General features: G+C 53.1%; 39 protein-coding genes and 1 pseudogene (1 of these 40 running past the window's edge). 12 read left to right on the top strand and 28 right to left on the bottom strand.

Features of this window, described 5'->3' with window-relative positions; translation table 11 throughout:
* The first annotated feature begins 324 nt into the window (after positions 1 to 324).
* The 3 genes from LQZ19_RS01090 to LQZ19_RS01100 all read left to right on the top strand — a co-directional run bounded on the left by LQZ19_RS01090 (position 325) and on the right by LQZ19_RS01100 (position 8,420).
* Entirely contained in the window at positions 325 to 4,299 is a 3,975-nt protein-coding gene (locus LQZ19_RS01090) for a hypothetical protein (RefSeq protein ID WP_411045782.1), read from the top strand.
* Positions 4,300 to 4,376: 77 nt separating this feature from the next.
* On the top strand, positions 4,377 to 6,281 hold the full coding sequence (locus LQZ19_RS01095; protein WP_411045783.1) for a tetratricopeptide repeat protein: 1,905 nt from the start codon (positions 4,377 to 4,379) through the stop codon (positions 6,279 to 6,281).
* A complete protein-coding gene (locus LQZ19_RS01100) occupies positions 6,282 to 8,420 on the top strand; it encodes a hypothetical protein (protein ID WP_411045784.1) in 2,139 nt (712 codons plus the stop codon).
* A 126-nt stretch (positions 8,421 to 8,546) separates the two neighbouring features.
* Here LQZ19_RS01100 and LQZ19_RS01105 read toward each other — a convergent pair whose 3' ends face one another.
* Positions 8,547 to 9,212 (bottom strand): RluA family pseudouridine synthase, encoded by a 666-nt coding sequence (locus LQZ19_RS01105; RefSeq protein WP_411045785.1) that lies wholly within the window; start codon positions 9,210 to 9,212, stop codon positions 8,547 to 8,549.
* A gap of 35 nt (positions 9,213 to 9,247) precedes the next feature.
* On the opposite strand from LQZ19_RS01105, the gene LQZ19_RS01110 reads away from it, so the two are divergent.
* The gene (locus LQZ19_RS01110) at positions 9,248 to 10,432 is read left to right on the top strand and encodes a hypothetical protein (protein WP_411045786.1); all 1,185 of its coding nucleotides are present in this window, start codon (positions 9,248 to 9,250) and stop codon (positions 10,430 to 10,432) included.
* Here the strand turns inward: LQZ19_RS01110 and LQZ19_RS01115 are convergent.
* The 5 genes from LQZ19_RS01115 to LQZ19_RS01135 form a co-directional block, all read right to left on the bottom strand.
* On the bottom strand, positions 10,429 to 11,082 hold the full coding sequence (locus tag LQZ19_RS01115) for a PTS sugar transporter subunit IIA (protein WP_411045787.1): 654 nt from the start codon (positions 11,080 to 11,082) through the stop codon (positions 10,429 to 10,431). The two genes, LQZ19_RS01110 and LQZ19_RS01115, sit on opposite strands and share 4 nt — an antisense overlap.
* A gap of 105 nt (positions 11,083 to 11,187) precedes the next feature.
* Positions 11,188 to 11,637, bottom strand: a complete 450-nt coding sequence (locus tag LQZ19_RS01120) for a bacteriohemerythrin (protein ID WP_411045788.1) — start codon at positions 11,635 to 11,637, stop codon at positions 11,188 to 11,190.
* A gap of 102 nt (positions 11,638 to 11,739) precedes the next feature.
* On the bottom strand, positions 11,740 to 14,844 hold the full coding sequence (locus tag LQZ19_RS01125) for a response regulator (protein ID WP_411045789.1): 3,105 nt from the start codon (positions 14,842 to 14,844) through the stop codon (positions 11,740 to 11,742).
* An 18-nt stretch (positions 14,845 to 14,862) separates the two neighbouring features.
* Positions 14,863 to 16,284 (bottom strand): helix-turn-helix transcriptional regulator, encoded by a 1,422-nt coding sequence (locus LQZ19_RS01130; RefSeq protein ID WP_411045790.1) that lies wholly within the window; start codon positions 16,282 to 16,284, stop codon positions 14,863 to 14,865.
* Between the two features lie 3 nt (positions 16,285 to 16,287).
* Positions 16,288 to 17,688: an extracellular solute-binding protein gene (locus LQZ19_RS01135; protein ID WP_411045791.1), complete on the bottom strand. Its 1,401-nt coding sequence runs from the start codon at positions 17,686 to 17,688 to the stop codon at positions 16,288 to 16,290.
* Between the two features lie 354 nt (positions 17,689 to 18,042).
* Here LQZ19_RS01135 and LQZ19_RS01140 point away from each other — a divergent pair, with 354 nt between their 5' ends.
* Genes LQZ19_RS01140 through LQZ19_RS01150 form a run of 3 tightly spaced genes read left to right on the top strand, consistent with a single transcriptional unit; the run spans position 18,043 to position 21,533 of the window.
* Positions 18,043 to 18,216, top strand: a complete 174-nt coding sequence (locus LQZ19_RS01140; protein WP_411045792.1) for a hypothetical protein — start codon at positions 18,043 to 18,045, stop codon at positions 18,214 to 18,216.
* Positions 18,213 to 20,393, top strand: coding sequence for a methyl-accepting chemotaxis protein (locus LQZ19_RS01145; protein WP_411045793.1), 2,181 nt, complete (start codon positions 18,213 to 18,215; stop codon positions 20,391 to 20,393). Before LQZ19_RS01140 ends, LQZ19_RS01145 begins: the two co-directional genes overlap by 4 nt.
* 39 nt (positions 20,394 to 20,432) lie before the next feature.
* Positions 20,433 to 21,533 (top strand): HD domain-containing phosphohydrolase, encoded by a 1,101-nt coding sequence (locus tag LQZ19_RS01150; RefSeq protein WP_411045794.1) that lies wholly within the window; start codon positions 20,433 to 20,435, stop codon positions 21,531 to 21,533.
* Between the two features lie 254 nt (positions 21,534 to 21,787).
* On the opposite strand, the gene LQZ19_RS01155 is transcribed toward LQZ19_RS01150, so the two are convergent.
* Positions 21,788 to 22,006, bottom strand: a complete 219-nt coding sequence (locus LQZ19_RS01155) for a hypothetical protein (RefSeq protein WP_411045795.1) — start codon at positions 22,004 to 22,006, stop codon at positions 21,788 to 21,790.
* A 409-nt stretch (positions 22,007 to 22,415) separates the two neighbouring features.
* On the opposite strand from LQZ19_RS01155, the gene carA reads away from it, so the two are divergent.
* The 4 genes from carA (at position 22,416) to carB (ending at position 27,842) form a co-directional block, all read left to right on the top strand.
* Entirely contained in the window at positions 22,416 to 23,534 is a 1,119-nt protein-coding gene (gene carA / locus LQZ19_RS01160; RefSeq protein ID WP_411045797.1) for a glutamine-hydrolyzing carbamoyl-phosphate synthase small subunit, read from the top strand.
* Between the two features lie 233 nt (positions 23,535 to 23,767).
* Positions 23,768 to 24,157 carry a GxxExxY protein gene (locus LQZ19_RS01165; RefSeq protein WP_411045798.1) on the top strand — a complete coding sequence of 130 codons (390 nt, stop codon included), beginning with the start codon at positions 23,768 to 23,770 and terminating at the stop codon, positions 24,155 to 24,157.
* A complete protein-coding gene (locus tag LQZ19_RS01170; RefSeq protein ID WP_411045799.1) occupies positions 24,154 to 24,627 on the top strand; it encodes a hypothetical protein in 474 nt (157 codons plus the stop codon). Before LQZ19_RS01165 ends, LQZ19_RS01170 begins: the two co-directional genes overlap by 4 nt.
* Positions 24,624 to 27,842 (top strand): carbamoyl-phosphate synthase (glutamine-hydrolyzing) large subunit, encoded by a 3,219-nt coding sequence (gene carB / locus LQZ19_RS01175; RefSeq protein WP_411045800.1) that lies wholly within the window; start codon positions 24,624 to 24,626, stop codon positions 27,840 to 27,842. Before LQZ19_RS01170 ends, carB begins: the two co-directional genes overlap by 4 nt.
* Here the strand turns inward: carB and LQZ19_RS01180 are convergent, their stop codons facing one another.
* The 18 genes and pseudogenes from LQZ19_RS01180 to LQZ19_RS01265 form a co-directional block, all read right to left on the bottom strand.
* Positions 27,843 to 30,128: a hydratase gene (locus tag LQZ19_RS01180; RefSeq protein ID WP_411045801.1), complete on the bottom strand. Its 2,286-nt coding sequence runs from the start codon at positions 30,126 to 30,128 to the stop codon at positions 27,843 to 27,845.
* A 10-nt stretch (positions 30,129 to 30,138) separates the two neighbouring features.
* The gene (locus tag LQZ19_RS01185; protein WP_411045802.1) at positions 30,139 to 31,404 is read right to left on the bottom strand and encodes an FtsX-like permease family protein; all 1,266 of its coding nucleotides are present in this window, start codon (positions 31,402 to 31,404) and stop codon (positions 30,139 to 30,141) included.
* A complete protein-coding gene (locus LQZ19_RS01190; protein ID WP_411045803.1) occupies positions 31,401 to 32,123 on the bottom strand; it encodes an ABC transporter ATP-binding protein in 723 nt (240 codons plus the stop codon). Before LQZ19_RS01190 ends, LQZ19_RS01185 begins: the two co-directional genes overlap by 4 nt.
* A complete protein-coding gene (locus tag LQZ19_RS01195; protein WP_411045804.1) occupies positions 32,116 to 33,450 on the bottom strand; it encodes an ABC transporter permease in 1,335 nt (444 codons plus the stop codon). The genes LQZ19_RS01190 and LQZ19_RS01195 overlap by 8 nt, the downstream gene beginning before the upstream one ends.
* On the bottom strand, positions 33,450 to 34,655 hold the full coding sequence (locus LQZ19_RS01200; protein WP_411045805.1) for a hypothetical protein: 1,206 nt from the start codon (positions 34,653 to 34,655) through the stop codon (positions 33,450 to 33,452). The genes LQZ19_RS01195 and LQZ19_RS01200 overlap by 1 nt, the downstream gene beginning before the upstream one ends.
* Complete coding sequence (ftsY, locus tag LQZ19_RS01205) at positions 34,648 to 35,526, bottom strand: signal recognition particle-docking protein FtsY (protein ID WP_411045806.1); 879 nt, start codon at positions 35,524 to 35,526, stop codon at positions 34,648 to 34,650. The genes LQZ19_RS01200 and ftsY overlap by 8 nt, the downstream gene beginning before the upstream one ends.
* 11 nt (positions 35,527 to 35,537) lie before the next feature.
* A complete protein-coding gene (locus LQZ19_RS01210) occupies positions 35,538 to 36,995 on the bottom strand; it encodes a PEGA domain-containing protein (protein ID WP_411045807.1) in 1,458 nt (485 codons plus the stop codon).
* Positions 36,970 to 38,095, bottom strand: a pseudogene (gene prfB, locus LQZ19_RS01215) (peptide chain release factor 2). Before prfB ends, LQZ19_RS01210 begins: the two are co-directional and overlap by 26 nt.
* A 53-nt stretch (positions 38,096 to 38,148) precedes the next feature.
* Entirely contained in the window at positions 38,149 to 40,134 is a 1,986-nt protein-coding gene (locus LQZ19_RS01220; protein WP_411045845.1) for a tetratricopeptide repeat protein, read from the bottom strand.
* Positions 40,135 to 40,300: 166 nt separating this feature from the next.
* Positions 40,301 to 41,089 (bottom strand): hemolysin family protein, encoded by a 789-nt coding sequence (locus LQZ19_RS01225; protein ID WP_411045808.1) that lies wholly within the window; start codon positions 41,087 to 41,089, stop codon positions 40,301 to 40,303.
* Positions 41,073 to 41,531, bottom strand: coding sequence for an rRNA maturation RNase YbeY (gene ybeY, locus LQZ19_RS01230; protein ID WP_411045809.1), 459 nt, complete (start codon positions 41,529 to 41,531; stop codon positions 41,073 to 41,075). Before ybeY ends, LQZ19_RS01225 begins: the two co-directional genes overlap by 17 nt.
* On the bottom strand, positions 41,528 to 43,819 hold the full coding sequence (locus LQZ19_RS01235; protein WP_411045810.1) for an HD family phosphohydrolase: 2,292 nt from the start codon (positions 43,817 to 43,819) through the stop codon (positions 41,528 to 41,530). The genes ybeY and LQZ19_RS01235 overlap by 4 nt, the downstream gene beginning before the upstream one ends.
* Entirely contained in the window at positions 43,803 to 44,759 is a 957-nt protein-coding gene (locus LQZ19_RS01240; protein WP_411045811.1) for a PhoH family protein, read from the bottom strand. Before LQZ19_RS01240 ends, LQZ19_RS01235 begins: the two co-directional genes overlap by 17 nt.
* 43 nt (positions 44,760 to 44,802) lie before the next feature.
* Positions 44,803 to 45,915: an alanine racemase gene (alr, locus tag LQZ19_RS01245; protein ID WP_411045812.1), complete on the bottom strand. Its 1,113-nt coding sequence runs from the start codon at positions 45,913 to 45,915 to the stop codon at positions 44,803 to 44,805.
* Positions 45,916 to 47,778, bottom strand: a complete 1,863-nt coding sequence (locus tag LQZ19_RS01250) for a TRAP transporter large permease (protein ID WP_411045813.1) — start codon at positions 47,776 to 47,778, stop codon at positions 45,916 to 45,918.
* A 5-nt stretch (positions 47,779 to 47,783) separates the two neighbouring features.
* Positions 47,784 to 48,803 carry a TRAP transporter substrate-binding protein DctP gene (gene dctP, locus LQZ19_RS01255; protein WP_411045814.1) on the bottom strand — a complete coding sequence of 340 codons (1,020 nt, stop codon included), beginning with the start codon at positions 48,801 to 48,803 and terminating at the stop codon, positions 47,784 to 47,786.
* A 16-nt stretch (positions 48,804 to 48,819) separates the two neighbouring features.
* Positions 48,820 to 49,695: a TRAP transporter TatT component family protein gene (locus tag LQZ19_RS01260; protein WP_411045815.1), complete on the bottom strand. Its 876-nt coding sequence runs from the start codon at positions 49,693 to 49,695 to the stop codon at positions 48,820 to 48,822.
* 144 nt (positions 49,696 to 49,839) lie between these two features.
* Entirely contained in the window at positions 49,840 to 51,636 is a 1,797-nt protein-coding gene (locus LQZ19_RS01265) for a phospho-sugar mutase (protein ID WP_411045816.1), read from the bottom strand.
* 256 nt (positions 51,637 to 51,892) lie between these two features.
* Between LQZ19_RS01265 and LQZ19_RS01270 the strand changes: the two genes are divergently transcribed.
* Positions 51,893 to 52,498, top strand: a complete 606-nt coding sequence (locus LQZ19_RS01270; protein WP_411045817.1) for a Uma2 family endonuclease — start codon at positions 51,893 to 51,895, stop codon at positions 52,496 to 52,498.
* 17 nt (positions 52,499 to 52,515) lie between these two features.
* On the opposite strand, the gene LQZ19_RS01275 is transcribed toward LQZ19_RS01270, so the two are convergent.
* The 3 genes in view from LQZ19_RS01275 to LQZ19_RS01285 are tightly spaced (at most 21 nt apart) and all read right to left on the bottom strand, a layout consistent with a single transcriptional unit that may run on beyond the window.
* Entirely contained in the window at positions 52,516 to 54,843 is a 2,328-nt protein-coding gene (locus tag LQZ19_RS01275) for a tetratricopeptide repeat protein (RefSeq protein WP_411045818.1), read from the bottom strand.
* 1 nt (position 54,844) lies between these two features.
* Positions 54,845 to 56,806 (bottom strand): tetratricopeptide repeat protein, encoded by a 1,962-nt coding sequence (locus LQZ19_RS01280; protein ID WP_411045819.1) that lies wholly within the window; start codon positions 56,804 to 56,806, stop codon positions 54,845 to 54,847.
* Between the two features lie 21 nt (positions 56,807 to 56,827).
* Positions 56,828 to 57,671, bottom strand: the end of a protein-coding gene (locus tag LQZ19_RS01285) for an InlB B-repeat-containing protein (RefSeq protein WP_411045820.1). Its footprint extends 2,795 nt past the window's final position; 844 of the gene's 3,639 nt are visible here — the last part of the coding sequence; the start codon falls outside the window, past its right edge — the gene reads right to left on this strand; it ends in the stop codon at positions 56,828 to 56,830.

Consider the following 57,671-nt stretch of genomic DNA (forward strand, 5'->3'; position numbering starts at 1 on the left):
CTTATTGAGTTTCTTTATGGCTTAACTTTTTGTCTACCGGTTCGGGGCAGGTCCAGTCTTTTCTCTGTGTCCTCTGTGTTTTTTCTTCTTATTCCTCTGTGTCTCCTCTGTGATCTCTGTGTTCTTCCCTCTGTGATCTCTGTGTTCTTCCCTCTGTGATCTCTGTGTCTCCTCTGGGTTTAATCCCTAATTTCTTCCCCCCCTTTGTGCCTTTTATAAACGATAATCCGATTTTTCTTTAGTTTTTTTATCATCTTAGTGGGTTTTCTTAAAGGGTGTGATATAGTACCCTATAAAAAAGCTATTTGCTGAAAAGGGGGTAGCATGAAAATACTGCGCTCTATAATTCCTGTAATCCTCTTGTTTGGTCTGGGCTCCTGCGATCTGTTCCTCGCCAAGGATCACCGGAATGTGTACGATGATGTGGCCTACGAGGTTTGGCTTGCCAAGCAGCCGGTGCTGTCGGTACGGATGGAACTTATTCCCGGGTCCGGGGCTGCCAACCCACCGGCGGGGCTTATTACCCTGCCGGATAACCGGCCTAAGCTGGAGGTGCCCTTTAACGTTGCCTTTAGTGTAAACCCCGGGTTCGGCTTTGTAGAATGGCGGGCTTACCGGGCGGATACGGACCCGAAAAATGGGGACACGAAATTAGGTCCCGAAGTGGAGTTTAAAAGCCTCAATGCGTCCGGAACCGAGGCGGAGGTACGGATCATCATCAATGAAGGGGTGACTATTATCCCCTTTTGTGCGGCCCTGCCGGAGGTGGCGGATCATAACCTGCCTAACGCTGCTTTTCCAAGGCTGCCTACCAACTATCCGGTGGAGATACGGTTTAATGCGCCGGTGGACAGCGGGAGTTTCTCTTTCCGGAATTCCGCCAACCCTGAAGGAACCATCGCCATTACGGGAAAACCGGACCAGGGGATGGGCCAGTCCCGGGATTTAACCGAACTTTATATACTCGAAAAAGACGAATGGGGGATCCGGCTGCTCCCGGCGGCGCTTGACGGCCTTGGCTTTGCCAACCACGATATCACGATAGAACTCTCCACGGGCATACGGAGCAAGGACTATCCCCTGTATATGGCGGAAAGCCGAACCTTTAGCTACGGGACTTCCGACGGCCCTAACAAGGACCTCCCGGTGCTTAGCTTTATCCGGGGCGCCCTGGGTACCGGAGCGGCGGATGTGTTTTTCTCCGACAATACCGTTAACTACAATAATGCAACCCAAACCTGGCCGGATGGATATGCCCTGAAAAGTAATGCTGCGGGACAGCGAACCGTGTACCTGTTTTTTGACGCCTATAAAAACATGGGCGCCATAAAGGAAATAGCCATTACCGAGGAACGGATTATGGACATCACCGGCCAGATAGTGCCCGTGGAAACCCAGCCGCCCCGGGTATATCCCAATGATAATTTACGGGATGCAAGTTCTCCCCTGGCCTTGGTGTACACCGGGGAAGTGCAAAAAATACCCTTTGTCATACCCCATACGGTACAGACCGCCAAAGAAGGGGTACTCCGGTTTTATATACAGCCCAAGGATTCCTATGGAATGGGGTACGGGTTAAATGCGGCCCGGGAAGGCAATCTCTATGTTGACGCCGTCCTGGATCTGCCTCCGGCCCCGGTAAGCGGAGTTGGCGGGGTGTATAACCGGAGCGCCGGGGATATCACCCTGACCTGGACCGATCCGGCAAATGCCGATCTGGATCATATCGCCATAAACTGGATCGGCCCTTCCTCATCAGGCTCAACGGCCCTGGCTGGGGCAAAAAGCAAATCCTTAACGATAGGCGCGGGGAGCTATACCTTTACCCTCACCGCAGTAGACCGGGGCGGGAACTCCGGCGAGACGGTGACCTTTCCCTTCACCGCCGATGCCGATACACCCAGCCCGGTAACCGGGCTCACGTATTCACGCGACTTGGGAACCATTAGCTGGACTAACCCATCGGAGACGGGTACGGATAAAATCAAAATAAACTGGACTGGGAGCGGAACCGGAGATGTTTTAATAAGTTTAGTAACCCCAGGTGGAACCCAGACTTATCGTATTGACAATCTGGCTGCCCCCGACGGAGCGGTCTATACGGTAACGGTCAAGACAGCCAATGACTCAAAAGAATCCGATGGGGTTTCGGTGACCGTATACCCGGACGCCATAGCGCCTGCGGCTCCTGACTACTTTACCGCTTCCTATAACCAGGCGGCGAAGACCATATTGGTAGGCTGGCCTGATCCGGGCGGGGATGTGCAGGACATAAAGCTGGAATGGGGAATCGCCGGGACATCCATTACGGGAACCAAACGAGTGGGCAAGGAACAGCAACCCTGTGTTATTACCGCGGTCGATGGGATTGTTTCGGACAGCCGGGGCTATACGATAAAGGCCTATGCGATTGACCGGGCGGGGAACACATCCTTGCCGTCCGAGAAAACGGTAAGCGACACCACCCCTCCCACCGTGGCTGCGGTGAACGGCGTGGGCTATACCACCCTGAAAGCCGCCTTTGACGCAGTCCCGAACGGGACCGGGAGCGCCAATCCTGTGGACATCACCGTGCTGAAAAGCGCCACCGGCGCTGATATCGGCGGGCCCATCACCGTGAAGGGGTATGTGCGCTTGGTCGCGGCGGAGTTTGGTAATACGAAGCTTACCTTTACCGCGGCGGGCGGCTCGCCAATTGTGGTTCCCGCCGGGGCGGGCCTTACCCTGGGGGATGGCAGCCATGATATTATCCTGGACGGAGGCGCGCCCTCGGTAAGCCGGACCGGCGCGCTGGTGCAGGTCAAGGGAGCCTTTACCATTAACGGTTCATCCCGTGTGCAGAATAATAATGCGACCACCGGCTCTGGGGGCGGAGTATCCGTGATTGGAGGGACCCTGAGGATTGACGCAGGCTCCATCGAGAGCAACCGGGCAACCCGGGGCGGCGGTGTGTACCTGGAGGGAACCAACGCGAAGCTAATCGTAACCGCCTTTGGAAGCATCAACAACAACACGGCGTCCGTCGACGGCGGCGGGGTGTATGGAACCGGGGGCCTTATCACCCTGCAGAACGACAGCTTGATAAGCGATAACAGCACGGAAAGCGGTGATGGCGGCGGTGTGTACCTGGTGGGGACGGCAGCCGGGAACAAGCCCAGCCTGAGCATAGAGACTGGGGGGAAGATACAGCGGAACACCGCCATAGAAAACGGGGGCGGCGTATATGTAGGCCCTTATGCCAACCTGAAAATGACCGGGAACAGCCTCATCGGATCATTACCGAGCGACGATAGGACGAATGTGAATAACGCAGCCTCCGGGGGAGGCCTTTATCTGGCGGAGAACGGTACGGCAAGCCTGGACGGGACCGCCATGATTCACATCAACTTAATCAACGGCAACCGCAACAGTATAGCACTTGCGGGGACACTGATCTTGCGTAACGGCGCCTTTTTTGAAGATGCGTGCCTCCTCGGCAACACGGGAACTATCGAGGTTGGGAGTGCTAAGCTGACACCCAGCAACTATTATATGATGAGGATTACTCTGGAGGACTGGGGCACCACCCGTACTGCTCCGGTGCTGACCGGCTTTGTTGCGAACAATAATACCAAGTTCGAGGTGTATGGACCAGCCGGAACGAACTATATGCTTAAGCGCAACGGCTACCTGATAGACGCGAAGTACACCAGGTATCGGGACGAACGCGTTGAGGACTATTATGATACGCTGCAGGATGTGTTTAGTGATACGGATTTCCCCGCAGGGGGTAGTGTAAACTCCCCCGACCTAATCCTGATGCATGGGACATCCCAGAGTGTGGGTGCGGATACGGGTTATACCATTCCCTCCAACGTCCACGTTTCGTTAAAAAAGAATACCGGCAACTTTACCTTCACACGAACTGCGGCTTCAAACATACCGATGTTTACCGTGGCAAACGGCGCTTCCCTGACTATCGGGACGGTGTCCTATGCTCTTTTCCTGGATGGAGGGGGTACTTCGCTTCTCCACTCAAGCCCGCTGGTAAAGGTAGATGGCGGGAGCTTCATGATGGGGACAAACGCGACGCTGCAGAATAACAACAACAGCGGCGACGGCGGCGCGGTGTATGTCAGCAGCGGGACCTTCATCATGAACGGAGGAACCATTAGCAGCAATACGGCGAGCGGCAACGGCGGCGGGGTGTATTGGGAGGAGGATAGTAGCTTCACCTGGAATAATTCGGGGGTCATCAGTTCGAATACCCCGAATAATGTTTACCCAACGGGCTGGTTGGGGAACCACCCACCCGACTAGAAAAGAGCGCCTGGCGCCAGTTTGGGCGCCCGACGTCCGATGGGCGGAAAATGAGGAAAGAACACAGGAGGACAACCATGAAATCATCTCTGCTTAAGCTCATCCTCATCCTCCTGGTCCTCTCTCCCCTTCCCGCCCTGGACCTGGATTTCCGCCTTAGGCCCTTCTTTTTTATCCCCCAGGGGGAAAGCGCGGAATTCTATGATCTGGGGGGCGGCGGGGATCTGCTCTTTGATGTTGATATATCCAGCGTTTTTACCAATCCCCTGGGGATTGGTTACTCCCTGGGCCTTGAGGGCGGCATCCTTTACGGGGGACTCGTCTCACCGGCTTCCGGGGACATTCAGCCCTATGCGGCGGCTCTGGGGGCGCGCCTGTTCTACTACCCGCTTTCCCGCCTATACCTGGCTGCAGAGGGGTCGCTGGGTTTACATCAGATAGTGCAGCACCTTGCAAATAGGGGAACAGGCTACGACAACGGCCTTTGGTGGCGGCTGGGTGGGGAAGCGGGGTTCCGGTTTAATCCCTCGCTTGTACTCTCACTCTCCGGCGGCTGGAAAGAATTCAAGGGATCAGGCGGGGTCAGCCTCCTTACCGGGATGTATGCGGGGCTTACGGCGCAGTTTAGCTTTGAAACCCGCGCTTCCAAAGCGGATGTGCAGGCTGCGGTCTCCCAGGACGAGCCGGTCTATCCCCTGCTGCTCTCCCTGTACCGGAATAACCCGGCGGGGATCATCAGCATTACGAACAATGAAACGGCGGAGATACGTAATGTGCGGGTCAGTTTCCGCGCGGGAAACTATACGGCTTCGGAGTATCCCTGCGGGACTATTCCGCTGCTGCCGAAAAACCGGTCTGCGGAACTTCCCCTCTATGCGGACTTTGCGCCGGCGCTGCTCAACTTTACCGAAAACGGCCGGATTGTGGGGGAACTGGTGATCCGCTACACCTTCCTGGGGAAGGAGCGGGCGGTGGTGCGGAACGGGGCGGTACAGGTGTATAACCGGAACCGTACCGCAGAAGATCCTGCGGCCCTTGCAGCCTTCGTGTCCCCCACAAACCCGGAGACCCTGGAGGCGGCGAAATTCTTTGCCGGCCTTGCCCGGAGTAAGCGGCGGACCGGGTTAAACCAAAATATGGAATCCGCCGTATATCTGTTTGAAGGATTGCTGGCGGGAGATCTCTGGCTCCGGGATAACAGTGATGCTGCGGCCCTTAATATGGTGCAGTTCCCGGCCCATACCCTGACCTTCCGGTCGGGGACGGCGGCGGATCTGGGGCTGCTCCTGGCCTGTCTGCTGGAGGGTATGGGGATCAGGGCGGCGCTTATTCCCCAGGAAAACGATTTTATCACCGCCTTTTCCCTGGGCATTGGAGTTGCGGCGGCGGATAGTTTGTTTAACGATATGTCCAAGCTCCTGGTGGTCAACGACGAAGTTTGGCTGCCCCTTTCCATGGCGGCTTTTAACCGGGGTTTTATCAATAGTTGGGAGGAAGCTGCGGAACAGCTGGGCCGGGCTTTTAAGGCGGAGGAAAATGTAGAATTTATAATCCTGGGGGATACCTGGGGGATATACCCGCCCGCTCCGCTCCCTGCCCAGGCTTTACAGTTTATCCAGCCCCGGGAGGATACGGTCAAACAGGCGGCGGCCCTTGCCCTGGACCAGTACGTGGTCAACGAGCTGGCTCCGAAGATTGCAGAGCTGGACCGGCAGATCCTCAGTAGTCCCAGCGCCCTTCTGTATAACCGGCTGGGGCTGCTCTACCTGCGTTCCGGCCGCAACGCCGAAGCCAAAGCCGCTTTTGTCCAGGCGGCGGACCAGGGCTCCCTCCCCGCCCTGTTAAACCTGGGCAACCTGTCCCTGCTGGAGAGTGACCTTGGGGCGGCGGAACAGTATTTCAATCAGATCCTCTCCCGGGAACCGGAAAACGCCGCCGCCAGGCGGAGACTTAATTCTATTGCGGTGGAACGGAACCAATAAATGGCGGGAAAATCACTTTTGGTGTGCGCAGTATTACTACTCATCTCGGGGCCGGTTTTTTCGGAACAGGATTTCTCCCTGCGCATTGCGCCCCTGGCGGTTATACCCATTGGGGACGCGGCGGGATATTTTGTTCCGGGCTTTGGGATGGAGGCTGCTGCGGAATGGGCGCCCCTGTCCTTTCTGGGCCTGCGCATAGGCGGGGGATATTCGCAGATTGCGGTGGAAACCGGGACGGCCTTTTCCTTCTTCACGGGGAAACTGGGGCCCGTGTTCCGGTGGCGGCCCCTGGACCGGCTCTCCCTTTGGGCGGAGGGGAATGCGGGTATGTTCCAATATCAGAACGGCGGGAATGATGATTCGGATACCCTTTTAAGCTTTGGAGGAGGCCTGGGTGCGGACATACACCTTTCACCCCTTTTAGCCCTATCGGTTTCCGGCGCCTATACCCGGTACAATCTCTATAACAACCGGTCCATTGACACCATGGGGATTAACCTTGGGGTACGTCTTTCCCTTTCCGAGTTGTTTAAAAAAGACGCCGCCATCCGGGGGGAAGTGAAAGAGCAGTACCCGGTGTTCCCCGTATCCTATGCATGGTATGAAGAAAATCCCGTAGCAATGCTGCGGGTGGTGAATAATGAAAAAACGGCCATCACCAATGTAAACCTTTCCCTGTACCAGGAACAGTTTATGAGCCGCCCCTCGTCTTTCGCGGTAATACCCCGCCTGGGCGCGGGGGAATCGATGGATATGCCGGTAACGGCGCTGTTTAACGAATCCATGCTTTCTTTAACAGAAAATATGAGCGCCAACGCCCAGGTGTTGATCAACTACCGGCAGTTGGGAAGCGGAAAGGAGACGGCAATAACCATGACCCTGCCGGTTTTCCACCGGAACGCCATGAGCTGGGATGATGATCGCCGGGCAGCCTCCTTTGTAAGCGCCCGTGATCCCGCAGCGCAGAGTTTTGCCCGGTATGTGGAGACCGTGGTGCAGACCCGGAAGCGTCCGGTCCTGCCCCTAAACGTGCAGTACGCCCTGGGGCTTTTTGAAGCCCTGAATGTATATGGCATGAATTATGTGATAGACCCGGCAAGTTCCTACGTTGAACTTTCAGAATCCGCAAGCAGCCTGGACAGTCTGAACTATCCCTATCAAACCCTGTTCTACCGGGGCGGTGACTGCGACGATCTTTCCATCCTCTTCTGTTCGCTGCTGGAAGCGCTGGGGATCGATACCGCCTTCATCACCATACCGGGGCATATTTACATGGCCTTTTCCCTTGGCCAGGATACCGCGGGGATACCGGAATCGGATCTGATCCGCCATGGGGATCAATGGTGGATGCCGGTGGAAATTACGGTGACCAACAAGGGCTTTCTCCGCTCCTGGCGGATAGGCGCTCAGGAGTGGCGGGATGCGGGGGAGGAAGGACGCCTGTACCCCATGAAGGAATCCTGGGCTGTCTACCCGCCGGTAAGCGTACCGGATGCTGTAAGACGCGCCCCGGCCATGCCCGAAGAAACTGTTTTTATTACGGCCCTGGAAGAGTCCCTTAACCGTGTTGGTGAATTTATTATCCGGGACAGGGTACAGGAATTGGAGGGGGAACAAGCCCGGTACAATGAACTGGGGATTCTCTACGGCCGTTATGGTATTTTTGACAAGGCAGCGGCGGCTTTTACCAAGGCCGGACACAGTGATGCTGCGATCAATCTGGGACACCTTGCTTTTATAGAAGGCCGCTATCAGGACGCCATCCTATGCTACGAGCAGGTAGTTTTGAATCTGAGCGATGATACCCAGGGCTGGCTGGGAATTGCCCGTTCTCTGTACGGCGCCGGAGATTTCCCCCGCGCCGGAGCGGCCTATTCGGATGTGGTCCGCTTAAACCCGGCGCTGGCGGGGCTCTACCCCTATCTGGGCAGTTACCGCGAATGGCAGGGCCGTCCCCGGTCTTACGCAGACCGGCTGGGCTCCACGGTCTGGGCGAACAGCGCCGCCCTGAAAGAACTTGAAAGCCGTGCTGAGGATACCCCTATCAGAGATGAAACAAGGGAAGGAACGCCCTCGGATCATATCCGGAAAAACGAAAACAGTGAAACAATCATAAGAAAAGCAGATTCCCAAATTTGAAGAAATTTAACCGCAAAGGAGACGAAGGCGCAGAAGGGGAAGAGAATGAGGGGTCTTATTCCCTTAAATACTTCTGCGCCTTTTGCGCCTTAGCGGTCGGATTTTTCTTTAAAAATAGTATCGCTTTCAGGCAGGCGAACTGCCCTCCAAAAACGCCCCGAAGTACTCCGGTAGCGGCGCGCTCACATCCAGCGTGAACCCGCAAAGCCCTTCCGGGATGACCAGCCTGCCGGCATGGAGCAACAGCCGCTTAAGTCCCCGCTCTTTGCGGAGCCTTTTGTTCAGGGGAAAATCCCCGTACTTATCGTCCCCCAGGATGGGGTGGCCTATGGAGGCCAGGTGGCGGCGTATCTGGTGCATACGGCCCGTACCCAGCTCCAGTTCCAACTGGGAGAACTCCCCGCCTGTAAAAAGGTGCCTGGCACTGCTAAGATAGGTGGTACGGGCTTTCCGGGTGGTTCCCCGGATTTCCAGGTCCGTTTCGATGGTTCCGCTTGGCGGTTCGGGGCAGCCGGAACAGATTGCCAGGTACTGTTTTTGAACGGCGCCGGGCGCCGATCTTGCAAAGATGCCGGAAAACAGGGCTGCCGCTTCCTTGGTTTTGGCGACCAGGATGACACCCGAAGTGTCCTTGTCCAGACGATGCACCAGGAGCGGACGGGGGGAATATTCGGCGGATAGGAGAGAGTCCAGAGAGCTCCCTACCCCTTCCCCGCCCTGGACCGCAAGACCCGCGGGCTTATTCAGGACCATGCATTGGTCATTCTCAAAAAGTACGGCGATATTCTTCACGAAAAATTCCCCAACATACCGATTATTATACTATCATGGATAAACGAAATATTCTGGCGGCGGCGCTGTTTGCCGCATTTTTTTCAGCAATGCTGTATGCGGAACCCCTGGTCTCGCCGTCCTGGGGTTACCGTATCGATCTTCCCGAAGAGTATCAATACAGTTCCGGGGACGGCAGGGACAAGTTTAGTTTCCAAACCACCGGCGGGGCGAATTTTGAACTGGCCGTATATCCCCCGGGTAATCAGTCCTCATTTCCTTCGGTCGAAGCCCTGGCCGCGGATGTTAAAAAGCGTTTGAACAGCAGCGGGGAAACCAGTATTTTTGAGTACCGGAACAAGAAGGCGGTTCTTCTGGAACTGGAATTTTCGCTTCCCGCCCCCCCGGGGACGAGAAACCGGGCTCAGACCCGGCTTTCAGGCTGGGGGCTCTGTATGGAGCTGGAAGCCAAGCCGGATGGCGTGCCCCTAATCCTGGCCCTGGCTTATGGCAACGCTGCAAAGGAGGAGCTTCAAATCCTTTACTTTTCCGCCCTGGATTCCCTGGCCCCGGCGCAGGGGGATCAGTATTCCCCGGGTCCCATAACGGAATTTACCTACCCCCGGGGAAACCGGGTACGGGTATCCCCCTTTGGGTTATCCCTGGAAGCCTTCGCCTGCGAACACGATGCGGAAGGCGCCCAGGCCGTGGTGGATAGGGAGTTCGAGATACTTCAACGCAGCGCCGATAAGCCGAACTGGAAGGAAGCCTGGACCCGTTTTTACCGGGCCATATACCGGGACTCCTTCAGCCGTCTGAGCGAGATCGCCTTTGCCCTGGAACGGTACTGGGCGGCGCCGGGCGCCGTTTCCGGAGATCAGAGCCGATGGGATTTGGCGGGGAAGGGTCTGGGATGGGTACAGACCTTTAGCTACGAGCGGGATCTCCTGGGCAGCGATTTTGTGAACCTGATAAGCGCCGCCATCGAAGGCCGGGGGGACTGCGACAGCCGGGCCATGCTCTGGGCCATCATCATGGAACAGGCGAATATTCCTGCGGCAATCATGGTTTCCGCGGACTACGGCCACGCCATGGGCCTGATCGATATCCCCGGCGTCGGCGCCCGGTTTGAATGGGAAGGCAAGCGATGGCTGGTGGCGGAAACTACCGCAGCGGTAGCCCTGGGACGTATTGGGCAAAAGGTGAGCGATCCTACCTATTGGCTGGGAATTAGCTTTTAGCTATGCTTGGTCAACAGCCGGTAGGCTTCGTTGGGTGTTTGGCTGGCAAGAAGATCCTTCCTAAGGGTGAAGTCCCTAAGCCGGGTACTGAAAAACGATATGGTCTGTAAATAATAGGCGTGTTGATTGTACGCAGCGGCAACCATAAACACCAGCCGCACCGGCTCGTCGTCCAGGGCCTGGAAATCGATGATATCGGTCTGGCTGATCCCCACGGAAACCACCAGATCCGTCACCGAGGCGAGGCGGACATGGGGAATAGCGATACCCCGCCCCATGGCGGTGGTCATCAGCTCTTCCCGCTTGAGGATTTCGGTTACCAATTCCTGACGGTTTTTTACCTGAGGGGCATTAGCCAGATTATTCACCAAGGCTAAAAGGACATCACGTTTAGTAGAATAGTTAAGGATGAGAATACGGTCCGGGGAAATAATGGTCTCCACAGCCACCGCCTCTATGGGCGATGCCATGGTATGGGTGGAAAGACGGTCGTTTACCCACTTTTCAATCTCTGATTTCTTAAAACGCCAGACGGTCCCGATTTTTCCCGAGGGAATCTCCCCCTTTTGAGCCCAATCGTACACGGTCCGCTCGGAAACCCGAAGATACTTCGCTACTTCATCTATAGTAAGTATATCATCGTCAATCATTACCATTATTTTACAACAAACGTCAGGATATGTCAAGTTCTGCGAACTTGTTCTGTATGGAAGTTATATAACTCGCCGCTCGCGCGGCTGGCGAATCAATCCCTGCTATACGCCGATTGTGCTGCTTAGGGCGCCTTGTTTTTTGAGGTTTAGAATGTAGGCGGCGTATTTTTTATCCATCACGGCGATATGGGAAAGGATCCAGTCCCTGAGGTAACGGACAAACACATTGGGGACGAATTTCTTTCCCCCCTGATAACTTTGAACATCGCCCAGGATCTGTTTGATAAAGCTCTCGTGCTGTTTTTTATGATCCGCAATTTCGGGATATTTCGCGTTTTCCAGGAGCTTTTCCTCCGCGCTAAAATGGTACTTCACATAGTCAACCGTGCCCTTTACGGCGCTCATAAAATAGACCTGGGCGGCTTCATCTCCGGTCAGACAGCCCTTGTACAACTCATTGGTCAACCTGATAAGTTCCTTATGCTGATCATCAATTAACGGAATACCCACCGAATACCGATCGTCCCACTCAACAAATGCATCGCTTTCCATAAACAACCCCTGGCATCAAGTATATAACAGGGGAAGAAAAAAAATATAGTGGTAAAAGTGAAAAGAAACCCTATCTCAATAGCGGGATACCATTCACCATCATCATATATCCTCCTTGAACATCGCCTGGATCTTTTCCACAGCCTTGTCGTATTCAAAGAGCAGGATATCCTCTTTAATTTTGTTAACCAGATCCTTGGTATTAGAATCCAGGGGTATAACACTGTATTCCAGCATGATTTTATTGACAGTTTCAATATCCATGTTTACCAGGGCTTCTTTCAGGGCTTCAAAATGAAGGGGGGAAATATCAATCTCCTCAGGCGTTTCCGCAGCTTGCGACGAAGTTTCCCGCGCAGCGGCGGAAGCCTTGGCAATAAATTCGGAAATATTGGCGGTAAGGGTCTTTAGGTCTTCCAGAAATTGCGGCGTCTTTTCTGCTATTCCCGCCGCAAGTTGTGCTTTACCCAGTTCCTCCAGGGCAGCCGCGCTGTCGCCAAAGTCGTAGGCGCCTATGCTGCGGCCGGCGCTTTTCAGGGCGTGAACCAGGGTAGTATAGGAACGGTAATCCTTTTGCTCCACCGCTTTCTTTATCTCATCGTATCGCTCCAGGGCGTCACGGCTGAAAACAGCAAGGATATCAAGGTAGATAGCAAAAGAACCGCCGGTATTTGCAAGCCCCCTGGAGACAAGAACCCCGGGTATATCCACGGGCGCCGCTTTTTCGTTACCCCGACTTGCGGCGGGGATATTGGCTTCCCTGCGTTTTGATTCGGGGATCCACCGCTTCAAAATGGCATTTAATTTTTGAACTTCAATGGGTTTTGCAAGAAAATCATTGATACCGTTTTTCAGAAACAGCTCCCGCTGACCGAATACCGCATTGGCCGTAAGCATGACAACCGGTAAATTTTGATAGTAGTTATCAGCGTCATTGATTTTTCTGATATGCGACACCGCTTCGATCCCGTCCATGCCGGGCATCATGTGATCCATAAAAACCAGATCGTAGCGCTTATCTTTTACCATCTGCACCGCATCGGCGCCGTTTTGGCAGGTATCAATTTGCATCTGGTACGGAGCCATTAATTCCGCAGCCACCCGAAGATTAGTAGGAATGTCATCCACAATCAATATCTTCGACCACGGGAAGGTACAGTAGGCATCTCCGTCATAGGAAGAATAACCCTTGGTAACAACACCGTTCAGGACATTCGCAAGGACAACCGAATAGATAGGCATAAGAATACTGCCGGTTTCCCGGTATACCGCGAGTTCCCCCAGTTCCGTCATGATGATCAGCTGCATGGAATTACCCCGCTTGCCCCAGATTGGGATACAGTCCATGGCATACCGGGAGGAGACAAAGGCAAATGCGTAATCACCCTCCCCCAATTCTTTATTAAAAACAGCAAGATCCGAAACATACACAGGATTGAGGGCGAGATTTTCCATGGCGCTTTTCAGGGAGTCACCATGAAGGGGGCGTTCTTCAAATACCAGAATCTTTTTACTTTCAGGATTATCCACCCAGGCAATACGCCGGTCATCGGAAAATGTCTGCACCATGGCGGCGGTAAAGACCGAACCTTTACCGTATTCGCTGGATACGGTGATCCCCCCTCCCATGGCCAAACAGAGGTTGTTAGCAATGGTAAGGCCCAACCCGGTTCCTTCGATACCCTGATTGCGATCCACATCTACCCGGATAAAATCGTTGAACAGATCCTTCATGTCCTCCTCTTTTATACCGATACCGGTATCGCTGATCCGGAAAACAAGATCCATTTTATGAGTTTCAATCCGTTTCATCCCCACATCCAGGGCGATATGGCCTTGCCGGGTATACTTCACCGCATTGTTGAGCAGGTTGATCAGTATCTGCCTGATCCGCGCTTCATCACCCTGCAGTACCGCCGGGATATTACTGTCCACGGTGACAAAAAAATCCAAGGGCTTGTCCACCAAACGCACCCGGATTACGTTAACCACATCGTTTATGAGGGAGGCAAAGGAATAATCCTTTGATTCTATCTGAACATGGCCGGATTCTATTTTGGAAAAATCAAGAATGTCGTTGATGATGGAAAGCAGGGTATTCCCCGACTGGCGTATAATGGAAATGTATTCAAAAATTTCACCGGAAATATTCTTGCGCAGTATAATTTCAGACATACCCAGAATGGAATTCATGGGGGTGCGTATTTCATGGCTCATCCGGGCGAGGAAGGAAGTTTTGCTTTTATTTTTCTCGTCGGAACGGATCTTTGCCATGCTTAATTTGATAAGAATATAACACAATATTGCCATAAGGATGGCGCCCACAATGGACAGTACCAGAATCATAAAATTGACATCCCGGTAATAACTTTCCATTGGTTCGGCAATGCCGATATACCAGCCGTTTTTCATTTTCTGGTAAAGGGCAACAACCTTAACTCCCTGATTGTTCGTCAGGTTTACCCGGGAAATTTGGCTGCCCCTCTGAAGTTCGTCCACAATGGCCGCATGTCCCGGGCTTAGTTCCTGCATTTTCCTGCCCAAATAGAACTCGTCGGGGTGGACGATAAATACAAGGTCAGGGCCGATGAGCATACCGTAGCCGCTCTTGGAAAACTGAAGGCCCTTGACATATTCGGAGATACTATCGAATTCCATGTCGTAGGAGACAACCCCATAATCTTTTCCGTCGGTTCCCCGCAAAGCCAGGGAAGCGCTTATAATCATCCTGCCGTCCCTGGCATCCGGATACGGAACGGTGAAAATAACCTTACCCTCGTTCTCTCTGGCCGCAATAACCCAGGGCCGCTTTTCGGGCAGGTAATCTTCCGGAGGTATCCACCGATTGCCGTCTATAAATTTCCCATTGAAAACCCCGTAAAGGCTTATAAAATCCACATCCCCCAGAGACATTTTTAGCCACTCGGTCAGCTCGACCAGGTATTGCTCTATTTGAGCGAGGGACTGGCCTGCCTGCAGCCGGCTGCGGACCGAAAAGGCGGTATTGAACACCGAAACTTCCGCTTCCTTGAATTCAGATTCGATCAGGGTTTCTGCGGTGCTCAGTATGCCCTCGGCGGTGGTGGCCATGTATTTTTCTACTATCCCGGCGGCAAAAAAGGAACTGATAAGTACCATCGCCAGGAATGCAAGAATAACAAATATCAACTGTTTATAATTTTCCTGGACTATCAGCTTGGGTTTCATAAATTCCCCCCAGAACATTTACGTTCCAAATTTCAAAAATAATTCCTGGCGGCTATTGATGCCCAGCTTCCGGTAAATATTCTGGCAGTGGTTATTCACGGTTGCAAAGGCAATGAAAAGCTCAGCGCCTATCTCTTTGATAGTATACCCCTTTAATAGAAGGGTGCAAATTTCTTTTTCCCGTTTGGAAAGGCCGAATTTATCAAAATCCGGGGGCATACGAACAAATTGCCCCTGGAGTTTTGCAAGCTGCTCGCTATAGGATTTCCGGTAGTAGTGGTTAAGCGATAATGAAACGATGAATATCCCGACGCCCAGGAGAAGGAGAATTACCAAAAGAAAACCATTGCGGGAAAAAAGCATCCGGTTATAATCCTGTTTGGGCATACCAAGCGCCACGGCCATCACCTTGTCCGTATAGGGGGAATTACCGGGATAGAGTTTGACGGCTTCGACATTATCCAAAAAAACAAAATCCGTAAATTGCCGGTCGCCCCTGTTTCCGGAGAGAAGGTACTGCCCGCCTTCAAATTCTTTTCCGTTGCGGGGGCCGAACATACCGAGAAGCTGCGGATAAGGATCGGTGCTGGAATTGTGGATAGTCCTGAAATGCAGGGTACTTACTTCAAACCCGCATACCCCCAGGAACTCTCCCCGTGAACTGATTATGGGAACGCTGCAAAGTATGGTAGGTTCTTCTTCATTATATTCGCCAAGGAGGCCATTAAAAGTCCAGTAATAGGAACGAGAGAGGGGCAGGGAAGGATCTTTTTCGAAAGTTGCCTTGGGCGCCGTATAGAGATCCCTATCCGGGGTAACGGTAAATTCCAGCCGCCAGTTTGATTGCAGGGAAAGATTGTTTTTATAGGCGAGATCCGCAAAACCCCGGAGAAACAATTTATAAGAGCTGCTTGGTACAACCGGTTCCGCATTCCGTATAAAAAAGCCTGAATGGGAGCTATCCGCTCCTTCAATATAGGGATTAACGGTTGCTTCAAGTACCACGAACACCCCCGACACCTTTGCCCTATCCAGTGCAATAAGCACCAGATCAAACTCGTCATCGGCTATTGTTTCGAGAATATCAGGGTGATAGGACAATTCAGTCATGTCAAGTTCTGAAACCCGCAGATGGTTTTCAATATTCCGCGCCAGGGATTGGGAAAACTGTATGGAATCCACCACAACTTCTCCCAAGCGCCGTTCCAGATCCAGGGCAATACGATGACGCTCCCGGAAGGTTTGCGTTTTTATTTCTTTGCTGCCGTAATCTATTGTCCCATTTAAAAGCAGGATTATGAATACCGCTAAACCCAGGATATAGAGCGTGACGGGAATACGGGTCAGAAAAAAACGCTGCTTAAGGCTTACCCTTTCCTTTTTTGTTATTTCCGGGGGAGACCCTTTGGGCTTCGGGCGTTCAGAAGGAAATTCCTGCATACGTTAATTCCCAAAGGCGGCAATAAACGCGGCAAGATCCTGCTTGTTCCGCGCTTCGCTGCTTATACCATTCTGTATTCTTTCTTCCCGGGCGGCCTTTGCAATTTTTTGAATTTCTTCTATATATTGACTCTGCAGTACATCAAAGCCGTCAAATACCGGGGGGACGTAAAAACGATATTCCTTTTGCATGACCAGGGTGGTCAGGAATGCCTTTTTTACCATGGCATTTTCAATCGGCTGGAGGCGATTTTCCATGACATCCTTAAAAGCCTGCTTCGTTACCGGAATATACCCGGTAGAAGCGGTAAGCCTGAGGTTCTGCTCCGGAGCGGTAAACCATTTCAGGAATACACCGGCGGCATATTCCTTTGCGGGCGTAGACTTTATGACACACATACCGGCGCCCCGCTGGACCGCGACTTTTTCCCCGCCCTTAAAAATGGGAAAGGGCAATACGATAAATTCCGCCGCTTCCTTGATATTATTCTTGTAGGTGATGGAATCGGGATAATAGATGGCCGCCGCAGAGGTACCGGTAGCGCAGGCCACTTCTCCGGTCATTGCTAAATAGTTGCCAAAGCTGTTAAAAATTGCGGTGTATCCCCTAACGGCGCTCTCGTAATAATTGTTCCCAATCCGCTCGAAAGCCGGAGAGTTCACCCTGAGTTTCCTGTTCTGCACAAAATGTTCGCCCATCTGTTCCATGCCGATCATCGTAAAATTGAACAAAAGATCGGGGAAATAAAAAGTTTTACCCCCTGACCACTGATAGTACCTTTCCGCCGTCTCGATAATACCTTCAAAAGTTTCAAGCCGCTCCAGGCTAATACCGGGAACCTCAGCGGCAAATCGGTCAAAAATGGTTTTATTGAGGTATAGGACTTCGGTGGATTTTAAAATGGGCAGAAGGTAGAGTGTGCCATTTATGGTTCCTTCCTGAACAAAATCGTTTACATAGCGGGAAATCTCATCGGCGCTGAATTGGGAAGCAAAATCCATTATAAGCCCTTTTTTGACAAGGGCAGCCGCTATAGGAGGATACACCACCGCCATATCGGGGATTTCCGGCGCACCGGGATCGCCCTCGATTGCCGCAAACAATTTTTCACTTAAATTCGATGCATCTGCGGTGGAGGTAATGGTGACAAAAATCCCTTCCCGTTTGCCGATGGTATCGTTAAACTCGTCCATCAGGGTCTTAAAACCGAAGTCCATGGGCCGTACATAGGTATGCCATACGGTAAGGTTAACCGGGTTTTTGGGACTGGGCCGATCGGGATTTTGGCAGCCCGACAGAGAAAAGAAGGATAGGGTAAAAAAACCTATATATCCTAGTAAAACTATGGGAAAACGAGTATAAATCCCTTGCCGCCCGAAGCAACGTTTTTTAGCTTTACCCATACTTTGGAGTATATCAAGCCCGTCCAAAATCATCTACCCCCTTAAAAACCGGAATTTTTTCCATGATACGATTATATCATAATCCCCTTTTCCATCCTGATACAATCATACCAGTTCCCCCGGAGCATCCGATACATTCATACCAAGGCATTTTTTTCGTATCCGGTTTATCCGGTATATTCATATTAAGGCTATCGTCTTTCATTTAATTTATCCGGTACATTCATATTATGAAAAAGGATACTTCGTTTTTTACAAAAAATGATAAAAACATACTGCTGTGTAATTGTTTGGTCCTGGATATAAGTTAAGCAACAAGATTCAGAACCATTGAGAAGGTTCAAAGGAGTGAAAATGAGCAGCAATATTTTGCTATTCAAAAAAATTATTATAGTAAGGGAAAGGGGAGTTCATTTTAGAGTCCTTTTTGCCAGATATAATAAGCCGGTCATGAAAACAGCTTTTTTTGAGAAGAGGACCTGTGGAGTCCTTGGCGAATTAACGAATTTTCCCGGGGGGAAGCTATGAAACTTAAAGCTAGATTGAGTATAATCGTCATCGCCGTTTTGGTAGCCGTCGTAGCCACCATATCTATCGTCCTGCTTAACAAGGCCACAAGTACCCAGATGGCCACGGCTCTCAAGAGTACCGAACGCCTGGCTGCAGAGCAGGCAAAGGACATACAGCGCCGGGAGGAAACCTACCTCCAGACCGCAAAGACCCTGGCAAATATCATGGGGGATTACAAGTTGGTGGATCCATCGGTACGGCGTACCAGGTACAATGAAACCATGGAAGCCATCCTGGATTCGAATTCCCACTTTGTCGGCATATACTCCGTGTGGAAACCCAATGTCCTGGATGGCATGGACGCCGAATTCGCCGGACAGACCGGCTATACCGACAAGGGCCAGTACGCTTCATGGTACAGCCGGGCTTCAGGGGAAATCGAGCATAAAACATGGAAGAATTATCAGACCGCAATCGCAGACGCTGAGGAAGTTCACGAACCTGAACCCCAGCTCGTGGATGGAAAACACGCCTATATCTTTAATATCTCTGTGCCTGTTATCGCCCATGGGACAAATGAAGTAGTGGGAGTGGTGGGCATCAATGTTAACATAGACGGATTGCAGGACTATGTAGAAAATATTCTCAAAAACAACAATGAGATTGACGTTATGTCGGTATATAGCAAGAACGGGACTGTCCTGGCAAGTATTGTTCCGGAACGGGTTGGCAAGGATATGCACGAAGCCGATGCCGCTCTTTACACCAAAGAAATCGACACGGCCTACGAAGTAATACAAAACGGTAAAATAACCCACCTGCGGGAATATTCCCCGGTGTTAAAAATTAACCTGCGCATGGTCCTGCATCCGATAGCTATCGGTACTTCCGCCAATCCCTGGACCATCATGATGTCAGTTTCTGAAGAGACCATATTGGCCGACATACGGCAGATGACCCTTTTTACCATTCTCATCGCGGCAGCTTTTATAATAATATCGGCGGTGATCATCTACCTTGTAGCCTCAGGGGTAACAAAGCCCATTGTAAAGATTTCCGCCATGCTTAAGGATATTTCCGAAGGCGAAGGGGATCTTACCAAACGGCTCAATGTGTCCAGTAACGATGAAATCGGCGCCATGGCCCACTTTTTTAACATGACCCTGGACAAGATAAAAAATCTGGTAATCACCATTAAGGACCAGGCTTCCGCCCTTTCCACCATCGGTACGGAACTCGCTACCAATATGACCGAGACTGCGGCGGCGGTTAACCAGATTACTTCCAATATCGAGAGTATTAAAGGACAGGTCATTAATCAGTCCGCCAGTGTTACCCAAACCGGTTCTACCATGAATCAGGTAACAACAAACATTGACAAACTGAACAACCAAGTGGAAGATCAGTCCGCCAGTGTATCCCAGTCTTCTTCGGCCATTGAGGAAATGCTTGCCAACATCTCAAGCGTTACCCAAACCCTGATCAGGAACGCGGAAAATGTTCAGCACCTTGCCGAATCGTCACACCTGGGCAGAAACGCGGTACAGACCGTTTCCCTGGACATACAGGAAATTGCCAAGGAATCCATGGGTCTCCTGCAGATTAACGCGGTAATGAAGGATATATCGGCCCAGACCAATCTTCTTTCCATGAACGCCGCCATTGAGGCCGCCCATGCGGGCACCGCGGGAAAGGGTTTTGCGGTGGTGGCCGATGAGATCCGAAAACTTGCCGAATCTTCCTTTATACAGTCAAAAACCATATCCGAAGTTCTTGTAAAGATAAAAGAAGGAATCGAAAAGATCGTCGGTTCGACGAATATGGCGTTAAACAAATTTGAAACTATTGATATGGAAGTCAAAACCGTATCGGATCAGACTTCTAACATCAAGAGCGCCATGGAAGAACAGCAAACCGGAAGCCGGCAGATCCTGGAAGCCATCGGTCAGCTGAATGAAATTACCCAGATGGTGAAGAGCGGTTCCATAGAAATGCTTGAGGGCAGCAAGGAAGTTATATCCGAGAGCGAAAATCTTGGACGGGTAACCCAGGAAATCTCCAACGGGATGAGCGAGATGGCCGCAGGGGCAACCCAGATTAACGTAGCCGTACACCGGGTCAATGAAATCAGCGTAGATAACCGGGATCAAATCAATACCCTGGTAGCCGAGGTGGAGAAGTTTAAAGTTGCATAAAAGATTTATACTATTGGGGCCGGGAGAACCCAAAACAAAATGGACAACGCACGGAAAAAAATTGTTTTAGTGGATGACAATATCACCACCCTAACTCTGGGCAGTTTTACACTGGGGGAAAAGTACGATATTTTTACCGTTCCTTCGGGAGAAAAGCTTTTTATCCTCCTTAAGAGGATATTCCCGGATTTAATACTGTTGGATATTGATATGCCCGGGATGGACGGTTATGAGGTAATAAAAAGACTCAAGGCCAACACTGCCACTGCGGATATACCGGTTATTTTTCTTACCGGCAAAAACGATACCGGCAGTGAACTGGAAGGTTTGACCCTGGGAGCCATCGACTATATCTCTAAGCCCCTGTCTCCTCCCTTGCTGCTTAAACGGATTGAACTCCATCTTTTGGTAGAATCCCAGAAGAGGGAGCTCCTGTTCTATAACAGCAGCCTTACAAAAACAGTTCTGGATATGCAGAACTCGGTTTTAAAAACCGTGGCGGATTTGGTGGAAAGCCGGGACGAGATCACCGGGGGCCATGTGGAACGGACCCGGCGGTATCTGGAAATTCTCCTTGACTCTCTGATAGAGCAGAAAATGTACCTTGAGGAAATTCAATCCTGGAACCGGGATTTTCTGCTCCAGTCTTCCCAATTACATGATTTGGGCAAGATCCACATCAAGGATGATATTTTGCTCAAGCCCGGAAAGTTGACCGATGATGAATTCGACATGATGAAAAACCACACCGTGTTTGGGGTAAATATCATTGATGAAATTGAGCGGCATACCCCGGAAAACAGTTTCCTCAAGCACGCCAAGATCTTTGCCGGAACCCACCATGAGAAATGGAACGGAACCGGATACCCCTACGGCTTATCGGGGGAGAACATCCCCCTGCAGGGCCGGCTTATGGCGATAGCGGATGTATACGACGCTCTTATTTCCACAAGGCCCTATAAAGCGCCGCTTACCCATGGGGAAGCGGTAAGCATTATTATGAACGGTAAGGGAACCCACTTTGATCCGATCCTGGTGGATCTGTTTGCCCATGTCTCAGGCGAATTCGACGAAATAAGTCAAACCAGGGAAAAGGAGATGCTGAGGGAAAATGTAACAAACTATGTGGTGGCCGTATAATTGACTAAAGGGTCACAGTGTTTCGCAACCTTACGGATTTATCGGCAAAGACGGGAGTGGGGAGGGGTGTCCCTGACTGCATGTGCATGTATCGGACCTACGGTCCGCGCCTGTCTCCGCAGCCCCGCTGCGCGGGTCTACTACGACAGAAAATTCCATATACATGCAGTCAGGGACACCCCTCCCCACTCCCGCCGGTGTCACATTCCGGTAACCGCAACGGATATAGCGGTAATGAAACCGGGTACGCCTAACTAAGTTTGGCGCATGGCCCGGGAGCCGGGCATATCGGAAAAACGCCGGTGGGGGCGGGGAATCCCCACTGCGGGATGCCTGTTGAGTCTGCCTATGGAGCCCCCTGCGGGGTCTCCTCCGGCAGAGAATTCCAGAATATCCCGCAGCGTGGCTTCCCCGCCCCCACCGGCGCCTGTGCGATTGGCCTGTGTTTGAGCGTATTTCCCAAGAGCCGACATATCGCCTAACTAAGCTTGGCGCATTGTTTAGGGGCGGAAGCTGCCTAACTAAGCTTGGGGCTAACTGACAATGGCGGGGGTAGGGAGGGGCATCCCCGATCGAGCACATATGGAATTCTCTGCTGGAGGAGACCCGAAGGGGCTCCGCAAGCAGGTTCTACATGCGTGCTCGATCGGGGATGCCCCTCCCTACCCCCGTCTTTGCCGAAAGAGTACGAAATTCACTTGCCACCAAAAACACTTTCACAGTCCGGACTTCATCCCATTTTAGGAACAAAATATCAATATTTACCTCAATTTACCCTGAATTACCTCACATAATCCGTATTTTATCATTTCTCATTCCTAATTTTTCAGCTCACTTGCATAAAAAATGATAAACCGTGTATTATAAGAAACGGAGGCTGGAATGAAAAAACAGGCTAGACTTGTCTTAGAGGATGGGTCGGAATTTGCGGGGTGGTCCTTTGGGAAGGCGCGGTCCCAGGCGGGGGAAGTGGTCTTTACCACCGGCATGACCGGTTACCCCCAGTCCCTAACTGATCCCAGTTTCCGCGGCCAGATTATGGTGGCCACCTACCCCTTGATGGGAAACTACGGGGTTCCGGTAAAGCCGAAAACCGCAGAGCCCTTTTACGATGAACAGGGCATCCCCAAACATTTTGAATCCCCCCTGGTCCAGGTTTCGGGTTTTGTGGTGGCCGAGGCCTGCGCAGAACCCAGCCATTTCGCCTCCGGCGCCTCCCTTACAAGCTGGCTCGAAAAAAACAATGTTCCCGGTATCTACGGTATTGATACCCGGTCCCTCACGGAACGGCTGCGGGAACACGGGGTTATGCAGGGGAAGATTCTGGTGGAAGGGAGCCGGGACGTAACCATGGATTCGGGGATTATCACCCACCCGGTGGCGGATGTTTCCCCAAAGGAAATTAGGCGATACCGATCCCCCGGAACAGCGGAAGGTGAAAGGCTTCCCCGTATAGCCCTGGTGGACTGCGGGGCCAAGGCTAACATACTCCGTTGTTTCCTTTCCCGGAAGGTGGAGCTTATCTGCGTACCCTGGGATTCGGATCTCCGGAATATTGAATACGACGGCCTCTTCCTCTCCAACGGTCCCGGGGACCCCAAGGCCTGCAATAAAACTATCGCCACCCTCCGCCGGGCCTTTGACCAGGGCAAGCCGATTTTCGGCATCTGCCTGGGGAATCAGATCATGGCCCTTGCCGCCGGGGCGGACACCTACAAACTCCCCTACGGCCACCGCGGCCAGAACCAACCCTGCATTGATACCGAAACTAATCGCTGCTATATCACCAGCCAGAACCACGGCTATGCGGTCCGTGGAGAAACCCTCCCCAAGGGCTGGGAACCCTGGTTCATCAACGCCAACGACAATACCATTGAGGGCATCCGCTCCGTCAAACACCCTTTCTCGGCGGTACAATTCCACCCCGAAGGCTGCCCGGGGCCTCGGGACACGGAATTTCTCATAGACCGGTTTCTGGATCAGGTAAAGAAAACAATATGAAGGAAAACAATATGAAGAAAAACGCAGAGAACACGGATGAGAGACACAGAGAACACAGAGGGAAGAAAAATATATTCCTCTGCGGCATCTGTGTTCTTCCTCTGTGATCTCTGTGGTAAATATTCGATTAAGGAATACGAATGAAGAGAAAACACAGAGCACACGGAGGAGACGCAGAGAACACAGAGGGAAGAAAAATATATTCCTCTGTGGTAAATATATAAGAGGCATAAATGACGGAAAATGAAATAACAGAAAAAATAATTGGATTGGCAATAGAAATACATCGTACATTAGGACCCGGTTTGTTAGAAAACGCTTATAAGGAATGTCTTTTTTATAAAATTAAAAAGTCAGGATTATTGGTCGAAAAGGAAAAAACCTTACCTCTAAAATATGAAGAAGTAAATCTTGATTGTGGTTATCGAATTGATTTGTTGGTTGAAAATAAAATAGTAGTTGAACTTAAAAGTGTTGAAAAATTACATTCCATTCACTTGGCGCAGATTCTTACCTATTTAAAACTAGGTGGTTTTAAAATCGGGCTATTAATCAATTTTAACGCTTCAATGCTAAAAGATGGCATAAAAAGAGTAATCAATGAAATCGAAAAGGATGAATGAAGAATGAAGAAAAACACAGAGAGCACAGAGATAATACCACAGAGAACACAGAGGGAATGGCATCCCTCTCCCGTGTCTTCCTCTCTGTCCTCCGTGTCCTCCGTGTCCTCCGTGTTTTTCTCCCTGTCTTCCTCCGTGTCCTCTGTGTTTTTCTCTCTGTCTTCCTCCGTGTCCTCTGTGTCTTCCTCTGTGTCCTCTGTGTTTTTCTCCCTGTCTTCCTCCGTGTCCTCTGTGTCTTCCTCTATGTCCTCTGTGTTTCCCTCCGTGTCCTCTGTGTTTCCCTCCGTGTCCTCTGTGTTTCCCTCCGTGTCCTCTGTGTCTTCCTCCGTGTCCTCTGTGTTTTTCTCCCTGTCTTCCTCCGTGTCCTCTGTGCCCCCCTCTGTGCCCCCCTCCGTGTCCTCTGTGTTTTTCTCTCTGTCTTCCTCCGTGTCTTCTGTAGTAAATATTCTTATGAAGGATTTGTTAAATGAAAAATGATAAGATCCAGAAAGTTCTTGTCCTCGGTTCCGGTGGCTTGAAGATTGGCCAAGCCGGAGAGTTTGACTATTCCGGGTCCCAGGCGTTGAAGGCCCTGCGGGAAGAGGGCATCACCACCGTGCTGATAAACCCCAATATCGCTACCATTCAGACCAGCGAAGGCATGGCGGATTCCACCTACTTCCTGCCCGTAACTCCGGATTATGTCAGACAGGTAATCGAAAAAGAACGGCCCAACGGCATACTCCTCTCCTTCGGCGGGCAGACCGCCCTGAACTGCGGGGTAGCCCTGGACCGGGACGGGACCCTCTACAAATACGGGGTCAAAGTACTGGGTACCCCGATTAAGACTATTGAAGATACCGAGGACCGGGAGCTGTTCGTAAAGCGGCTCAACGAGATCGGCGCCCTAACGCCCCGCAGTATCGCTGTTACCGACACGGAGGCTGCGGTCGGGGCGGCGGAGAAAATCCGCTACCCCGTGATGGTCCGGGTCGCCTATGCCCTGGGGGGATCAGGCTCGGGGATATGCCGGAACGAGGGGGACATACGACGCCGCTGTGACCGGGCCTTTGCCCATGCGCCCCAGGTATTGGTTGAAGAATGGCTCGGAGGCTGGAAGGAAATTGAGTACGAGGTTGTCCGGGACAGATTCGATAACTGTATTACGGTTTGTAATATGGAAAACTTCGACCCCCTGGGGATACATACCGGCGAGAGTATCGTTGTGGCCCCCTCACAAACCCTAAACGATACCGAATACCATAAACTCAGGCGCATCGCCATCGAGGTGATCCGTCATCTGGGTATCGTGGGGGAATGTAATGTCCAGTATGCCCTGGACCCGGAATCCGAAGACTACCGTATCATCGAAGTTAACGCCCGGCTTTCCCGGAGCTCCGCCCTGGCATCCAAGGCTACGGGTTATCCCCTGGCTTTTGTGGCGGCAAAACTTGCCCTGGGCTATTCGCTGGTGGACATCGAAAACAGGATCACCCGGGTTACCAAGTCCTGTTTCGAGCCTGCGCTGGATTACTGCGTGGTCAAGGTGCCACGGTGGGACCTCCTGAAATTCAAGAACGTCGATGTCCGCATCGGTTCGGAGATGAAGTCCGTTGGGGAAGTTATGTCCATAGGCCGCAGTTTCGAAGAGGCCCTGCAAAAGGCCCTGCGCATGACCGGCATCGGCGCGCCGGGCCTCGCCGGGGACGACGCCCTTTGCGGAAGCGGCCTGGAGAATATCCGGGACGCCCTGGTTAAGCCCACGGACCGGCGTATCTTCATCATCTACCGCGCCCTCCAGGAAGGCTGGACCGTGGAACGGATCTTCCGGCTCACTAAGATAGACCGCTGGTTCCTCTACAAGATTGCCAATGCCCTTGCTGCGGAAAAGGATCTGCGCGCCCTGGGAACCAATAATTTAGACCGGGAAATACTCGCCCGGGCGAAGAGCCTTGGCTTTTCGGACGCTCGCATCGGAGACTTTGTCGGAAAGACGGAGATGCAGATACGCAGTATTCGTGAGGGATTCAGACTGCGGCCCCAGATCAAACAGATCGACACCTTAGCTGCGGAGTATCCCGCCAAAACCAACTACCTCTACATGACCTACGGAAGTTCCGGTGCGGGGAGCGGCGCCGCCGACGATGTAACCCCATCGGGACGGGGGGTAATGGTTCTTGGCTCCGGCGCCTACCGGATCGGAAGCAGCGTGGAATTCGACTGGTGCTGCGTTAATGCCGCAGAAACCGCACGAAAACTGGGCCGCTACTCCATCATGGTAAACTGTAACCCCGAAACAGTATCCACCGATTACGATATGTGCGACAGGCTCTATTTTGAGGAGCTTTCCCTGGAACGGGTCCTGGACATCTACGAGCGTGAGCAGCCCGAGGGGGTGATCCTCTCCATGGGCGGCCAGATCCCCAACAACCTTGCTACCAAGCTCTACGATTCGGGGGTCCTGATCTACGGCACCTCCCCTGCCTCCATCGACATGGCGGAGGACCGGAACAAGTTTTCCGCCCTCCTGGATAAGCTGGGGATCGAACAGCCTGAATGGAAGGAGCTTACGGACCTGCCCTCCGCCAAGGCCTTTGCAGACCAGGTCGGCTTTCCGGTGCTGATCCGGCCCAGTTACGTGCTCTCCGGCGCCGCCATGAACGTAGCCTGGGACGATGAAACCTTAGAAAAATTCCTGAACCTTGCGGCGGACGTATCCCCGGAGCATCCGGTGGTGATCTCCAAGTTTATCGAAAATTCCAAGGAAATTGAAATCGATGCGGTGGCCAAGCGGGGAGAAATACTGTTCCACGCCATCACCGAACATGTGGAAAATGCCGGGGTTCATTCCGGAGACGCCACGGTGGTACTGCCCGCACAGCGTCTCTACCTCCAGACGGTACGGAAGATCCGTAAGATAAGTTCCCAGATCGCCGAAGCCCTGGACATCACCGGTCCCTTCAATATTCAGTTTCTGGCCCAGCGCAACCGGGTACGGGTAATCGAATGTAACCTCCGCTCAAGCCGGAGCTTCCCCTTCTGTTCTAAGGTCAGCCGGGTGAACATGATCGAGATGGCGGTACGGGCCATGCTGGACGAACCGGTACAGAAGGCCCCCTCCTCTGCGCTGGACCTGGACTGGGTTGGGGTCAAGGCCGCGCAGTTCAGCTTTTCGCGGCTCCACGGCGCAGATCCCGTGAGCGGCGTGGAGATGGCCTCCACCGGCGAGGTTGGCTGTATCGGTACGGACCTGAACGACGCCTTCATGAAGGCCCTGCTTTCCGTGGGTTACTGCATCCCCAAGAAGCGGATACTCCTCTCCACCGGCCCCATAGAAGACAAACTGGACTTCCTTGACTCCGCCAAGGCCCTGGTAAAAATGGACTACGAACTCTGCGCTTCCCGGGGTACCGCAAAATTTCTGGCCGCCAACGGCGTACAGGCCCAGCCTTTGAACTGGCCCCTGGAATCAAAGGAGCCTAACATTGCGCAGTTTATCAAAAACCGGGAAGTGGATATGATCATCAATATCCCTAAGAACAACAGGGAAACAGAATTGAAGAACGATTATATCATACGGCGCATGGCGGTGGACTTCGACATACCTCTGTTCACCAATATCAAGGTGGCCCGTCAGTTCATCGATGCCCTGAGCGACTTCCGATCCAAGGGACTGGAGATTAAGGCCTGGGAAGAATATGTATAATTAGTGTTTGTAATAATTAATCAAACACCCATCCGCCAGTATCTGCCGTTCCGTGTCCGTGAGCGCTCCCAGGGATAGTTCTATTGTTGTAATACGATCTGTATTACAACCCAGTACGTAAGCCGGAAAAGTATCGGTCTTTTCCAGAAGAGCTCTCCTGGCCCCCGGTACGAATAGCCAATCACCGGTCTTAAAGGCAGAGCTGTCCTTTACCAGGAAGGGCAGTATGCCCCAGTTGATCAGGTTAGACCGGTACCGTTTGGTAGCGTATTCCAGGGCGAAGTTTGCCGATGCGCCCAGCACACGCTGGCAAGAAGCGGCCTGTTCCCGGGCGGAACCGTCCCCGGGCTTATTGGCGTAGATGGCGCTGCCTATGCCCGCCTGTTCCGCTTTCGTATTACCGCAGCCGGGGATAGTTTTTAGCTTTGCATACAGGGTTTCAATTTCCGTAGGAACCGGCCCCGCAGCTTTCCGCCGCCCCTCCTCCAGGACCTTTACCGCCTTAGCCTTCCCCACATATCCCGGGTCCCGTCTGCTCAGGGTGAACTCTGCTAGGGCCATCGGGTTTGATCGGTAAGATGCTGCTTCCCCGGACGGAATAAGCTCATCCGTGGTGGTCACGGGGTCCGTAATATAACTAACAATTTGTACCAATAGGTTTTCCGTAAGCTCCGGCATGGCGGGCCAATCCTTGATATTAGGACCGAACACCAGTTCTGTTTTTCCGTCCGGCTTGCCGGTACTATCATAGACCCGCTTGTCGTAGATGGAGCGGTCAAAGAAATAAGCGGGGCGGTGGTTGTATACATCGTCATCCCCCGCGGCGCTTAGTCTTCCGCCGTTGGCCGCAGTGACCGCTATGGAACGGGCATCCATGAGGGCTACCGAGGCGATCTGCCCTTCGCCGGGCTTTGACCCTTCCCGGTTGGGAAAATTGCGGGTAGTATGGCGTATGGAGAATTCGCCGTTTGCCGGCGTATCCCCGGCGCCAAAACAGGGACCGCAGAAGGCGGAGCGCACGATAACTCCGGCGCCCATCAATTTTGCTATGCCGCCGTTCTTCACCAGTTCCGCAAAAACCGGCTGGCTGTCCGGATATACGCTGAGGGAGAAAACGCCGTCTCCGGTGGATCTTCCCTCAAGAATATACGCCGCAGCCATGATGTTGTTAAATGTCCCTCCGGAACAGCCGGCGATAATGCCCTGGTCCACATACAATTCGCCGCCCCGCAGTTTTTTCCGCAGATTTATGGCGATACCCGGTACGCCTATGGCCTTGTTTGCTTCTTCCTCGGTCTTTGCAAGAATATCTTCGGCATTTTCCTTTAGTTCCCGAATCGTATAAACACTGCTTGGGTGAAAGGGCATGGCGATAGATGGTTCAATCTTCGACAGATCCACCAGAATTGCCCCGTCATAATAAGCGCCGTCGGCGGGCTTTAATTCCCGGTAGTCCCCTTCCCGCTGGTGTATTTTAAGGTAATCCCGTACTTGATCATCGGTTTTCCAGATCGAACTCAAGCAGGTGGTCTCGGTGGTCATCACGTCAATTCCGTTGCGGAAATCCACAGGAAGATTCCCTATTCCGTCACCGACAAATTCCATCACCTTGTTTTTTACATAACCGTTTTTAAACACCCCGGCAATAATCGTAAGAGCCACATCCTGGGGGCCGACGCCGTTCCGGGGAGTACCGGTAAGGCAGACCGCAACTACCTCAGGATAGGGAATATCGTAGGTCCTGCCCACAAGCTGCTTGGCAAGCTCACCGCCGCCCTCGCCCACAGCCATGGTTCCCAAAGCGCCGTAGCGGGTATGGCTGTCCGATCCGAGTATCATCTTTCCGCAGCCCGCCATCATTTCCCGGTTGTAGGAATGGATAACCGCCATATGGGGGGGCACATAGATGCCGCCGTATTTTTTCGCCGCAGAAAGGGCGAATACATGGTCGTCCTCGTTGATGGTTCCGCCCACCGCACAAAGGGTGTTGTGACAGTTTGTCATCACATAGGGAAGGGGGAAACTTTCCATACCGCTTGCCCGGGCAGTTTGGATGATCCCCACATAGGTGATATCATGGGAGGTCATGGAATCAAATTTAATTTTTAAATTCTGATCGTCCCCGCTGTTATGGGCGGAAAGTATTGAATAGGAGATGGTTCCCTTCTGCCCCGCTTTCCGGGAAAAGCTTTTTCCAAGCCGCTTTATTTCAGCGGCCCCCGCTTCGTCATCCGCAATAAGCTTTCCATCGTAATAATATACGCCGCTTTTCAGTAATGTTATCATCAAAAACCTCCTAGTACTTCCTCAATAATTCTATCGGCGGAATAGCACCGGCCCTGCGGGCGGGAATCCAGGATGCCAGTATGGACGCCAGGATTGTACCAATGCCAATAATCAAAACTGCCTTCCAGTCAATAACCAGGGGAATATTTTCTAAATAATAACCCGGGTCCAGTATTTTAACCTCCCCTCCGTGGAAAAGAGCGGAAAAGAAGCCTAGGGCCTTTTCAAGCCCATGGATTATTGGATTTATGGCGGAACCAATCCCAAGACCAAGGGCGATACCAATGATACCCCCGATAAGCCCGGTAAGGAAAGCCCCCCAGATAAAGATTCGGCTAATACCCCTGGGCCGTGTACCAAAGGCCTTTAATACCGCAATATCACGCTGCCGCTCTATGGCCAGCATGGATGTAGCGGAAGACACATTTACTGCGGCCACGATCACCACCAGGGCCATGATAAAGAGAAGGAGCTGCCTGGTAGATTCGTAGGAACTGTACTGGGATCGCTGGAGTTCCTTCCAGGTATAGATCCCGTAACCGGGATCAAGTCTTTGATAGATATCGTAGACCGCATCATCAATTCCGTTATATGGGTCGTTGATCTTTACCATAAGATAGGATGAGGACAATTCCGGCGCCAGGATCCGTTTCCCCGTTTCGTAACCCACGATACACCAGAGGGAATCCAGTTCCCGGTACCCGGAAGAAACAATACCCTTAATTGTAAAAGGAAAAAGCCTGGGGATATTCCTGCCGTCGGAACCAAGGCGGAGAGTCATTATCCGCAGGGTGTCCCCCACTTCTAGGCCCAGATTCTCCGCCAGGGCGTCACCCAAAACTACATCCCGGGGATCCTCGATTTTTGAACTTCCCGAAATAGTTTTTAAAAAGCGGCTGCTTCCATCGTCTTCCCAAAAAGAACTTTCCGTAGCCCTGATGGTAGCTCCGGTCTTTCCATTTTTACCCGCCAGTACCCCCAGACCCTGGCGTTCAAGCCATGCACCCCGAAGTCCCGGAAGATTATCCAGCGCAGGTTTAGTGTTTTCAACTTCCGGCGCATTAGTAAAATTGTAGATCTGAATGTGGCCGGTTCCAAGTTCTAAATATCGGTCCGTGATGCCCCGAATCATACCATCCGCCACCATGAGAGTAACAATAATCGGAATGAGGCTCAGGGCGATACCGCCCGCAGCGCCCCTGAGATAGCGGCCTCCCTCCCGGGCTCTTCCAAGGAGGTAACGCAGACCAATAAAACTAATGGGGCCGGCTTTCACTTCAGTACGCCCGTCTGCGGACCAAAGCGAAGTATCCCGCCTACCAGGGTATAGCGGACTTCCGCCCGTTCAGCCACCCCGATATCATGGGTAACAACCATAAGTGTCTTACCCCATTTCCCGGCTCCGGCATAGAGCAGTTCCGCCACCATGGCGCTATTCTGAGCGTCCAGATTACCCGTTGGTTCGTCCGCCAGTACCAGGTCGGGATCGTTCACCAGGGAACGGGCCACCGCAACCCGCTGCCGCTCACCGCCGGAAAGTTGGGATGGATAGTGGTGTATCCGATCATCCAGCTTTACGTCCTCAAGGAGGAGCCGGGCTTTTTCCAGGGCATCCTTTTTCTTCATCCCCGCGATATAAGCGGGGAGCATCACATTTTCCAGAGCGGTAAAATCCTTCAATAAATAATGGAACTGAAAAATAAAGCCCACACGGTGGCTTCGGTAGGAACTGAGAGCAGATTCCGTAAGGCCCCTTATTTCAGCGCCCCCAACAAAAACAGATCCGGAATCGCAGCGATCAAGTCCCCCCAAAATGTTAAGGAGCGTACTTTTCCCGCTGCCGCTTTCACCGGTCACCGCCACGGAGCTTCCCCGTTTAATATCAAACCCAATACCCTGAAGTATATGAAGAGTTTCCGTACCGGATGTATAAGTCTTAACAAGATCCCTAACCCGGACCAGGATTGATTCATCATCCTGAACAATATTACTCATAACGCAGTACCTCCGCAGGTCTTGTCCGGGAGACCCTTCCCGAAGCGAACCATGCCGCCAATAGTGCAGAGAATAGACCAAATAAAAATATAACCAGCACCTCATGGGGGATAAGCCGGGAGGGGATTTCTTTTATATAAAACACCGTTGGTGAAAAAATCGCAAAACCCTCGCCTGCGGCTTCCAAACCCAGGAAGGGTGATGTAACCACATTAAGAATACCGATAAAGAAATTAACTACCCATTCCAGTATAGAGAAAAAAGCTGCTATGTTACAGGCGATAAGGAGCCCCAAGAGCATTCCGATACCCGCCCCGGCGATACCAATGATAACCCCATCCCAGACAAAGATCAGCCGTACCGCCATATCCGTGGCGCCTACAGCCCGGAGAAGACCGATTTCTTCGCGGCGTTCAAGGACACTGCGCCGCTGAGCTTGAAAGATATTCAGCCCCACAACAATAAAGATAAGCCCCACTAACACAAACATGAACAGTTTTTCTGTCCGCAGGGCGCCAAAAAAAGCCCTGTTATAGTCCCGCCAGGAAGAAACATGAAGATTAAGCATCATCGGATCGCCCAGTACCTTCCGGATCTGTTCTATCCCGGCCCGATCCTGCCAGCGGTTTTTCAGCTTGATCCCCAGGAGAAGATCTTCATCGCTTATTTCGGCGGAACGTTCTATGTTGATAAAGCCCCAGCTCAAATCATATTCGTAAAAGCCCGAGCGAAAGATACCCTTAACAAGAAACCGGGAATTATCCGCCCCGCCCCCATCCTCTTCGTCGCCGGAAAAAAAGTCTTCCCCTGAAACAGAAACCAGGGTGATCCAATCCCCAATATTCGCATCAAGCCGCCTCGCCAGTTCAGCCCCCAGCAATATGGAAAACCGATCCTCCAAATTGAAAGAGCCCCTTTCAAAAACCAGCTTTTCCGCCATCCCCGCATCCCGTTCCATTGCATCAGGCGGGAGGCCGCGGACCACCGCTCCGTGATGTCCCCTTTGCTGCCCGCGGATAATGCCCTGAATTTCCCGGAATGGAATTGTCGCTTTAACTGCAGGAAGGGCGCTGATTTTTTCCCCCAGCATTTCACCCCGCCCATCCTGGGGGAACGCTTCGATCCGCAGATGGTACGATGATATTTCAAGGATACTTTCAATGAACCCCAGCTGAAAACCGTTCATCACCGCGATGATAACCGTCAGCGCCAATACCCCTGTGGCAATACCCAGTATGGCCAAAACCGGCGCCGGTGAATGAGTATTCCTGCGCCGCCCCCGAAAGTAACGGATCGCGACAAATCCTATCCAGCCCTGCCCAGCCATTATTCCTCCTTCCGGGCGGATTCCGGCCGGACATGTTCCTCAGATATTTTACGGCCGTCTTCCCAGATAGCACGGAGTACCACGGCGTCATTCATATAGAGTTCCTCAATTTCCCGTTCACCATCCTGACGAACCGTCCGCTCCAAAATGTCATTACGAAAGTTACGTTCAAAAATGCGATCCCCATCGCTGTTATATTCATATTCTATGAGCCGTTCCTCGGTATCGGATTTCCAAAGCACCGAAGTAAGCCGGTCTCCCGACCAGGTGTTTATCACTTCCCCCAATACCTTGTTAAACTCATCACGGCGAATTTCGCTCTTAATCCGGCCCCGCTCGTCGGTATTGTAGAGTATCCGATCGCCGGAATTGACGATCACATCATCAAAAAATTCAGAACTAAAAACAGAACCGGGATGAACAAATTCATTTTTCGCTCCGACCCCAAGGATAAGCTGGGGGGATTTAAAAAAAGCCGCCTCCTGCCCTTCTGCGGGTGCGTTAAGGTAACGCCGCTCTACGCTCCGCAGGGCATAGGAACGGGTATAATGATAATAATCTGTCCAGATCGGTTCTTCGATCCCATCACTCAGAGTTTTTGCCGCCGTAACCGGAATATTCACGGATTGTGGAATGGGAACCATCTCTATGCCCTCCTCTTCCGCCCGTGCCGTTAATGGCGCCGGAACATTGGAGACCGTCGCCGCAGGCTCTTCCGATTCTGCCTGAAAGGGAGTGAAACGCCAGGTTTCGGTTCTGATAAGAAAATTACGGTTGTAGTAATAGTACAGAATAAAATCCAAACCATCCGCATTTATCTGATGCGATTCTGATATAAGCTTATCGGTGTTGTAGAGTTCAATAAACCCCGAATTATCATCCTCAAAAACCGCCGCAAGCCTTGTAAGTTCCGTTTCATCCCTAAACGACCACTGACGCCGGGATACAACACCCTCTTCGTAGAGGTTCCGTATTTCTATCCGGTATGATGGGTCGTAGTATTTCAGCAGCCTTTCGGGCAGTTCCTTCGGGGACGCGCTTCCCACCGAAAGAGCATACTTGCTCCTGAGGGCATACTGCGAAAAAGCCGGTTCCAGGGCCATCCCCCCGGCATTAGAAATATACCAGTCTTCGGCATATATAAGGGTAGCAAAAAAACCCAGGGTAAAACAAAAAAAAGATCCCCTAACACCATGTTTATTCAAGGCCGATAAATTCCTTCGTGTATTTCTTAGGATCAAAGGGCTTTATGTCCCCGTATTGTTCTCCGTTGCATATAAAAACTACCGGAAGCTTGAGTTCCGCCGATAGGGAATAAACCACCCCCCCCTTGGCGCTGGAATCGAATTTTGTCAGTATAACCCCATCCAGGGCTACCGCCTGATGAAAGGCCTCCGCCTGGACCAGGGCGTTCCGCCCGGTGGTGGAATCCAGGACCAGCCACCGTATATACTTCGCCCCGGGCGCCTTAGATTCAACCACCCGGTCAATCTTTTTTAATTCTTCCACCAGTGCAGTTTTAGTGTGCATCCGTCCGGCGGTATCGGCTATGATCATATCCCCGCCCCCGGCCAGAGCCGCTTCCAGGGCATCGTACACTACCGCTGCGGGATCTCCCCCCTGCTTGTGGGCAACCACCCGCACTCCAAGGCGTTCTCCATGTATCTTCAATTGATCCACCGCCGCAGCCCGGAAGGTATCCGCCGCAGCCAGGATGGGCTTTTTTTTATCCAAAGACCGGTACCGGTCTGCCAGTTTAGCTGCGGTGGTGGTCTTTCCTACCCCGTTTACTCCCAGGAGCAATATCACTATCAGGGAGTCATTGGCGGAATTTTCAGGCGCCGCACAGAGGCTCCCTTCAAGCAAAGACGCCAAGGCCAGGCGCATCTGAGCGGGATCGGAAATTCCCTCTTTTTTACAAATTAAACGGAGGGCATCAACGGTTTTAAACGCTCCGGCAGCGCCGAAGTCACCCTCCACCAGGAGATCCGATAGATCTTCAAATAATTCTTCCGAAACCTGTTTTCCTATGCCGAAAAAAGTTTTTAAACGATCTGTAAAACTAGCTGCTCCCACGATTCACCATCCTATTTCGCAATCTTCGGAACACTTTTACTGGCCGTACTACCATACCGAAGTACCCGGTAAATCGATTCAACCATAACAGCGCTAAAGACAATCCAGGCGCCGGTAGTAACATTACTCAGGGTCTGATAGGTATCATACATATCGGGATCAAGCGACATGGTATAGGCGTTCTGATAGTTAAGGGTAATACCGGAAAGCAAAAAAGCCACCGGAAGGGCTATCCAGACGTGCGTCCAGGCGCCGTAGTATTTACGCCGGGCCGTATCCAGGGGTTTTTTGTCCTTCCCCGCGGGTATGGCGATTGGTAAGGTTACCACATCTCTCGTCTGCCCTGCCCGGAAAATTACAGCGGTCCTATCCCCCGCAGGAGTTTCCGCATGGATATATTCAAATTGATTTACCGGTGTCGTTATGGTTAGGGGGGCCATCCCCATGTAAAGGGAACCTTCGTATATCGATGCACCATCATGGTTAGGAAAATTAATGTCAAAGCTGGTCTTCGGCACAGGCTGAAGTTTAAATTGCAGTTCCGTCAATTCTCCCGCCGCAAGGTCCACCGACACGGATGAGCTGTTATACCCATCCGCAAAGGCCGTCACATTCACCGGACCCGGAGGATATTCCCTGATCCCGGTATCACCCTGCCCTGCATAGTTTTCTTTGACCAGAATAACTGCGTTTTCCGGATCTGTTTTTACGGATATCGCCGATGCCGGAGCGCCCGATATGGCTGCCATCAAACGTCCTACCATTTCATCCTCCACCATGCCCATATCATCGGTGGAAAAAATAAAACTATCCTCATATTCAAACGAACGGGTATACAGGGTATACATGCGGATGCGGAGGAAAATACGGCCGTGAAATTCGGATATCTTCCCGGAGACGAAGGCATCGGCTTTTTTATTGGTACAAAAATGGTACTCTCCGCCTGTGGAGGGAGGATCGGGAAATAATCCACCGGTATTTTCCTGGGTCAATATAAAAACCGGTTCATACTCAATCGTCATTACCGCTTCCTCGGCCTTTTGATATTCCTCATCCAGGGTTTTTATAGCCGCATCGACCGTTTTTAATTCACTCTTATACCGCCATCCCGGATACCCCTTATAGATAAGCAGATCCCGCTCGGCCCTCTTGGCCGCCAGTTTTTTTCCCGCATCCTCCAGGGCGCGGACCCAGGCCAGATCCCGGTAGTAGGAGTATTCATCCGATATCCGGACCCGGTGATGGACATCCGTGATGGATTTTGCGAGCCTGCGCATCAGAAGATCCCCCAGAATCTGCTGGGGGAGAGGAAGGGAAGAAACATCAAAGGCGGTAATACAGAGAGCCCACTCGGGGTTCATAGCTACCGCCGCCTCTTCTTCGGCCTTTCCAAACCCAAAAACCGGAGCGGAAAATACCAGGAATAGCGCGAGCACAGTAATACTATGCTTGATTATTTTTCCAGGCAAAGCGCAAATACTCCTCAATAAAGGGATCTATATCTCCATCCATGACGGCCTGGATATTACCCATCTCCGTCTTGGTCCGATAATCCTTCACCATGGTGTAGGGTTGGAACACATAGGACCGGATTTGATTCCCCCAGGAGATATCCTTTTTTTCCTGGGCAAACTTTTCATTTTCCTTTTCTTTTTCCTGGCGATAATATTCGTAGAGCCGGGACTTGAGTATACTCATGCCGATAGCCCGGTTCATGGTCTGGCTCCGTTCACTCTGGCAGGCCACCACGATGCCCGTAGGCAGGTGGGTAAAGCGCACCGCGCTGTCGGTCTTGTTTACGTGCTGCCCCCCGGCGCCGCCGGAACGGTAGGTGTCCACCCGGAGATCCTCGGGACGGATATCAACTTCGATGGAATCGTCTATTACCGGGAAAAGGTACACCGAAGCGAAGGAGGTATGCCGCCGGGCATTGGCGTCAAAGGGGGAAATACGCACCAGCCGGTGCACCCCGGATTCACCCTTGAGGTAGCCGTAGGCATAGTCCCCGTCGATGCGGCAGGTAGCGGATTTTATCCCCCCCTCCGCCTCCAGGCGATCCACCTCTTCAAGCTTAAATCCCCGGCGTTCAGCCCAGCGGAGGTACATCCGGTAGAGCATCTGGGACCAGTCGCAGGCTTCGGTCCCCCCGGCGCCGGAATGGATGGTGAGGAAGCAGCCGTTCTTGTCCACCTCTCCGCCCATAAGTTCATAAATATTTTGCTTTTCGTAGCGTTCCGTAAGTTTTCCAAGGGTATTTTCGATTTCACTGCCCTGGGATTCGTCTTTTTCCTCCCCGGCCAGTTCCTGAAGCACCTCAAGGTCCTCAATATCCGCCACCAGGGCCTTCCATGGTTCGTACCGGGCCTTGAGAGCCTTGAGATCCCCCATGATCTTCTCCGCCCGATTACTATTGTTCCAGAAATCCGCCTCCCCAGCGCTAGCCTCAAGTTCCGCTATACGCTGTCCAAAGGAAGGTGTTCCGGGCGCCGGGTTTTCAAAGACGCCTCCAGGTATCGTAGATTTTAGCCTTTAGCTCCGCAATGGGAGCCCCTAATTCTGATACTAACATAGGTTTAGAGTAGCCAAATTCCGTCTACTTGTCAAACCATTCTTGCAACGCAGTTACCCGCGAAGATTTCGCAGCAAACTCCTCAATTCCGGGTCTACCATGGCATCGGCCGGGTTATCGGCGGGTTTTTCGTTCTGCAGAATAATCTCGTCCCCAATGCCGATACGGTCAAAGAAACCCTCCCGGGTGAGTATCCCCATGGATACCTCCTCATCGGCCCGTTCTATACGCAGTTTTCCTACCACATCCTCCGGAGAATAAACCAGACCTATACCTTCGTTGCGGATCACAGACTGGCCCTTCTTGACCACATCGTATTCCGCTTCGTTCTTAACGCCGTCCGCACGGCCCTTGTCGATAAGACCCTGGGAGGAACGGCGCCGGATCAGGGCGGCGCGGAAAGGGAGTGCCCGGGAAAGCTGGTCGACCAAGCCCCGGGAGGCGTTTCGCAGACGATCATCGCCGGTACGGTAGGTGTAGAAGGATGCGGCGGGGGAACCGGTACGGCCCACAAAGAGTTCACCCTTGATGGAAAGGTCCCGCTCGTTTTCAGATACCGTAACGATAAGGAAGTAATCCGCGCCCTCTTCCCGTGCGGTACGGAAGGCGGTGGAAAAGGAGGGCTGTTTAAGGGTCAGGTCAGGGGCGGCTATGTTCCGGTCGTGGATCAACAGGTCCCGGACATAGGCGGAACCTACAGCGCCTGCTTCGGCATGGTAGAAAGCTCCATCGGAGGCTATGGTAAATACCGCCACCTTCCAGTGACGTTTGGCAATCTCAACGGGATCCGCATCCCAGCGCCGGTACAGTGCATCCGCCAGGAGGGCATCGTAGGCTTCAATGGCATCGTTAATCGCCGGGTCATTCAGGTTGTTGCTCCGGAGGAACCGCAGTTCCTCCAGGTAGCGGGCGGGATAGCCTTGAATCCGCAGTATTTCTGCGTATTCCAACCGGTCCCGGGCATAAGGGTTAAGCCGCAGCCCCCGGCGGTATTCAAAGAGAGCCTGATCGGTGAGGCTCCTGGAACGAAAAGAACGGGCACGGTTAAAATGCCAGGATGCCCAGCGGGTCCGCAGGGGATCTTCCAGGCTGGTATTGCTGAGGATCAGATCCTCCAGGGCGGAACGAACAAACTCATCGTTGGGATCTATCCCCGAAGCCTGGGAAAGTATATTCATCGCATCGCTGATCCGCCCAAGGCTGATATAGGCCATACCCTTGAGGTACCATGCGGCTAAATCGCCGCGATCCTCCGCAATGGTCTGATCCGCAAGAGCGGCGGCTTCTTCAAACTGTCCGGAACGGTAACGGAGACTTGCCAGAAGCGCCCGTGCGGGCTTATACCCCGGCTTATAATCCAGGGCTTGTTCGGCATACCGTATGGCCTGGGGGAAACGCCCGGCCTTGGCTTCTATGTAGGAGGCGTAATAATAGACCCGGTAATCCTCGCGGTGCTGCAAGAGAGCCCGTTCAATATAGGGCCGGGCGCCTTCCAGATCCCCCAGGGAGCAGAGAACCAGGGCCAGAGAGAGGAGGAGCCTTTTATCGTCGGGAAAGCGGCGGGCCACCTCCCGGTACCGAATAACGGCGTCACCCGAATGGCCTCGGGCCACATCAAGCTCCGCCCCCGCAAAGAGGGCCTCCAGGTTATAGGGTTCCCGCTTGAGAATATCGGTGATGATAGTCTGGGCCTCCCCCAGCCGGCCCAGGGCTATGAGGGTAGTGGCTTCCAAATTGGCAAGGGGCATACTGCTCCGGGCCAAGGTCCGGGCCTTCCGCACCCAGCTCAGGGCTTGATCGAATTCACCAAGCTCGTAGTAACACTCCGCCAGAGCGGCGGTCCCTTCGGCGTGGGCTGAGTTAAGGCGTACACATTCCAACAGGGCCTCCGTAGCGGCGTACCAGTCTTCCTGCACCATATAAACGCGCCCCCGGTCATAAAAGGCCCCCGCCCCGGAAGCAGAACCGCTTTGGGCATAAAGCTGCCCTATAACCGCAAAGGTTAAAAGAAAGAAAAAGAGAAGAGGGTTTAACCGCAAAGGCGAAGAAGGCGCAGAAGTTGAAGAAAGGGGGAAAGAGGAAGAAGGAAGGGGGGAAAATGGAGTAATTGTATTATCCTCTTCTTCTTTTCTTCTTTTTTTCTTCATCATCTTCTTCCCTTTCTTCTTATTCGCCTTCTGCGCCTTTGCGGTTTTACTCTCTTTCTTATTCGACTTCTGCGACTTTGTGGTTTTTATTGTCTTCTTTCTTATTCAATACTATCTTTACCGTATTTATCTTATGCCCGTCCATGTCCTGGATGATAAAATCCGTATCACCGTAGACAGCTTTTTCGAATTTTACGGGGATTTTTCCAAAAAGGTCAAACACAAAGCCGCCCAGGGTATCAAAATCGTCCGCAGGCAGCGTTACTCCGGTTTCCTCGGAAAGATCCTCCAGGTTTACCCGGGCGTCACAGAGGAAGGTCCCCTCCCCTAATTTGAGAATGTTCTCAGTTTCGTTATCAAATTCATCCTGGATATCACCGATGATCTCTTCGATGATATTTTCCATACAGATAATTCCCGAAACCCCGCCGTACTCGTCTACCACCACCGCAATGTGAACCCTGCGGCGGCGCAGTTCCGCAAGGAGTTCGTTAATATGCTTTGAGCCGGGCACAAAGAATGGTTTGCGGAGAAGGTTCTGGATTGAAAGTTCCTCGCCCTTAACCAGGGCTTTAAGCAGATCCTTTACGTAGAGGATACCCACCACGTTGTCGATAGTTTCCTTGTACACCGGAAAACGGGAATGATCGCTTTCGGTGATCCGTTCCAGCAGTTCTTCCCGGGTGGCGTCCACGGAAATGAATACCGTATCGATCCGTGGAACCATGATTTCCTTAACCGTGGTATCCGAAAGCTCCACCACCCCGCGGATCATTTCCTGCTGATCCGTTTCCAGGGCCTGCAATATTTTTTTGTCTATTTCACCTTTTTTAAAAAATAGCTTCACCCGATAACTCCGTCAGGATCTCTTCCTGTAGTTTTAACATGGGCTCTGCACCCTCGTTGGTTTGGTGATCCATTCCGTCTAAGTGAAGGATACCATGGATTAAAAGACGGCGTAATTCTTCATCCGGGGAAACCTTAAAATATTCGGCGTTTTCCGCCAGGGTTTCCAGGGAAACGATGATATCACCGCTTAAGAACCGGGTTTCTCCGGTTACTTCATCATTGTAATTGGTCCCCAGTTCAAAGGATAATACATCCGTAGGTTCATCAATATTCCGGAACCGCTCGTTCAACGACCTGATATAGGCGTTATTACAGAAGAGTACCGAAAGATCCCAGGAATCCTTTTCCAGCCTATCAAGAACTTTAAGAATATAGCCGTTCGCCAGGGACGACCAGCCAGGTAGGGGGACCTCCTCGGCGCTGATTTCCACCCGGTTCATATAGGGTCTCCCGGAGAAGCGGAAGGTCCGGCGGAATGGGTATGGCCCGGCGCCTGGACTGCTTCTTTAAGCTGCTTGGGATACTCAATTCGGGAATGATAATGCCCTGCCAATACCCGTACAAATGTATTCTCTATGATCTGGAGTTCCCGAAAGGTCAAATCAGAATCCCAGAGCTGGCCTGAATCAAATTTTGACAGGAACATTTCGTGGATAAATTTTTCCAGCCTGGCGGCGGTGGGCTTTTTCAATGTCCGCACCGCAGCTTCGGTCACATCCGCCAGCATCACCACTGCGGATTCCCGGGAGCGGGGCGGATTTCCGGGATAAGTAAAGTCCTCCACATTCACCACACCTTTATTGTTCACGTCCGCAGCTTCCCGCTTAAGCGCCTCATGATAAAACCAGCTGATCACCGAATTGCCGTGGTGTTCGGAAATAATATCCATAACCGCTTGGGGAAGCCCAAGGAACCGTGCTTTTTCCACACCCAGTTTAACATGGCTGCGGATCACCGTGGCGGAAAGCCGGGGGGGGATAGTATCATGTTTATTATAGACGGTCTGATTTTCCACAAAATAGTCGGGCTGATCAATCTTCCCTATATCATGATAATAGGCCCCCACCCGGGCAAGCAGCGGATTAGCGCCAATCTCCTGACAGGCGGACTCCGCCAGATTTGCCACCATCACCGAATGGCTATAGGTACCCGGGGCTGCGGTAAAAAGCCGTTTGAGGACGGGGGAGTTAAGATCCGAAAGCTCTATAAGCCGGAAGGTGGTAGGAGCGTTCAGGGCATGTTCCAACATGGGGAGAAAACCCAGGACCAACATCCCCGAGGCAACGCCGTTAAAGGCCGCAAGAAACAAGGACGGCGGATAGTCCGCAAGGGAACTCCGTTTTATAAGGAGCAAACCTGTGGCGGTAAAGATATGGACCAGGGCCAGAATAAAACCGGCCTTGATCAGATCCATGCGTTTTTTTGCATTCCGCAGTACATGGACCGCTACTATTCCGGAACTAAGGGCAAAAATAAAGGAAGGCGCATCAAAATGGCCGGACATGAAAGCCCCCAGGGGCAGGGTCAAAGCTAAGACTATCGCAAGCTGCGGCCCGATCAGAATTGCGGGCAGCATTACTACCAGGGCAGTGGGCAGCACCAGGGCCGCAGAAGAGTAATTTCCCAAGGGCATTGTCCGCAGGAATACTGCGCCCACTATATAGAGTACCGTAAGAATTGCCAGGAGATAAATCTCCGCCGGAGAGAGGAGCCTTCCAATGCTCCGCATACCTCCCATGAAGACCAGAAAACCGTACACTAAAAATAATATCAGAATATGGCCTATCACCGGCCGGGGATCGTATCCCGGCTGGGAATCGATCAGGGCCCGGAGTTTAACCATATCACCTTCGCCTATGATAAACCCTTTCCGTATGACCCGTTCCCCCTCTTCTATATATTTCATCACCGGTTTTGCCTGGGAACGGGTTTCGGCCAGACGCAGGCTGGTCTCCTGGGGGGAGAAGAACACATTTTCCGTGATAAAGGGTTTCAGCAAGGGGAAGGCAATGGAAACAAAGGCAGCGGGAAAAGCCCCTCCCACAATGCGGCGCCTAAGGGCGTCCTCCACCCCGTCATAACTGATAAGCTTGCCGTAGGTGATCCGCTCCCGCTCTATCCGGCCGCCGTTATTGTGGTACAGCTCCACCACATCGGGGTTAAACATCTCCAGGCCGATCTGGGGTATGGCAACAATGCCGGTGTCCAGAAGGTAGTCCAGGACTGCGTATCCATAGTCCAGAAGACGATCCCTGCCGGAATCCCGAAAAAGCATGTCCAGGGTATTGGAGGCAAAAGCTCCGGGAAGCGCAGCCTGAACCGCCAATTTATAAGCCTCCGCGGAGGCTCCCTGGGAAAAGAGATTCCGGGAGAGTTCCGCAAACCGGGCATAGGCGTTCCGGCTTCCTTCGCCGGCCTCCCGGGAAAACACAAAAACTGCCGGAACCAGCCGTTCTTCCGCCTCTCGGCGCAGTTGGGTAGCGTCTTCGTCCACATAGGAGACCGCATGTTCCGAGATAATGTCCCGGTCCGCTACCCGGCCAAGTTCAAATTCCGTATAGTTCCCGGCTTCGACGATATCGGAACGCATACTGCCCCAGATAATGGCGCCGCCGGATATGATAAATGCCAGTATGCTCACCAGAGCAGGGCCCAGGCGAAATTTCGGGAGTCTGAACTTTTTTAAAAAGGGATCGCCAAAGGCAAAACTACTACGATTTCGTTTCATTTTCGTAAGCCTGAATAATCTTTTTGATTAGCGGATGCCGGACCACATCGCCGGTATTGAGGTAGGCAAAGTGTATCCCCTCCACGTCTTTGAGAATGGTAAGGGCGTGGATTAACCCCGAATCGACCCGTTTAGGCAGATCCACCTGGGTAGCATCCCCGGTAATCACCGCCCGGGCGCTCTGGCCCAACCTGGTGAGGAACATCTTCATCTGCTCCTTAGTAGTATTCTGGGCTTCGTCCAGAATAATAATACAGTCGTTAAGACTCCGTCCCCGCATATATGCCAAGGGCGCTATCTCTATGGTATGATTTTCTTCCATACGGTGGATCACCTCGAAGGGGATAAGGGACTCCATGGCGTCGTAGAGGGGCCGCAGATAGGGGTTTATCTTCTGGGCCAGATCCCCCGGGAGAAAACCCAGGCTTTCACCGGCTTCCACCACCGGCCGGGTAAGCACCAGTTTACGCATCTTTTTTGATAGTACCAGATAAAGGGCTTCCGCAATGGCCAGGAAAGTCTTCCCCGTACCGGCGGGCCCCACACAGAAGGTAATATCGCTGGAACGCATACCCTGGATATACCGGGCCTGATTGTGGCCCCGGGGAAAAACCTTGCCAAAGCCGTGGGGGATATGGATCACCGCATCCTGCAGTATCCCGGGCCCGCTTTCATCCGGAGAAACGGTTCCTACCAGGGCTCTGACAAAATCCGGGGAAGGGTTATCCCCCTCCCGAACTGCGCTTATAAGGCTATCCATCATCGTTCTGAAACGCCGGACCCCGGCCTCATCGACCCCTTCCAGACGTATTTCGTTCCCCCGGGTTGCGATACGGCCCCCTAAGGACCCTTCGATCAGCTTCAGGTTCCCATCATTTGCCCCGCAAACTCCGGACAGAACCTCATGGCTATCCAGTACAACGGTTATGCTATCGTCCAAACACACCTCTGAATTTCAAGTCTATAGCCCCCTTATGGGGACGTCAAGTGTCAACATAGATACGCGGTACCCGCTTGTTTATCCCGCAGGTGATTTCATAGGAAATGGTACCCAGCTTCGCGGCAAGATCCGCGGCGGAAAGGGCGTCTGCCCCGAAAAAACTTACGCTGTCCCAGCGGCGTATCGCCGTATTTGGCCCCAGATCCGCCATACACTGGTCCATGCAAATCCGGCCCACCAGGGGATACCAGGCATCGTTTATCCGTACCTGAAAATCCCCGCTAAGCCGCCGGGGCAGACCGTCGCCGTATCCCACAGGAATGGTGGCGATGGTGGTATCCCGGTCCGCAGTCCAGATTCTGCCGTAAGAAACGGTCTCCCCTTTTTTCACCTGCTTGATAAACATAATTTGGCTGACCAGCTCCATCACGGGCTTTACCGGAAGAACCTGCTCAGCGCCTGCGGGGGCATAGCCGTAGAGGAGTATACCCGGGCGAACCATATCAAAGAAGGCATCCTCGTGGAAGGCCAGGGCGCCGGTATTGGCGGTGTGGACCAGACCGGGATCGATCCCCGCCTTCTTTATATCCTCCACCGCCCGGCCAAACCGGGTAAGCTGTTCCTTGGTATAGGCCACATCGTCTTGCTTCAGAGAATCGGAGACCGCCAGGTGGGTGGCGACGCCCCCAAGTTTAAGGTGCTTCGATCCGGCGATAAGGGCTGCAAGTTCCGCGGCAGACTCCGGCGGGCATCCTATCCGGCCCATACCGGTATCTACCTTCAGGTGAACAGAGAGGACTTCCCCTCCCTGCTCCGCCGTTGCGGCAAGCTCCCGGACAAAGTCCCGGTCCCCTGCCAGGGGGATGAGCTTATCCACTATCAATTCGGGAATTTCCTCGGGTAAGGGTATGGAAAGGAGCAGTATCGGCGCGGTAATCCCCGCCTCCCGGAGCTCCGCCCCTTCGTCCGCCGTGGCCACCGCCAGGAATTCCGCGCCCTCCTCCAGAGCCGTTTTTGCAAGGGGAACCGCCCCGTGACCGTAGCCATCGGCCTTGACGGGCACACAGATCTTCCGGGCGGAACCGACACGGGAACGGACCAGACGAAGATTGTAACGAAAAGCATCAAGACGGATAATGGCGCGGGTTGCACGCATTTAAAAAAACCTCGTTAAATAGGTTGAAAACCAGGGCACGTAGGTAACCAGGATTACTACTATCAGTTGGATAAGCAGGAAGGGAAACACGTAGCGGCAGATCTCCAGGAAAGGTTTCTTAAACCGGTATGTCGCCAGGAAAAGGTTAAGCCCCACCGGCGGGGTGAGGAAGCCGACTTCCAGATTGATAATAAAGATGATCCCCAGGTGAACCGGATCTATGCCATAGGCCTGACCCAGGGGAGCAACCAGGGGAAGCACGATGAGGATGGCGGAAAAGATATCCATAAGACAGCCCACCACTAAAAGCGCCAGGTTGAGCAGGAGGAGGAACACGTACTTGGATTCAACCGTGGCCTGCATCCATTGGGCGAGCCTCTCCGGCGCCTGGGTATCTACTATATAATAGGACAAGGCCATGGACAGGGCGATGATAGAAAGCACCCCCCCCATGATGGGAACGGCCTTGCGGAAAAGCGGTATCAGGCCCCTAAGGGTAATATCCCGGTGGATCAGGACCTCAACAATAAAAATATAGATCAGCGCAACCGCAGCCACCTCAACCAGGGAGAGAATCCCGGAGAAAAACCCGGCGATCAACAAAAATGGCAGGATAATCTCGAAGGCGGATTCTTTTAAACCCCCCAGGGCTTCCCGCACACGAAAGGGTTCAACGGGTATTTTATATTTTATCGAAGTGATGATACCAAAGATAATAAGCGCAACAACCAGGATAAGCCCCGGAATAATTCCCCCTAAAAACAGGTGCATGATATTGGTCATGGTGGTTGCCCCCACCAGGATGATGGGGAGGCTGGGCGGAAAGAGCAGCCCTATGCTTCCCGAAGAAGTAAGGAGCCCTATGGAAAAATTTTCCGGATACTTTATATGCTCCGACAGGACTGCAAAGAGTATTCCCCCCAGGGCCAGGATGGTTACCCCGGAAGCTCCGGTAAAAGAAGTGAAAAAAGCGCAGATAAGCACCGCAGCGATGATCATTCCCCCGGGCAGCCAGCTAAAGAGACTACGGAAAGTCTGAACCAGCCTGTCCCCGGCCTTACTTTCGGAAAGGAAGAAACCAACCAGGGTAAAGAGGGGAATGGGAATAATACTATCCTGGGTAAGGGCTATATACACCTGATTGGGCACCACATCAATTTCCCCCCAGGAAGCCTGAATAAGAAAAAGGGCGAGGCCCCCCATAACCACAAAGAGGGGGGTTCCTGCCAAAGCAGCCAGGATAAGGATGAAAACCGCGGGAATCCGTATGTAATAGGCCAGGAGAGACAGGGTATCGGAAAGGGCAGCCAAAAAAGCCGGAAGATTAAACCCCCAGACCGCTTTAGCGATAACCGGCAGGGCGCAAAAAGTTCCCAGCAGGACCGCCAAAAAAGGCAGGACCCTGGCCTTACCGGTAAGGGGGGCTCTGCGGGCAAAGCGGATGGCGATTACCCCGTAACCGATGGGGATAACCAGGGCAAAAACCCTATCGGGGATAAACCCGATTATCCGGCCAATAAGCCCGATTTTGATAAAGGAGACCGAACTCCAGGCAATTATGGTAACCACAAAGGCGGAAAGGCAGTTGGTAATTATCAGCAGGGGTCTCTTAGCCTTATCGCTGAAAAAAACCTGCGCCAGGGCTATGGACAGATGCTCGGCGTTTCTGGTGGTAATCATCCCTGAAACGAGTCCCACCACCAAAAGCAGGTGGATCAGAATTCCCGAAGAATTGGAAATTCCGGTTTTAAAGAAAGTTCTGAGGACTGCCTCCGCCACCGGCAACAGGGTCAGGCAGAACAGGGAAAAGTAACAAAGCCCGTCTTCTATGCCGTATAGTACCCGCTTTACTCCCCTTCCCATTGATTTTACCGTCCGCCCCGGTAGGTCTTTACAAGCCCGTCGATTTTATCGTAGGTACCCCGGTCAAAGGTAGCGCTTTCCAGCAGCGCCGGGATGGCCTTTTCAAGATCATCGTACCATTCCTGCTGCTGCCGGGAATTGAGATCGTTAATCACCAATCCGTGCCGGATCATGGTGGTAATAGCATCGCTTTCAAGCTGAGCCAGGGAAGTTTCGATTTCCGCTCCAATCCGCCGGGTTATTCTGAGGATCTCCGCCCGGTGCTGCTCGGGGATCATTTCCCAGGTATGTTTGTTCATCACAATTCCCCCAAGGAAGGGGGCGATATTCACGGTGGACATGTTTTTGGCAACCCCAAAATACTGCATCCCCGCCGAGGCTATGGGGCTTACATAGATGGCTTCGATGGTGCCCCCGTTCAGGGCTATGAGGGTCCGGTTGGCTTCAACGGGCACAACCTGATAACCCATGGATTTAAAAGCCTGGGTCATGGTCGGTTCCTGGGGATCGCTGCCCACCTTCATATGCTTTAAATCCGTGGGAACAAACACCGGATCCTTAGAAAAGATTTTTACCCAGCCGCCCCTGACCAGGGCCATACTGTAGTAATTTTGGCTGTTAATCTTCGCTTCCAGATCCGATTTTATAACATCAAAAACCGCCGTAAGTTCATCATCGTTCCGGATAAGGAGGGGGCAGCTTACGGTCAATATTTCCGGAACGATCTTGTTCAGTCCGAAGGATGTGAATACCGCCGCCTGAATAACATTCATGTTGAGTTTTTGCAGTACATCCGCCTCGGAACCCTGGGTACCGTTGGGGTATATCTGCATCCGCACCTCTCCGTTGGTGGCGGCGGACCATTCGCTGGCCATGCGGTTCAACGCGGCGCCCCAGGGGGTATTGGCGGGAACCATGGAGGCAAGCTTAATGGTGATCTGCCGTGCGGGCCGTCTTTGGGCAAAAATCGCCCCAGGACCGGCGAACAGCATTACTGCGAGAAAAAACAAACCTACCTTTTTCAAAACCCTACTCCTTTTTCTACCATTCACCCCATGTATCGGCGTCCAGTTCGGCGAAAAAATCCGGCGCCGCATTCAGAAGGTACCGGGCCTTTCGCTGGGCAATGATGTTGACCAAGCGGCTGGCGGGATCCTTCTCTATATCAACCGCCAGGGCGGATTCGAGACTGCTTTTAAAGGTTTCAATATTCTGGGCCGGTACGCATACCGCCTGGGCGTAGGAAACATAGGGGCCCGCAAGACCCTCCTTCGATTTTTCCAACGCCCGCTGATAATGGGTTTCAACCTTGGAAGGGTCCCCCCCCATGCCTTCGGGTACCGAAGAGTAGAACAGTACGTAGAAATCGTCCAATGCCCCGGAGTTAAAATCGGGGTCCAATTCATAGGCCCGCGCTATGGCGGCGGTAAGTTCCGGAAGCCGCATCCCCAGGTCCAGATCGAAGGGGTTCAAGGCATAGGCGGAGAGTATCCCCGCGGCATGCCAGTAGATCAGGGGAACATCCGCTTTTTTTAATTTTGCCAGATACGAAAGCTGGACACCCTTTCCATAGGCATCGTTCCAGCCGCGATATTTTTTCTCCAGCCCCGTAGCCAGGATTTCCGCTCCCCGGAGGTAGAGTTTCCGGGCCCGCTCTATCCGATCCGCCCGTTCAAGGTATTCCTCGGGGGGAAGCATCTCCGCCGGCCCCTGGATAAAGGCGTTGGCGTACATCACAAAGAGGGAACCCGTGGTAAGGATAAGCCCCTGGTGATCCGGCTGTGTGGCGAGGAGGGCCTCGTACATTTTTATGGCAAAGGGCAGGGCGCCGGCGATTAGTTCGGGGTCCGTGTCGCCGGTAAACACCGTGCTGCTCCCCTCCCCGGTAAGGGCATTGGCTACCGCCTTGGTAGCCATCTTGTTAATAGAACAGGAGGACAATATTGTTAGGACACAACAAAGGAATACACCCACAAAGGCAGAACGGTATTTCAAGGCCTTTCCTCCAATCAAGCGATATTGTATAGACTCAGGGAAACCCTATCAACTACCCAAGCATGGCTAATCCCCAATAACTTGGCGTATGTCCTTTTTGATGGCGTCAAGCTTCCGCCCGGCTTCGGCTTTGGCCGCTTCCAGGCCGCCTGCGCCTATTTCGGTACAGCTTGAGGCGTAGAACTTGATCTTCGGCTCGGTGCCGCTGGGCCGGGCGCTTACCACGGTTCCATCCTTAAGGTAGAACTGGAGCACGTCGCTCTTGGGGAAATCCACCTTTTCGGTCTTGCCGGGCTGGGATGGGTACTTCCACAGCGATTCCTGGATATCCCGGACCTTCTCCACCTCAATGCCGCCCAGGGTTTTCGGTGGGTTTTTCCGGTATTCCGCCATGATGCCCTGCATGATAGCCGGCCCCTGGGGCCCCTGGAAGTACTTGGAGATCCCCATTTCCTGCCAGTAGCCGTTTATCCCGTACAGTTCGTCCAAGCGGTCCAGGAGGCTTTTCCCCTGACTCCGCCAGTAGAGGGTCATCTCTGCGGTCAAAGCGGCGGCGGAAACCCCGTCCTTGTCCCGGACCTCGTTTTCCACCAGGTAGCCGTAACTTTCTTCGGTACCGAACACCACTTCGGCGCTCTGGTCCGCTTCGGTCCTGGCTATCACGTCGGCGATCCACTTAAAGCCCGTAAGACATTCGTAGAATTTAACCCCGTAGGATTCGGCTACCCGTTTCTGCATCCCCGTGGTGACAATGGAATTGACCATGGCCAACTTTGTCGGCGCCGTGCCCTTACGGGGTAGTTTACCGGATTCTTGCAATGAAAGGAAGATATAGTCCGCCAGGAGGGTCCCCAGTTGGTTCCCCGTAACCAGGGTAAAATCACCGGGTTTTCCCCGCTTGCCCGAAGGAACGGCAATGCCCAGGCGATCCGCATCGGGGTCGGTGGCCATGACCACATCGGCGCCCACTTCCTTGCCCAGCTTTAAGGCCAGTTCCAGGGCCGCCGCTTCCTCCGGGTTGGGGAAGGCTACCGTGGGGAAGTCTCCGTTTCCCTCACGCTGCTCCGGTACGGTGATCACCTGGAGTCCCAGGCTCCCCAGAACCGCTTCCACATGGAGCGCTCCGGTTCCGTGGAGGGGCGTGTAGACAATCTTCACCTCATGGGCCTTAGTCTTGATAAGAGCGGGCCGGAAAAGGCGGCTCCTGACCATGGCCTGGTAGGGTTCGTCTATGACCTTATCAACAATTTCCAGGAGACCCTGGGAAAAGGCCTCTACCCGGGTAATCTCTTTAATTTCCTTTACCGAATTGACCTCCCGGATGATCCCCTCATCGTGGGGTGCGATAACCTGGGCTCCGTCGTTCCAGTAGGCTTTATATCCATTATATTGAGGAGGGTTATGACTGGCGGTAACCACGATCCCCGTGTCGGCCCCAAGCCGCCGGATCGCATAGGACAGTTCCGGGGTAGGTCTGAGGGCGGAAAAGAGATAGGTCTTGATGCCGTTACCCGCAAAAATCAGGGCTGCAGCCTCGGCAAATTCCGGGGAATAATGGCGGCTGTCGTAGGCTATCACCGCGGCAAGTTTTCCGGCTTTAGCCTTTTCCGGAAAAGCCTTGAGCACATAGGTGGCCAGCCCCTGGGTAGCGCTTTTGACCACCAGGGTATTCATACGGTTATACCCGCCCCCAATGACCCCCCGCAGACCTCCGGTACCGAATTCCAGGTTCCGGTAGAACCGGTCTTCCAGTTCCTTCCAATCCTGCTTTGCCAGAAGATCCTCCACCTCGGCCTTGAAAAACGTATCCTGCTCTTTTGCTATATAGTCCTTTGCCTGGTTTATAATTGCGGATTGGTCCATAATATCCTCCGGTTTCAGTATAGTAAGCCCTCTCTTTATGCGCAAGACGTAAAAAAGTAATTCCAAATATACCAAGATTTAACACAGAGATCACAGAGAATACACGGAGGACACAGAGTTTTTGTCAGGCATCTTTGTTTTATCTCTGTGATCTCTGTGCCTCCTCTGAGATCTCCGTGGTTATTCCTAATTTGGACTTAATTTGGACTTGCCGGACGTAAAAAAGGCGTTTATACTTTGAAAACAAGGAATTATTATGAGTGATGCGGCAAGAAAACTCGATGATCCCCGGGGGCATTTTACCTATGCGGACTACCGGCAATGGGAACTCGCAGAAGGGGAGCGGTACGAGCTAATCGACGGCGTGGCCTATGCTATGGGGGCGCCTAATGACGCCCATGCCATGGCGGGCCCCGATACCGAACATCAATTGATAAGCGGTGAACTATTCAGACAAATTGCAAATTATCTGCATGGGAAGCCCTGTAAAGTATTTTCCGCCCCCTTCGATGTCCGTCTCTTTTACCAGGAAGACGAAACCGATATCACTGTTGTCCAGCCGGATATTTCGGTGATCTGCGATGCAAAAAAGATCGGGACCGAAGGCTGCCGGGGGGCGCCGAATCTGGTTATCGAAATCCTCTCTCCCTCCAATACCGGAGAGGAGTCTGTAAAGAAATTCAACCTCTATCTGGAAGCCGGGGTTCAGGAATATTGGATTGTGTCTCCGAAATCGAAGACCGTCCAGGTGAATATCCTTGAGGACGGCGCCTATCAGGCGCGTACCTATAAGGCCGATGCGGTTCTGCCGGTCCGTGTCCTTGAGGGCCTCAGCATCACCCTGGGCGATGTTTTTAATTAGATAATTAGATAATCCTGTTACCGTGAACCGCTCCGCTGCTCCCCGTTGAGGGAGGGTATGCGCAGCACCAGGCCCGGAAGGGTAAGATTGGAGCTAGCCGGTTCCGGGAGGATATCTTTGTTAGCCTCATAGAGGAGCGGCCACTGGGCGGAGTCGGCGTAGACAAACTGCAGGCCGGCGATATAGGACAGGGTTTCCTGGTGTTTAACCAGATAAAAAGCGGGAAACGGGTTCTCTTCCGCCGGGGCGGGGTCCTCGTGCTTCAATAAAGCTTGCTTTAAAAGTTCCTCCATGGGGATAGCTTGTGACCATACGATGGAGGCCAGCCGGTCTGCGTAGGAGCGGGGGCGGCCCAGCCATTCCCGGTAACTGCCCAGGTAGGGGTAAAGGCCGGCTAAGCTTGGGCTGGAACGTAATACGTCCGCGTAGGCCGCTTCCGCCTGGGGGAAGTCTCCGGTTTCGTACAGGGACCGGGCGATTCCGAGCCAGGCCAGGACATCCTCGGGCTCTCTCCTGATTACACCCTGGTATTGCCGGAAAGCATCCGTGTTCCGGCCTTCGATAAAAGCGATATACCCCAGGTTTGTGGCGCCGTATTTATCCCCCGCCCGGCGAAAGGCCGCCGCCGCCTTGTCCAGGATGCCGTAACGGCCGTAGAGTATGCCCAGCTTATTGTTCAAATCCCAGACATCCCCGGAGTATGCCTGGGATATCCCCTGTTCCAGTTCCCGTACCGGTTCCCGGATGATAAATTCACCAAATGTATTGAGGGATTTTTCCAGGGCGCTTATCAGGGATGTTTCTTCGGGCAGGGCGGGAGCGCGTCCGGCAGCATCGGGCACGCTCACCGGGGGGTATATGGCCCAGGAATCCTTTGTGGGATAGAGCCGACCCTCGTCCCCGGCGCGGCGCCATTCCTGGACCCCGATACGCCAGGCCCGAAAAAAACCCCTGTTGGTTACGGTTATTTCCAAGGGCATCCACCACTGTCCTCCGTGGCGGATCAGATCATCCTCCCCTATTCCCGAATTGCTGCCAACCGCAAAGGCAACATAGATGTGCCCCGGTATGGTGATAAAGGCGGTATCAATACCAAGTACCTCAAGGAGAGAACAGTACAGGATGGAAAGATCGTCGCAATCCCCGGCCCGGTAAAACAGGGTCTGGTAGGGGTAATTCAGGCTGTCAAGGCTGCTTGAGGATTCGGACAGTTCGACATAGGAACTTGCGGGGTCTATGACATAGTTCATGCCGTAGACATTCAGGGCTTCAAAGAGACCCAGGGCGTACTGCACATGCAGGGAAAGCCCCGGCCGTTTTCGACTGTTCACCACCGATTCTACATAGCGGGCGAAGAGCTGGGCCGTAGGGTCCCGGGCGGACACAAAGGACGCAGCCCGCCGGTCATCGTCCCAGTTCATGGCGTTCCGGTGGTATACCGGTATGCCTATGTCCAGGCTGGTTTCCTTCCTGCTTCCCAGGGCCCGGTAATTGATCTGCACCTGTGCGCCGGCGGTGGTATTCTCGGTCAGTTCCATCATGGACTCGTTGAATAGCGCCGTTACGGGCAGCTCCGCTGTTTCGCCGGGGCTCAGCCGGGGGATTACCGCGAAGGCCGCAGGCCGGCTCATAAACTGTTCCAGGTAAAAAGAAAGGTTAACATCGGTGATGGCAACAGTTTCGTTGTTTATTACCCGCAGGGTGGCTACGGGGTTCTGTTCGTACCATGCATAGGACACGGGAAATACCCGGTTCTGCTTTATCAGCTCCCCCTGGATGGGCGCCGCCCTTTTAAAGAGCGCAGAAAGGGAAAGGCGTATGCCCAGGTTAATCCCCAGGCTGTCTACGGAACGTTCCGGGCTGAAATTGTAAGAGTCATACCCGGCCGCAGCGTAGAGGGCAATCTCCGGTGAAAGATGAATGTCCGCCCCCAGGCTCCCGCCCATGCGCAGCCGGGTATCGGTATACCCATTCCATTCGTACTGATACTGAAAGATTCCCCCATTGAGTTCCGCCCAGAGGCTCAGGCGATCCTTAAGCCGCCATTGGAAAAGGGGCCCCAGTTTCCCATCAACAAAGGAAAAACCAGATCCGGTTTCCACGGATATCCGGGAATAGCCTCCGCCCAGGCGCAGCCCCAGGAAGGGCTTTGTAGTAGGCAGGCCGAAAAAAACCCAGTCCGCCGCAGCTTGTATACCAAAGCCGGGAACAAAATGCTCCGCCTCTTTGCCAATTGGTACAACCGCATAGGGGGCAAGGCGCAGGGCAAAATCGCTTTCGGGAAAAGCCGGAACTGCAATAAGGAGAATAAGTGCGCCAAGAAAAGGTGTTTTCCCCGGTTTCATATTATTCTTCCTGTTCCGCCGCTACCCGGTCCAGCCCGCGTCTCGCATCATTCCTGTTAGGGTCCTGCGCCAAGGCTTGTTTGAACCAGCGATCTGCAGCGGAAAGATCTAATTCCTGCAAGGCCATGTTACCCAGGTTCACCATCCCTGCGGGGGAGCTCTGGGACGCGGCCCATTCAAAGGCGGTTCGGGCTTCTGCGGTATGGCCGGCCCGCAAGTTGAGGAGCCCCAGCCGGTTGTACAGGGCCGCAGTAGGACTGCTGCGTATTTGATCGGCCAGGGCCGCAATCTTTGGTTCCAGCTCGTTAAGCACATACCGGTCCAGGGCCAGGGCGGCCCCGTGAATGACAATTTCCTCCCGGGGCTGGATAAAGTGAATCTGCTGGGGGGAAAGCGGCGCCGGGGGATACAGGGTCCAGGCATCTTCCATGGACACAAAATCTACCGTTTCACCGGCCAGGAAGATTTTCTGCAGCCGTTCCGCAGCCCATTCCCAGCTATTGATAAAGCCCCGGTTAAAGGCCGCCATGGATAGGGGCAGCCAGACCTCCTCATCGATCACCAGGAGCTTTCCCATATCGTTAAATAAACTGTCCGCCGCTGCCGCTCCTATCCCCAGGGAATAGGCGATGATAAAATCGTCATCCTCCAGGGGAATGACGGCGGCGCTGATCCCCGTACCCTCAAGGAGGGCCGCAAAAAGCAGACCCAGATCCGCGGCGGTTCCGGACCGGAAGGCCAGGGTATGCACCGGAAACTGTATGGAATCCACCCCGGGCGTTCGGGCGTCGGCATCTTCCCGAAGCCGCAGCTCCCCTGCCAGAAGCCCTTCAAAAAGATATGCCCCAAACTCCATGTTCCTGTTCAGTCCGGAGCGCCGGTTACTGCGGGCCAGGCCGGCAAAGTATTTCGCCGCCTCCAGGACTTCCGGGTTAGCGGGGGACACAAAAGCTGCCAGGGCCGCAGGATCACCCGAGGGGACATTGTTACGGTTGTAGATCTGTACCGCGCCGTTCCGCACCGCCTCCCGTTCCTTCCCCAAAAAGGTGTAACGGATCACCAGTTCCCCCACAATCCGCCCATTCTCTGTAAAGTTGAGCAGCGCCGGGGAAAAATCCGCATAGAGGGGAAACTCGACGGACCGGTTTTTCGGCAGCAGGGCGACGGACCCGCAGGGATACTCCGAGGCGGTATAGTTTCCCGCACGAAAACTGAGGCGCACATTACGGATCTCCGCGTTTTCATTATTAGTAATCCGGACAGTCCCCGCGGGATTTCCCCGGTAGAGGGAGAGAAACAGGGGAAAGACCGGATCATCCTGCAAAATCACTGCCTGAACATCCGCAGAGGAAGAGCGGGTAGCAAAGGTAAACTGCGCCGTAAGCCCGGCATAGATCCCGGACAGGATTGGTCGTCCCGCAGCAGCATTGTTAAAATTTTTCCAGCCCCCGGCAAAGGAAAGAATAAAGGAAGGATTAAACCGGAACCCCGCTTCTCCCCCTACCCTCCACCACCAGGAGTCGGTATACCCGTCCCCCCGGTTTTCCAGGTGCTGCACCGTCTGGTGCAGACCGAAAGCCCCATCAGCCGTGACGAGGAGCCGGGACAGGGGATAGTAGAACACCCTCGCCCCCAGCCCTGCCGAGTAGGGCTGTATATCCCCGGCGGTGCCCTTCGCCAGCCCCGCATAGCCGATGCCGGCTTCAAGGCCCAGACCGTACCCGATTCCCAGGGGATTGGTAAGGATGCCGGAAACATCCACATCAAAGAGCAGATCTCCGCCATAGCCGCCCTGATAATTGTCCCCGGTTTCCCCCAGGGGGATAAAATAGTAGGGCCGCAGCCGGAAGCCCAGATCCAGGGCGGGAAGCCGGATAAGGGCCAGGAAGAAGAAGAGGAAGCAGAGACCGCTTTTCCGTTCCCGGGACAGCAAATGTGCAGCCCAAGCTAATTTACCAAACATCCTATTACATTCTCCGGCGCATTACGGCCCTGCCAGCGGCCCTAGTGTTGCTGTCCCAATTTCCGCAGCATTATAAACCAGGGTCCTTTCGGGATAACTGAATTTGGCCACATCGTTTGCGGTCAAGAAATAGTAAGGCGCTGATGTACTCCCCGTAATCGCGACGGTTCCCTCAAGGGGCGAACCTGGGAAGGTGAGAACCGCGGAATAAACCGGCGATGACCCGCCGGGGGGAGGATTCAAGGCTCCCGTTACGGTAATAAATTTGCCGGTATTAAGATACACCACACTGTCGATCTTCGCAGACCCGCCCATATTGAAGGTCCCATTTTGGAAATACACCCCGGGGCCTAAACCGCTCGAGCCGGTAGTATTGCCGCTCATGGTTCCCCCGGACATGGTGAAGGTTCCTGCGGCAAGAAACACACCCCCACCCATGTTGTTAGCAGAGACGGAATTGTCGCTGAGGGTTCCCCCGGACATAGTGAAGGTCCCGCCACCCAAAACCACTCCGCCGCCTATGCTGGCGTTATTTTCGCTGATGGTTCCCCCGGACATGGTGAATTCTGGGTTTTCACTGCCCAAAGCCACCCCACCCCCCAGGGCAGCGTTATTGTGGCTGATGGTTCCCCCGGACATGGTAAAGGTCCCAATACCAAAACCCACTCCACCGGCTGAGCCGGCGGTATTGTAACTGATGGTTCCCCCGGACATGGCAAAGGTCCCTTCTTCGACATGCACCCCGCCGCCGCCAAAGTCATTGCCGGCGGTATTGTAACTGATGGTTCCCCCGGACATGGTAAAGGTCCCGTCGTTGACATACACCCCGCCGCCATAGGAGCTTTGATTGTTATTATTCTGCAGG

The organism is Treponema primitia (assembly GCF_046533075.1).
GTDB classification, from domain to species: Bacteria; Spirochaetota; Spirochaetia; order Treponematales; family Breznakiellaceae; genus Termitinema; species Termitinema primitia_B.

Bases quoted from the DNA above. Each gene is read 5' to 3' on its own strand.
- LQZ19_RS01090 (WP_411045782.1), top strand. From the start codon at position 325: ATGAAAATACTGCGCTCTATAATTCCTGTAATCCTCTTGTTTGGTCTG.
- LQZ19_RS01095 (WP_411045783.1), top strand. From the start codon at position 4,377: ATGAAATCATCTCTGCTTAAGCTCATCCTCATCCTCCTGGTCCTCTCT.
- LQZ19_RS01100 (WP_411045784.1), top strand. From the start codon at position 6,282: ATGGCGGGAAAATCACTTTTGGTGTGCGCAGTATTACTACTCATCTCG.
- LQZ19_RS01110 (WP_411045786.1), top strand. From the start codon at position 9,248: ATGGATAAACGAAATATTCTGGCGGCGGCGCTGTTTGCCGCATTTTTT.
- LQZ19_RS01115 (WP_411045787.1), bottom strand. From the start codon at position 11,082: ATGATTGACGATGATATACTTACTATAGATGAAGTAGCGAAGTATCTT.
- LQZ19_RS01120 (WP_411045788.1), bottom strand. From the start codon at position 11,637: ATGGAAAGCGATGCATTTGTTGAGTGGGACGATCGGTATTCGGTGGGT.
- LQZ19_RS01125 (WP_411045789.1), bottom strand. From the start codon at position 14,844: ATGAAACCCAAGCTGATAGTCCAGGAAAATTATAAACAGTTGATATTT.
- LQZ19_RS01130 (WP_411045790.1), bottom strand. From the start codon at position 16,284: ATGCAGGAATTTCCTTCTGAACGCCCGAAGCCCAAAGGGTCTCCCCCG.
- LQZ19_RS01135 (WP_411045791.1), bottom strand. From the start codon at position 17,688: ATGGGTAAAGCTAAAAAACGTTGCTTCGGGCGGCAAGGGATTTATACT.
- LQZ19_RS01140 (WP_411045792.1), top strand. From the start codon at position 18,043: ATGAGCAGCAATATTTTGCTATTCAAAAAAATTATTATAGTAAGGGAA.
- LQZ19_RS01145 (WP_411045793.1), top strand. From the start codon at position 18,213: ATGAAACTTAAAGCTAGATTGAGTATAATCGTCATCGCCGTTTTGGTA.
- LQZ19_RS01150 (WP_411045794.1), top strand. From the start codon at position 20,433: ATGGACAACGCACGGAAAAAAATTGTTTTAGTGGATGACAATATCACC.
- LQZ19_RS01155 (WP_411045795.1), bottom strand. From the start codon at position 22,006: ATGTCGGCTCTTGGGAAATACGCTCAAACACAGGCCAATCGCACAGGC.
- carA (WP_411045797.1), top strand. From the start codon at position 22,416: ATGAAAAAACAGGCTAGACTTGTCTTAGAGGATGGGTCGGAATTTGCG.
- LQZ19_RS01165 (WP_411045798.1), top strand. From the start codon at position 23,768: ATGACGGAAAATGAAATAACAGAAAAAATAATTGGATTGGCAATAGAA.
- LQZ19_RS01170 (WP_411045799.1), top strand. From the start codon at position 24,154: ATGAAGAATGAAGAAAAACACAGAGAGCACAGAGATAATACCACAGAG.
- carB (WP_411045800.1), top strand. From the start codon at position 24,624: ATGAAAAATGATAAGATCCAGAAAGTTCTTGTCCTCGGTTCCGGTGGC.
- LQZ19_RS01180 (WP_411045801.1), bottom strand. From the start codon at position 30,128: ATGATAACATTACTGAAAAGCGGCGTATATTATTACGATGGAAAGCTT.
- LQZ19_RS01190 (WP_411045803.1), bottom strand. From the start codon at position 32,123: ATGAGTAATATTGTTCAGGATGATGAATCAATCCTGGTCCGGGTTAGG.
- LQZ19_RS01195 (WP_411045804.1), bottom strand. From the start codon at position 33,450: ATGGCTGGGCAGGGCTGGATAGGATTTGTCGCGATCCGTTACTTTCGG.
- ybeY (WP_411045809.1), bottom strand. From the start codon at position 41,531: ATGAACCGGGTGGAAATCAGCGCCGAGGAGGTCCCCCTACCTGGCTGG.
- LQZ19_RS01235 (WP_411045810.1), bottom strand. From the start codon at position 43,819: ATGAAACGAAATCGTAGTAGTTTTGCCTTTGGCGATCCCTTTTTAAAA.
- alr (WP_411045812.1), bottom strand. From the start codon at position 45,915: ATGCGTGCAACCCGCGCCATTATCCGTCTTGATGCTTTTCGTTACAAT.
- LQZ19_RS01250 (WP_411045813.1), bottom strand. From the start codon at position 47,778: ATGGGAAGGGGAGTAAAGCGGGTACTATACGGCATAGAAGACGGGCTT.
- LQZ19_RS01260 (WP_411045815.1), bottom strand. From the start codon at position 49,695: ATGGCTACCAAGGCGGTAGCCAATGCCCTTACCGGGGAGGGGAGCAGC.
- LQZ19_RS01265 (WP_411045816.1), bottom strand. From the start codon at position 51,636: ATGGACCAATCCGCAATTATAAACCAGGCAAAGGACTATATAGCAAAA.
- LQZ19_RS01270 (WP_411045817.1), top strand. From the start codon at position 51,893: ATGAGTGATGCGGCAAGAAAACTCGATGATCCCCGGGGGCATTTTACC.
- LQZ19_RS01275 (WP_411045818.1), bottom strand. From the start codon at position 54,843: ATGAAACCGGGGAAAACACCTTTTCTTGGCGCACTTATTCTCCTTATT.
- LQZ19_RS01280 (WP_411045819.1), bottom strand. From the start codon at position 56,806: ATGTTTGGTAAATTAGCTTGGGCTGCACATTTGCTGTCCCGGGAACGG.